A 57671-nucleotide genomic window follows, 5' to 3' on the forward strand; every position below is an offset into this window, starting at 1 on the left:
CTAAGCGATGTCCCGGAAGCTTGGGGTCGGTCAGTCCGCATCCGTGTCGGTGCCTCTGGCGCCGGCGGAGCGAAGGGACTGACCTAGAGATCCGGTGAGGATACGGGGGTGGCGACGCCACCACCACATGTCGTGGTCGGGCAGTTTGTGGAACTGGTCGAGTGCCAGACCATCGTCATCGATCGTCGCCGCGCGGAAGCGGTCATCGAGGGTCTTGATCTGCGGAGTCCAGCGTCGGACGACATCATCGTGCAACAGGATCCATGCCTCGTGGAGCCAGTTTCGGCAGTAGAGGTCGTTGGCGTACTCGTAGATGTCGTCGCCGTAGCCGCGTTCGACGTCGGCCACCAGGTGCGCCCACCGATTGACCCGCTCGGCAACGGTGAATGCTGTCCGCCAGCCACGCCGATGGAGCAGCTCGCCGACCTCGGCTTCGTCGAAAGTACTCACCGAGGAAGGGTCGCACGTTGATGACGCTGCGATCGAGGTGCCCGTAGGAGCCCGCACGCTTCACGATCGGGTTCAACTGGACCGGCTCGGATGCTGTTGGAACACAAGGGATCATAGGCGAGTGGCAAGTGTGATCAGTGCGGCGGACGAGACGATGATCGAGCTGTTCAGCGGCCTGCCGGCCCGGCAGTTCGCCAAGCTCTTGCGGCAGTTGCGATCCGAGGGCGCCGAGCCCGCCCTCAAGGGCCGTCCCTGGGGACTTGCCTTCGAAGACCGGGTCCTGCTGGTCGCCGCGTACTGGCGCACCAACCTGACCATGCGCCAGCTCGCGGCGCTGTTCGGGACTTCAAAGTCCGCCGCGGATCGGATCATCGACGACCTGGCACCGAAACTCGCGCTTCGGCCCCGACAGCGCTTCGCGCCCGAGACCGTCCTCATCGTTGACGGCACCCTGGTCCCCACCAGGGACCACGCCGTAGCGGCTAAGTCGAAGAACTACCGATACTCCACGAACCATCAGGTCGTGATTCACGCCGACACCCAGCTCGTGGTCACCGTCGGGACGCCGCTACCGGGTAACCGGAACGACTCGATCGCCTTCGCCGCTTCCGGTATCGACCACGCCACGCGCACCGCGACCGTGATCGCTGATGGCGGCTACCCGGGAACCAGGGCGGTCATTCCGCACCGGCGCAAATCCAAGGACGAACCACTGGTCGGGTGGAAGGAAGAGCACAACGCGTCGCACCGGCATGTCCGCGCCCGGATCGAGCACACGTTCGCGAAGTTGAAAGTCTGGAAAGTCCTGCGCGACTGCCGCCTCCGTGGCGAGGGCTCCGCCGAGGCAATGGCCGGCATCGCCCGCCTCCACAACCTCACCCTTACAGGCTGACACCCGCGAAACCGCCGCGCCTGGGCGCACCCACGAGCAACTAACGGGACATCGCTAAGCCCCTCCCGGGCAAGGTCCGATCGCAAGGTGCGGAGCTAAGCAGGAACATGGTGGTACTCGAGACGATGTCCGAGCTGTTCGGCGTCTTGACTGCACGGCAGTTCGCCAGCTAGGCGTCCACCCCTGGGCCTCGCGTCCGAGGACCAGGTGCCGCGTGGCAGCATGCTGATTTTTTGCGGCTCGTGCAAACAACCCGCTTAGCCCTCCGCACATCCTCTTCCAGATCACCGTCCACACCGACCACACACGGGACCTGAACCCTCTCCGACCAGTGCCGATGCGAGACTGTTTCGGTGGAGGAACTTCCAATCCCAAATCATCCCTATGCCTCCGGTGGCGGCGGCACCGTGTTGGAGCATCGATTCGGTGCCGTCTTGCTGACTCATGTCCTCACCGAAGTCCCGTTGCCGGCGCTCGGCGCTGACATCACCCCGGCGGAAGTCATCTTCCAGGCTCCAGGAACCAAAGTCGACGACTTCCTGGTCCGGGGCAGCACCACGGCAGGAATCCAGCGCGAGCTCGCTGTCGCGGTGCGGCGCCGGCCGACGCTCAAACCGAGCGACGCGCCCTCGGTCAAACTCTTCCGTTCCTTCCTGGACGAGATGCAACAACACCAAGACGACCTGACGTCTGGCCACCGAAGGCTTGCACTGGCGATGGAGGGGCCCGCCAGCCTCGCACGCGACCTGACCGAACTCACCAGCTGCGCACGCGCCCAACCCAATGCGCAGGCGTTTCACGACCATGTCGCCACTCGACGGGCCCGAACGCTGCGAGAACGTCTACAGCGCCTCGACCAAATGGTCACGGCCGCTTCGGAGAGCACCGGCACCGGGGACGACCAGACATGGCGCCTCCTCTCAGGCCTCTATGTGGTTGAGCTGCGACTTCAGGAAGGCCAGGACGGTGACCGCGCTGACGCCGTTTCTCGATTGAGCCTTCAGGTCACTGACGGCGACTTCGACGCCGCGAACCGGTGCCTCGACCGAATTCTGGACCTAGCCCGGGACTTCGCATTGGAAGGAGCCCAGGTGAATCAGACCATGCTCACCGTTCGTCTCGGGCTTACCCCGCGGGCCGTCGACGGGGCAGCGCTGGAGGAGTACCTCCAGCGGTTTCTTGCCCATCGCGAACCGGACCTCGCCGCGGCAGTGCCGCTGACGATCACGACTGCCTCGGGCACCGAGCTTCCAACCGATACTTCCGCTTCCCATCTCGAGGCCGCGCAGCATGTGCACATCATCGGGCCGTCAGGGGCAGGCAAGACGGTCGCGCTGACTCAACTAGCCGCGCAACTGGCCCATCAGGACAGTCTTCCGATCTGGCTCACTGCCCGCTCCTACGGTCAGCACGGGCTCGGAGTCTTGCTCGATTCGGCGGTCGCACCCTACTGGGCGCGAGAAGCCCACGAACTCATCCAGGGAGCAGCAACCCGTCAGAAGCCGGTGGTGCTGCTTGTCGACGGCCTCAACGAGTGTCCCCCGGACGTGCAAAAGGAGCTCTTGAACGAGCTCAACGCCTTGTGCCTGCGTGAACCGGTCACCGTCGTCACTACCGGCCAGGAACAATGCAACGCCCCAGAGCCATTGGCCGGCACCACGTGGTCGATCGAGCCGCCCTCTACGGAACAACGTGACCGCATTCTCGCCTCCCATGGCGCTGACGCATCCGAATCCGCATTCGCGCTGTTTCAACATCCGCTGGAGCTCGCGCTCGCCGCCAAGCTTCACGGCGCCCTTCCGGCGCGGGCCGGCACGGGGATCTTGCTCGATGTTTATATTCGTATGCGGTTGTCGCGAAGCGCCAGGCCTGCTGCTGCAAGGGCGGTCCTGCGGGCTTGGGCGCGCGCTATGGACCAGCAACTGCGCAGTTCCCTCTCCCTGGGCGAGGCCGAGCGTCTGGCGTCACGGGTCGACGGTGCTGACATGCGCGATGCACTCGTGTGCGGACTCGTCGAGATCGAGGGTCAGCATCTCGCGTTCGCCCATGAGCGCTTCCAGCGGCTGCTGGCAGCGGAGGCAATCGTCCTCAATCATTTGGACGACCCCACCGTGCTGGCTCGTGAGCTGCAAGCCCCATCCCGCGCCGATCTGGTCGCTCTTGCCGCCACGTTCGCACCGGACATCGAAGCGGTGCAGGCAATTATGGAGGCGGCACCGGCGTCGAGCATGTTCGCAGATGCACTACAGGGCCGACTGGGGCCGGTACCTGAGCAGTTCATGGATCGAGAAGCGCGACGTTTGCTCAGCCACGCAACTCGCGTGATGGCGACTTGCTCCCTGCATTTCGAGACCGACTTTCAACTCGCGATCACTCCCCCCTCGGCATGGAGCTCGTATGAGGCAGCGGTCTTCGCCGCGGTCGGGACCGTGCTGCACGACGGGGTACTGCTTCGAGAAACGATGCTGCTCCTCGACGCCACCGACACGACGCTGGCATCAGCGACCGCGGCCGAGCCACAGACCCTCCCCCACCACATCGGCACCGCGTTGGTCGGCATTTTCCGCACAGACTCGGGTACGCTGCCGGCCAGCCTGATCTTGGAAGCATGCCGACTCACCTTCAATCGATTCGACTCCACAGTCACCGCACAGCAGTTCGCACTTCTGAGCCACGGACTTGATCCAACCCACTACAGCCGCATCTATCTAGTGTGTCTATTGGCAAGCCGCACCAGCCTGTTCGATGCCACCACCTACGTACTTCCGGCTGCCAAATGCGCCTGGGAAAGCGGCGCCTACCATCTGCAGCTCGCCATCTTCGACATGCTGATGTTCCTACGACACAACGCCACACCAAGCGAACTGAACGCAATCGAGGATTTCCTGCAGAACCTGCATACCAGCCATCTGTTCCTCGCGGACGCACTCACCGAGTGCCTCGCCGCCTACGACCTCATCTCACTGCCGTTCACCACGGAGGACATCGCCACCGAGATCGAACAGGTCCTGGATGCGCCCGAAACCGCCGAAGCCATCGCTGACGCCTACCACCTGTACACCAACCAGCTTGAACCGGTCGTCGGACCCCCCTTTGCCGAAGCTATAGAGGCGCTCGAGCCCGCAAAGCGAATTCGGCTGGCCGCACTCGCCGGGCGCCATGCCGAAGCGCTCGTCTGGAAGCCGTTGATCCTCGGGGACCTCCTGGAAGCGAACGACCCAATGGCCATCCCCGCGTTCAAACTGTGGGCGGCGTCGCTCTCCGAGAACATGATGCAACCCCAGGACGATATCGCTGCCAACGTCATCAGCGTGCTCGGTCTCGCCAGCCACATGCACCCACCGCCACCGTTGGCCAACCTCAACGGACCGACAGGAGAAGCGTGGGCATGCTATGGCCAGATCCTCTGGCACATGCACTGCCCAAGTCTCACCAGCGAAGAAGTAGCCGATCGATGTCGACCGCACTGGCAGCGGCTACTGCATGAACTGAACGACAACGCTGCAGAGCCACTCTTCTGGATCAGCGACACCTACCAGACCCCGGTCAGGAACGCCCTCGACAGCCTCCTGGACCTATTCCCCGGGGAAACTCGCGCCATCCTCGAGTCCGGCATCGCCCGATCCGGGCGACAGTTGCAACTGACACGATGGCGCAACGAGCTCGACCATCTGCGCCGATACATCCAGCTTCTCACCAGGGTCGGCAATCAGGCCTCCCAGAGACTGCTCGCCTCCATGGCACACGATCCCGACCTCGGTCACGACGCAGCAACTGCCGCTCGTCACCTCAGCGGTCGCTAACTAGAACGGCATTTGAAGCGTCTCACCGAAAGGGCGCCCACCTGCGACACGCGCTAGGGACGGGCCTGACTGACACCACACCCAACCGACAACACTCAAGGCGCCTCAGACCGGGCACCCCCTGAGACCACTGCCACTGACCATCAATAGCCGTCGGACAACCAACGATGCCCAACCTTGAAGCATCCCATGCCGAAAGGATCCGCATCCGGTTCCGAATGGCTGCCTTTTTGGCTGCCTGAGGCCGTACAACCGCCCCCGCCGGGGCGCGGACCCGCCCTCCAAAGGCAGCAAAAAAGGCCCTGTTACCAGGGCCTTTAATCTGTGCGCGAGGGGGGACTTGAACCCCCACGTCCATAATAGGACACTAGCACCTCAAGTCTATTTTATGCGCCTCAAAGTCCGATATCCTGACCATCCTCGCAGGTAGATCATACCGCGCGTTAGTCATCAATAGTCATTGTCCGGCAACGTTGAGCATCGTTTTCCGCAGCGAATGGCTCGTAAATTGGCTCCGCAATGCCATCCATAATCGACTAATTTCTAGGGCCTTGGGATATGAGACCCACCCGGGTCATGTAGTCACAGATTCGTACGCCCCCGAACTGGAAGAACACGACTCCACTCTGAGTTTCCTACTCCCGGCGACGTACGACCGGCACATCCATGATCAGGGCCGTATGAGCGCAAGAGCGCCCTGCTGCTCCTGCCAGACAACCGCCAGGTTCGATTTGGTGGGAGAGGTACCATGTAGCTTCGCTTGAAGCTAATTCCTGGGAAGGCATAGCGTGGCTGGTCTGCAGTCGTTCTTTCATGAGCTGGTCTATTTCCAGGTTGAGCTGTGGGATGCCATTGACGCGCGCCTCCAGGCCGAGTGCGCTCTGCCGCTCACCTGGTTCGAGATCATGGACCTGTTGGAGCAGCATTCCGGCAGTCGGGTGCGGGATATCGCCGCGGCGTTCTCGATCAGCGTCGGAGGCACGAGCAAGGTCGTCGACAAGCTCGAAGCCGCCGGATACTGCGTGCGCCACCCAAATCCGAGCGATCGCCGCTCGTCGGTCATCGAGCTGACGGCCCAAGGGCGGCAAGCACTGGCGGCGGCGATGCGTGTTTTCGAGAACGAACTGGAGGCGCGGATCGGGTCGGTCGTGCCGCGCCAGCGGATTACAGAGCTTCATGAAACCCTAGTCGAACTGCGGGCCGCGGGCCGCGCGCTGCCGACTCCCCGCTGACTGCCTCGCCAGTCCGGCAATCGCGAAATGCCCGCCGCGACCAGTTGGACGGCGGGCATTTCCCTGCGTGTCTTATTTCGCGGGCGGCGAGAAGACGCCGAAGTGATTGCCGGCGGTGTCGCGCAGGCGGCCGAAGGTGATCCCGGAGGCGTCGGTGACCGGCTCCATGGTCACTTCGGCGCCGAGGCCCTTGGCCTGCTTCACGACCGCCGCCACGTCCTTGACCAGGACGTAGAAGACGGCGTAGTCCTCGAACCTGCCCCCCGATTCAAAGATGCCGCCCGAGGCGGGCTGGCCGGGGGTGGTGGTGATCTCGTGGTAGTTCACGCCGGGCAGGTCGGTGTTGAGCCTGAACTGCCAGTCGAACAGCTCCCCGTAGAACTCCTTGACCTTGTCGGGCTGATCCGTACCGAACTCGAACCAGCCGATCGAACCCATGGCGGGTGCGCCCATGACGCCACTCCTCACTATCGATGATCCGGAACCGCGGCAGCGGTCCGGCAGTGTGAGCTTAACCCAACAAGATTCCTAGGAAGATACTTCTGTGGAATATTTCTCGCGAAGGCAGGCACAGGCGTGCCTCTCGTGAGGAATGGGCGCCATCTGGAGGGAGCGCCGATGGAACCGGTCGAGATCGAGGAGGCCTTCACTGGAGCCGGACTCGCCGACCGCCTCGACTTCAACAGATACGCCGAGGCTGCCTGACGAAAGCCGAACACGTAGCGGCCGGGCGATCCATGCGGATCGCCCGGCCGTGTGTTTCGGTTCGCAGTTCAGGCCTGCGTCAGCCCGAGGTCGGACAGCAACCTGAACGTGGTGCGCGGCCGCGTGCGGCAGTCCGCTCTCCGGGTGCGCGCCCGCTTCAGAAACGCCGACGAGCGCGACCGGCTACACCGACCTGCGCGACTCCGCAGCCGGTCGGCAGGCACGGCGGCGTCCTCGGCTGGCGCGACAGCGGGCGCCCGCTCGCCACGGCCTGAGCTCAGCCCGAAATCGGTGCGTCACCTGTCGAGTCGGGTCGGGTCGCCTTGGTCGATGCGGCGGGCCAGCCAGGCCTCGGTGATGTGGTTGAACATCGCCTCGGCCGCCCCTTCTGGATCACGCGCGGCGATGCGCTCGTAGACGCGGCGGTGTCCCTGGTTCGACGCCACGCACAAATCGCGTTCATCCTTGCCCATATAACCGGCGGTGTTGAGGACCTGGCCTTCCAGCGACCGCACGACCGCACGTGCAATGCGGTTGCCCGAGGCCCGCATGACGGAGTCGTGGAAGTCCCGATCGTGTTCCTTATAGGCGACGACGTCGTCCACGAGCTCGTCCATTCGGTCGACCTGTGAGTGCAGCCGCTCGATCAACGCGTCGTCGGCCGAGCGGGCCGCGACGTTCGCCATGTCGGACTCGAGCAGGCGCCGAGTCACGACGAGGTCATCGAGGACCGCCAGGCTTCGATCCGCCTCGACAGTCGCAGCGAGCACGGCCTCGTCAAGCATGTTCCACTCCGTCTGAGGCCGCACTGTAGTGCCCGTTCCCCGGCGGATCCGCACCATGCCCTTCTCCTGAAGGATCTTCACGGCCTCCCGCACGACAGTCCGGCTCACCGCGAACGCCTCGCACAGGGCCGGTTCCGGCGGCAGCGACGAGTTCGCTGGATATTCGCCGAGCACGATGCGCCGCACCAGCTCCGCGGTGATCGCCTTGGCCAGATTGGCCGGTCTCCGGGTCCACTCCTGGCGCGGTGGATGCTCCGTGGCGGAGTGCCGCAGATCCGTCATAGTTCCTCCATGCCCGGTGGTCGCGGTCAGTCTACGACACGCGTTTGACATCAGACGTCATACGTTCTATGTTTCAGGCTGATGAGCAGGCGACCGGACACCTCGGGAGAGTGATTGCAATGAAGCAACGAGCAGCATGGGCCGCCTCCTTCTCGACGCCGGCGCAATCGCGTCCGACACCAACATCGTCGCCCAGATTCCGAGCGGCCGACCGGTTCTCCACAACCGCTGAAGACATGCAGAACGGAAGCCCGAACACCTTGCATCCGAACATCACTCAACGAACGGAGCTGTGGAGCAATGCCCCCTGCTACAAGACAACGAAGTCGAACCGCCCTCGCACTCGCCGCGCTCGGCGCCGCGATCGCCTGCGTGGTGGCCATGCTGGGTAACCCGGCGGCAGCGGCCGGCAAGGACCGCACGCTCACGCTGTACGTCAGCCCGGACGGCAAGGGCACCGCCTGGTGCCAACCGCAGGTCCCGTGCTCACTGGAGCGGGCCCAAGAAGTCGTCCGTAGCGCCGACGGCCACGACCGCGACATCGTGGTGCAACTGGCCGGCGGCACCTACCGCCTCACCGAACCCCTCCGCTTCGACGCTCGCGATTCGGGCTCTGCCGACCACCCGATCACCTGGACCGCGGCCCCTGGCGAGACGCCCGTCATCTCCGGCGCCTCGCCGGTCACCGGCTGGACCGAGTCGACCGCGATGCCCGGTGTGTGGGAGGCGCCCGCCCCCGCAGACGCGAACCTGGAGGCAAGGCAGCTCTACGTGGACGGCCGTCTCGCCACCCGCGCCCGCACCGAACTCCCCCGCGACGCCCTGACCTTCACCGCCGACGGCGTCGACCTGGCCGACTCACTGGCATGGCTGGCCGACATCGACCAGCCCGACCGCACCGAACTGGAGTTCGTCGGATCCTTCACCCACCGCCGGTCCCCGGTCGCCGACATCACCGCCGACCGCATCGCGATGGCCCAGCCCGCCTGGAACAACAACACGTGGGGCTGGGACACCGTCCAGCGCACCTTCCGCGCCGGTCCGCTCTACATCGTCAACGCCCGCGAATTCCTCGACGAGGACGGCGAGTGGTACCTGGACCGGGAAGCCGGCAAGGTCTACTACAAACCCCTGGACGGCCAGGACGTGACCGAGGCGAGCGTCGAACTGCCTCGCCTCGAAACACTCCTGGAGATCGGCGGCACCTACGACGAACCCGTGCACGACCTTCGGTTCTCCGGCATCCAATTCACCGGCACGACCTGGACGACCCCGAGCACCGACGAAGGCTACGCGAGCCAGCAGACCGGCGCGTACCTCGTCGGCAGCGACCACGACCGACCGGCCGACGCCTTCGCCACCTGCGCGGAAGGCTGCAAGGAGTTCGAAGGCGCACGCAACACCTTCCTCCAGATGCCCGCCGCCGTCCAGGTGTCGGCGGCGCACCGCATCGAACTGAGCGACAACGTCTACACCGGCATCGGGTCCGTGGGCCTCGGCATCGGCAACGACGCCAACGCGCACGCCACCGGCATCGGCCTCGGCGCCTCCGACATCGTCGTGACCCGCTCGCAGTTCCACGAGACCGCAGGCCAGGCAATCGTGGCCGGGGGCATCGCACTCGACTCGCACCACCCCAGTGATGAACGCATGATCGTCGAGGACGTCACCATCAGCGACAACCTCGTCGACAACGTCGCCATCGAGTACAAGGACGGGGCGGGAATCCTCGCCACCTACGTGACCCGCGCGAACATCGTCCGCAACGAGGTGCGGAACCTGCCGTACTCGGGCATCAACACCGGCTACGGCTGGGGCGCCCACGATCCCGGGGGCAGCCCCGAATACCTGGAACGCGGCCTCTACAACTACCAGCCGATCTACGACACGCCCACCACGCTGGTGGACAACCACATCGCGTTCAACTACCTCCACGACGTCATGCTGGAGATGAACGACGGCGCCGCGTTCTACAACCTGTCGGCCGCACCCGGCAGTGTGCTCGAAGGCAACTACATCCGCCTCCCCGACGATCCCCCGACCGGACGCGCGGCCGTCTACTTCGACGAGGGCTCGCGCTACTGGTCCGTGAAGGGCAACGTCTTCGACGCCGCGCACACCCAGTTCTTCAACCAGCGCTCCAACAACCACACCGGCGACGTCGCCTACACCGACAACTGGGTGATCGGCGGCAGCGCCAACTTCGCTGACGGGCGCGGGACGAACACTGTCACCGGCACGGTGGGACTCGCCCGCGGCGAGTCGGTCCCCGCCGACGCCGCCCGAGTCATCTACAACGCCGGGATCGCGCCCGAACTGCGGACCGGCACCGACCCGAGCCGCCCGGAACTGGCCGTCGACATCACAGCGGACGGCTCGGTCGCACCGGGATCGGCGATCACGGTCGAACTGATCCTGACCAACGTCGCCGAGGACGTGGACCTGACCGACCTGTCGCTGACCGCCACGGCTTCGGAAGGCTGGACCGTCGAGCCGGTCGACGAGGTGCCCGCTTCCCTGGAAGCGGGTGGTTCGGCCCAGATCGAGCTGCGGCTCACCGCTCCTGAGTCAGTCGATGAACCCATCGAGGTCGGCACGGTCGAAGTCGCCGTCGGCTTCACCGTGAACGGCGACCAGAACTCCCGGAAGGTGAACGCTGCAACGGCAGTCGGCGCGCCGGTGTCCACTCTGCGCACGTACGGCTCAGTGCCGGGCGTGCTCGGCGAACTCGACGGTGCCTATGCCATCCGCAATGCGGGCGCCGACATCTGGGGGGCAGGCGGCCAGCGCGACGACGAATACGGCACCGTCTACGCTCCGGATTCCTTCCAAGAGGGTTCGGTCGTCACGGTGCGGGTCGACGCGGTGGATCCGGTCAACCCGTGGACCAAGGCCGGCCTCGTGATCCGCAACGACGTCACCGAGCCCGAGGAGGCGACCGGGTACGTCGTACTGGTGGCCACACCGGACAACGGCGTGAGCCTTCAGTGGGACTCCGATGGGGACGGATTCCTCGACCAAGGACGGCAGCAGCCGGCCGCGGCCCCGGTCTGGCTCCGGCTCTCCCGCGAGGGCGACCAGGTCACGGCCGAATTTTCGGCGAACGGCACCGATTGGACGCAGCTCGGCGCTCCCGTGACCGCAGCGGGGACGTCCGCTACGCAGGATGCGGGGATGATCTTCACCGCTCATTCCACCTCGGTCGGTCAGGCGCAGTTCAGTGAGTTCACCGTCGAGACCGTGGAGGCGACCGACGGCGACCAGGCGGTCTGACGCGATGCGAGAAGTCGAGACCGTGCCGGACACGAGCACACCCTCCCCGGCCCGCACCTCGACGGTGCGGGCCGGGGGCCCGACGAGCTCGCGGTGCCGGCCCGCCCGAGGGGCGCGGCGGCCATTCGCCGACCGTCTCGCGCCGTATGTGCTGGGCCGGTTGCGGTTCCGCGGCTCGCGAATGCTGCTCCCTGCGCGGCCGACATCCCGACCTTCGCCGCAGGAGTGCTCATCGCCGCGCTCCCGGTGCTGCTGCTCTATCTCGTCTTTCAACGCCAGATCGCCGCGGGCATCACCGCGGTCCACGAAGGGATGACATGCGCATCACCGGTTTCCGAACGTTTACGACGATCCAGGAGTGGGATCGCCCGGTGGGCGACGCCAACGGTGTCCTCGATGACGGCGTCACCGTCCTGCCAGTGCTCCTGGTCGACACCGACGAGGGGATCACCGGAGTCGGGCTGGGATCGCATGCCGAAGCGGCGACCGTGTTCGCCGCGATCGAAGGCGAGGATCCGCGGAGTGTGACCGCCTTGTACGACCGGATGCTGCGCTACGCCTTCAAGGCCGGCCACAACGGCGCTCTGTTCGGGACGATCGGCGCGCTCGACACCGCCCTGTGGGACATCAAGGCGCAGGCGGCCGGGCAGCCGCTGTGGCTCCTCCTGGGCGGTCGCGACCGGCGCGTGCCCGCCTACGCCTCGGGACTCGATATCGGCCTGGGCGACGAAGAGCTGGTCAATGCCTACGTCGTCTATGCCGAGCGCGGACTGCGGGCGGCGAAGCTCAAGGGCGGCATCGATCCCGAAGCCGACCGCCGCCGTCTCGCCCTAGTGCGAGAAGTGTTGGCCGACGCCGGCACCGCGCGGCCGGGTCTCATGCTCGACGCCAACGAGACGTGGTCGCGCAAACAGGCCGTCCGCCACATCGGCGAACTCGAGCGCACGCTCGACCTCGCGTGGGTCGAGGAACCGGTGCGGCGCTGGGACGCCGAAGGCTTGGCCGTGGTCCAGCGCGGCGTCCGCGCCGCCATCGCCACAGGCGAGAACCTCACTGGACTCGAGCAGTTCCGCCCGCTCCTCAAGGCGGGCGGGGTCGACATCGTCCAGACCGCCGCGGTCGGCGGCGTCACTCACTTCCTGCGCACGGCCGCGCTGGCGCACGCGTTCGACCTGCCGGTCAGCCCCATCGGCAACATCCCGGTCGGACTGCTGCACGCCGCGACAGCCGTGCCCAACCACCTCGCCAGCGAGCTGCAGGACCTGCACCCGCCCGTCGGCATCGAAGTCGAGCACGCCATCGAGGACGGCTCTTACATTCTCGGCGACGCACCCGGCCTCGGTGTGCGGGTGGACGAGAACGCGATCGCCGCTCTTGCTCCCCGGCCGCACCTTCCCCGGCCTGAGGGCCCGGGGGTCCGGCCTGAACGCGCGGGGCACCGGCTGCTCACCGCTGCGGCAGCTCCGTCCGATGCCGCCGGCTGATCAATGCTAGGACCGCTTCGGTGCGGCTCTTGCGAATACGTCGTTCCGGCAGCGCGCACATCAGGTGCGGGCCGGATGCGGCCCCGGTAACCACTGAAGCGGTCACAGGGAACCTGGCGCTGGCAGTTCCACCAAGCCGAGTCGGCCGGACAACCCCGCCGCCCTCTACGGGCCGGCGGGGTTGTCCGCTTCAGGGAAAGCGGTTCAACGGCTGAACTGCTGGTTCCGGCCGCCCTTGCCGTCCCTGTGCGACCTCGGCGCTTTGGCCGCCGATGCCGCCCTAGCCCTTGGCTTCGCCGGTGACGTTGAACTCCTGTACGCCGATCTTCCCGCCAGTGTTGGTGTTCTGTACGAACAGCCGGATGCTGGTGGTGGCCACGTGCGTGGGCGGCTTGTAGACGACCGGAGCGGTCGTGTTGATGGCCTGGTAGGGCATGATGTCGATCCAGGCGTTCTGACTGGCACTCCAACGCTGGACCTTCCAATGCGTGATCATCCACGTGCAGCAGTTGTCCTGCTGGATCGTGAAAGTGAACGCGTTGTAGTCGCCCCCGAGGTCGAACTGCACCCATGCCTCGCTCTGCTCGGCGCTCGCCTCGCCGGTGTGCAGCGTCTCGTCGAACAGCTTTTTCAGCGAGGAATCCCAGGTGCTGCGGTTGCTGTCGGACAGGGTGGCGGCGTTGGCGAGGTTGGTCGCGGGCACCTTCGACCGCAAGTGCTCGTAGGAGGACTGCAGGCTCGCACTGTCCATGATCGAGCGGGCCTCTGCCGGCCATGCTCCATCGCTGATGACATGCGGTCCGCCGTCGCGGTCGAAGATGGCGCCGCTGGTCGTGCTGTTGGACGCGTCGGTGTGGTTATGCGAGGCGTACACCGACAGGGGCTGGCGGTAGCGATTCGACCAGTCGAACCGTCCGTCCTGTGACACGTTGTAGTCCCAGCGGGTCTGGTAGCTCTGGTTGTCGCTGTAGAAGTTCGACGACGACGTGTGGTCGTGCACGTAGTTGTGGCTGAAGGAGGAACCCGGCCACGCGCCGAAGGTGTAGACGGCGCCACCGTCGTACATGCCCCAGGTGTGCTTCGCGGTGGCGTTGTAGAGCTCGTTGTGGCTGAACGTGGTCTTCCCGACTCCGTCGACCAGATTGAACTCGTCTGACTTGCGCTGGTGGAATCCCATGTAGGCAGTGTCGTAGACGAGATTGTGCGATATCTCCGCGTTGTACGTGTTCATCAGGCTGATACCGGTCGCCTGGAAGAAGTCGTCACCCGTGTCCGTGACGATGTTGTTCCTGATGACGATGTTCTTGGTTCGCGCCGCGCTGCCCGCGCGCACGTCCATCCAGCGGCCGGCGATGATGCCGGCCGCGGTGAGGTTGTGGAAGACGTTGCCGGTGATCGTGGTGTTCTCGGCGCCGTCGAGCAGTTGGATGCCGCCACTGCCCATCTTGCGGACGGTGTTGTTCGTGAACATGACGCCGTTGGTGTTGGTCAGCCTGATCTGGCCGGGCACCTCGCCGCCGTACCCGTCGTAGTTCGGATCGTTGAACGGGTCGTCGGCGTACAGCGCCTCGGCCTGGGTGCCGCCGATGTGACGGTCGCGCGGCAGCAGCCAGTTGCCGTGCTCGAAGGTGACGCCGTCGAACGTGATGTCGCGCGCCTTCGCGGTCGTGCTGCGGCCCTTGATGTTCACCAGCGACTCGACCACTGGGACGTGCGCACCGACGGCGTTCACGTCCTCCCCGGGCAGGGGGTAGTAGTAGATCTTGTCGGTCGCGCGGTTGTGGTACCACTCGCCGGGCGCGTCCAACTCCTCGAACGCGTTCAGGAAGTAGTAGGTGTGGTCGAAGTTGAGCGAGTCCCCCGCGTCACGGTTCAACCGGACCTGAAAGTGCGGCTGGGCGAGCTGGACGCGCTTGTAGGCACCGCTGGTGCTGATGTCGACCAGCGGGAAGTAGTCGGCCTTGAATCCGATCGCGATGTGGAAGAGTCGCACGTCGGTGACGTTGGTATAGTCCGGCACGCTCCCCGCGGGGAATTCGATGCCGTCGTAGGAGCGGTCGGGGCGGTCCGGGTTCGCCGGGGGGTTGGGTATCGCGGGATCGTTCCAGAATGCGGTGCCGGCGATGCCCTCGCTCATCGCCAGCTGGGCGCGCTTGCCGCCGACGTAGAGCTGCCGGAAGTAGTCGGCGTAGCCGGCGGACTCGGGTACGTCGGCGACGTAGTAGGGGGCGCTGCCGGCCCGCGTCCAGCCGGTGACGGCCTTGCCGCCGTCCATGATGGGGGCCTCGCCAGGATAGGCCCGGTAGACGACTCTGAACCCGTTCGAACCGGAGTCCGCGTCGGTCAGGTCGAACGGCGCGGTGCGGACGTGCCGCCCGCCGCGCAGGTAGACGACGACGTCACCGGTCATGTTGTCGTTCAGGTTGTTCTGTCGGATGTGGTTCCGTGCCTTCTCCAGGGTGGCCCATGGAGCGGCGGCGGTGCCGGAGTTGCTGTCGCTCCCCGTCGGCGACACGTAGAACGAGTGCTGGACGGCCGCCCGTGCTCCGTCGACCGGCACGAAGCCGGCCAGGGCGACCGCCAGCGCCACGAGGATCGCCAGGATTCCGGTTCTTCGGGTGCTGATCGTGGGTCTCATCTTTCCCTCTCGGCTTGCGGGAAATCGACGCCTCGAGACGTGTCCGCCGGGTCTCGAGCCGACTCGCTCCTGAATCTCGATGAAGCTGGTTCATTGAGACAAGTCTCCGAGGAATTTCGTCGATGAAGCATGGTCAATATGGTTCATCGCCGAGTCTAGCAGCGCAATAATACATGTCAATAGTTCAATAGGACGCATCGCCTGGCGATTCGCACCGAGCCGACCTGATCCGGGCGGCGTAGATGAAGCAGCGTCATTCCGCGACCGGTGTTCAGAGGGTTGGACGCAGCACATGAAGCATGCTTATATGTAACGACCACTGAGAGGCAGTTGATGACTGAAACCGTCGGGCCCACAGCCGAGTCGGCACGCGTGTACCGGCCGGGGTACTCAAGGGCCGCCGAGCAGATCATGCGATACATCGACGAGCAAGGGTTCGGGCCGGGTAACCGCCTGCCCACCGAGGCGCGGTTCGCGGAGCTGCTCGGCATCAGCCGGACCATCGCTCGGGACGCACTCAAAACGCTGGCGGCCACGGGCCGGATCACCGTCCAGCGCGGCCGCGGGATCTTCGTCGCCGATCCTTCCGACCTCGGCGAGCAGGTCACGACCGCGTTCATTCCGATGAGCGTCGACCACGTGATGATGCTGTTCGAGTTCCGCGGCGTTCAGGAGCGGGCAGCTGCGGAGCTCGCCGCGGAGCGCGCGACGCCGGCGGAGTTGGTGGCCATCGACAACGCGCTCGCCGACTACACCACCGCAGCCGAGAACGGTGATATCGCGGCGGCGGCGAACGCCGACGAAGCCTTCCATCGCGCTGTGGCGGCCGCCTCGCACAATCACCTCCTCGCCGAGTCCATCGCGTCCGCGCAATCACTGCAGCATCGTGTCGTCGTCGCCGCGTTCGACGGCTTCAGCGGCGGACCGCTGATGGTCGCTCGCGACGAGCACGCCGCCATCCTCGATGCGATCCGCAGGGGTGACGCCGAGGCGGCCGGCCGGGCGGCGGATGCGCATCTGGAACGAACCCGGCTCGGATATCAGGCGGAGATCGGACGTCGTGTATTCCGGAGCCCTTCGCACTGATCCGCCCCGGCTCGGCCGAGAGTGAGGTCGCCCGCCGCGTCGACGTCCGTGGAGTCGATGCGACCTCAAGCGCTCGAAGGCAATGCGGCGTCCGTCAATTCGCTTCGCACCGAATTGGCGAGTTCGGGCGCCGCGTCGGCGTCTGCGTCGGCGATCCCGACGCCGTAGCGGAAGCGGATCGTCTGGCCATCGGCGACGGTCAGCTCCTCAGAGAAGAACGGCGCGGGGTTCAGACAGGCGAACTCCTCTGAACGGGCGAACCACTGCGGCGGATGGCACGGGTTTCCGGCGTCGTCGACCATGACCACCAATGAGGCGGCGTCGTCGTGGTCATGGCGTCCGGCGAAGCCCATCCATTCGTGGCGTCCTCCGCGCATCTCGTTGCCGGATCCCGAGCCGTTCGTCGTCACCAGGCGGCCGTCGGTGAACGATCGGGGCCCCCGCCAGAACAAGCCGCCGTAGCCGGCGTTCTCGCGGCCCTTGGTGGTGGGCGACCCGATCGCGATGTCGTGTCCGGAAACGTTGTGAAGCGTCGTCTCGAACGTCAGCATCCACGCTTCGGGGGACAGGACTCGCGCGGTGATGGCGCGGTGCTCGGTGAAGCACTTCGTTCCGGACTCGGTGATCCAGTCCAGGTCGTGGGCGATGGCCGCGACGCGGTCGCTGGTCTCCAGCCGGGTGAACTCACGGTGGTGCTGGGTGCCGTTGTTGTCGAGCTGCACATAGGACTTGCCGTGGACGTAAGTCGGGCCGCCCCAGAAGTTCTCCTCCCCCACGTGCGGGAGCGACAGGGCGATGCCCTTGTGCCACACATGGTCCCAGGGCCGGAAGAGGCTGACCACGCGACGGCGCGCGTGCGGATCGGGTGCAGGTAGGGCTTGGGCGACTCCAACTGGGGAGAATCGGGCCCGTAGACGTACTCGAAGAGGTCCACTCGGCCGTCGCCGACGGTGAGGGACGTACCCAGGTGGTGGCGAATGTCGATTCCGGTCATGCTGATCGCTCCTTGATCGGGTTCCACGGGACGGCGCCGCCGTCCATACTGCGGGTGAACGGGTCTTCGGGTCCGAGCTCCCCGGCGGCCACCGGGCGGCCGCGGAACGCCGAGGCGTAGGTCGCGGCGGCGAGCTCCAGGGTCCGGCGGGCCTCGGCGAGGGACACACCCGGTGGCTCGCCCGCGGCGAGCGCGTCGAGGATCGCCTCGATCTGCAGGGCGTGGCCGCCCTTGCGGTCGGGTCCGGCCTCGGCCGTCCACAGTTGGGCAAGGTGCTCCTGCCCGGGTGCGGGGGTGAAGCGCCAGTCGGCTGCGGTGTAGCCGTAGAGGTGCTCGACCTCGGCCGTGGCGTGCTCGAAGTCGAACCGGAGCCGGGAGGTCTCGCGCGGCGAGATCACCGAGTTCACCACGGTGGCGAGGCAGCCGCTGTCGAAGCGGACGAGTGCCGTCGAGACGTCCTCGGTGTCGGTCGGGCGTGCGAGGCGGTCGGCCATGGCGGTGACCTCGGCCCAAGGTCCGAGGATCGACAGGAGCAGGTCGAACTGGTGGATGCCGTGGCCCATGGTCGGGCCGCCGCCCTCGTTCTCCCAGCGCCCGCGCCATGGGGCTTCGAAGTACGAGTCGTCGCGGTACCAGAGCGTCTCGCAGGTCGCCACGAGAGGGCGGCCGAGCTTGCCTGATTCGGCCAGCGCGCGCAGGCGCACGGCCGCGGCTCCGAACCGGTGCTGGAACACCGTCAGCACCGGCACGCCGGTTGTGGCCTGGACGGCCGCGAGCTCGTCCATCTCGGCCAGGCTCAGCGCTGTCGGTTTTTCGACCAGTGCCGGCACGCCTGCGCGCATCGCCGTGATCGCCAGCGGCGCATGGCTTCGCGGCGGCGTGCAGATGTGGACGAGGTCGAGCGCCTCGTTCGCGAACAGGGACTCGGCATCGGTGTACACGGCGGGGATCGCGAACCGCTCGGCGAATGCGGCCGCTCGGGACGAATCGATGTCGGCCACCGCGGCCAGTTCGACGCGGTCGGGCAAGTCTGCCAGGGCGGCCGCGTGGGCGCCGGCAATGCCGCCGGTGCCGATGACGGCGGCCCGGAGGACCGGGTTTCGGGTCATGGAGGTGCCGTTCTTTCTGTTTCTGGTGGTGGTGTGTTCCGGTGGCCGCCGGGGTCGGCGGCCACCGGAGCCGGGGTCACTTGGCGGCGTCGATCTCGCCCTGCAGCTCCTCGACGAAGGACTCCGCCGCCGCGAGCGGTTCGGCCTCGCCGAAGTACACCTGCTGGGCGTTCCGTCGCAGGATCGGCTCGAGCTCGCTGCCGCCCTTGGGGGTGACGACGGCCGGGGGGCCGGGGGTCACCGAGTTCATGTACTCGACCGCGAGCCGGTCGCTCTCGGCGAGGTCGGCGGTGATGTGCTCGAGGGCGGCGGTATTGGAGGGGATGCCGCGCTCGGTGCCGATGATGTCGGCGGCCGCGGTGCTGTTGACAAGGAAGTCGACGAACAGCGCGGCTTCGGCGGGGTGTTCACTCTGCGATGAGACCGACCAGTACATGGACGGTTTGAAGTAGTTCGCGTCGACCTCGCCGCTGCCAGGCATCTTGACCAGCTGCATGTTCGCCCCGCTGGCCTCGCGCATGGCGGTGATCTGGGTGTTGAAGAGGAAGCCCATGGCGATCTTGCCGGTCGACATGCCGTCGCCGCCGATGCCGGCGTTCATGCCCTCGACCATCTGGGCGGCGCTCTCGCACGCGCCGGAGGCGATCATGTCGAGCCAGTATTCCCATTGGGCGGCAAGGGTCTGCGGGTCGAGCACGACCTTCGAGTCCTCGCCGAACAGTTCGCCGCCGTGTAGGCGCGACCAGTAGCGGATGCTTCCGTTGTCCGAACCGGACAGTCCCGAGCCGTTGATCGCGCCGCCGCTAGCCTCGGTCAGCGAGGCCGCGAGCGCGGCGTAGTCGTCCCAGGTCCAGGTATTGCCGTCGGGCAGACTGACGCCGTACTGGTCGAACAGGTCCTGGTTGACCACGCAGGACAGGACGGCGACACCGATGGGCATCGCGTACTGCACGCCGTCGAGCCGGCCCGTCTCCAGGACCGACGGCTCGATGCCGTCAGTCGAGAGGAACTCGCCGGCGGTGCCGAGGTCGAGCAGCGCTCCGCGGGAGCCGTAGGAGGCGAGGTATTGCTCGTCCATCTGCAGGACGTCAGGGGAGTCGTCTGCGGCAGTCGTGGTCGCGAGCGCGTCCCAGTACCCGCTCCAGTCCTTGAACTCGCCCTTGACGGTGATGTTCGCGTGCTCGGCTTCGAACGCGGCGATGGCCTGCTCGGTGAGTTCGGCGCGGGTGTCCGAGCCCCACCAGGTGAGGCGCAATTCGACGGGTTCGTCACTGAGTTCCATCTCCCCGCCGCCGCCCGTGCCGCAGGCGGTCAGCGAGGATCCGGCGGTGAGTGCGGCGGCCGAGGCCCCGGCGCCGCGGAGTATGAGTCGGCGTTGCATGGTGTCGCTCCTTTGCGAAGGGTTGTCGAAGGGTTCGGGTGGATCACTTGCCGCCGGTGGTGGCGATGCCCCGCAGGAGGAACCGCTGGCCGAACAGGAAGAGGAGGAAGACCGGCAGCAGCGAGACCACGCTCATGGCGAGGGTCGCGCCCCAGTTGGTGCCGGCCTGGGTGTCCACGAAGGCGCGCAATGCCAGCGGGACGGTGTACATGTCGGGGTCGGTCAGGTAGATCAGCTGGGAGAAGAAGTCGTTCCAGGTCCAGATGAAGGTGAAGATGGCGGTGGTCGCGAGCGCGGGGACCATGAGCGGCAGGATGATCTGGGCGAAGATCCGCGGGTGGCCGGCGCCGTCGATGCGGGCGGCCTCGTCGAGTTCGCGGGGGATGCCGCGGATGAACTGGACCATGAGGAACACGAAGAACGCGTCGGTGGCGAGGAACTTCGGCAGGATGAGCGGCAGGAAGGTGTTGACCCAGCCGAACTGCGAGAACAGCACGTACTGCGGGACGATGATGACGTGGACCGGCAGCATGATCGTGACCAGCATGATGCCGAACCACAGCCGCTTGCCGGAGAATTCGAGCCGGGCGAACGCGTAGGCGGCCATGGAGCAGGCGACGAGGTTCCCGATGATCGCGCCGGCCACCACGATCGTGGAGTTGATCAGGTAGTGGCTGAACGGATCGGCGAAGGCCCCCCAGCCTTCGGCGTAGTTGCCGGTCTCCAGATCGCGGAGGATCAGGCTCGGGTCGCGGAAGATGACGTCTTCGGGCCGCAGGGAACTGACGATCATCCACAGGATCGGGTAGAGCATCACCAGTGCGCAGAGGATGAGCACCGCGTGCTTGACGATGCAGCGGACGTTTCCGGGGGCGCGGCGGCGCGGCTTCCCGGGGGGAGCGCTGCGGACGAGGGCCGGGGCGAGGGTGTCAGTCATCGTAGAAGACCCAATACTTGGAGGCCCAGAAGTTGATCGCGGTGAAGGCGCCGATGATGAGCAGCAGCAGCCAGGCCAGCGCTGACGCGTAACCCATGTCGAACGCCCCGAATCCCCGCTGGTACAGGTACAGCGAGTAGAAGAGCGTCGAGTCGGCCGGGCCGCCGGTGCCGCTGGAGACGACGAACGCCTGGGTGAACGACTGGAACGCGTGGATGATCTGCAGGACCAGGTTGAAGAAGATGATCGGTGTCAGCAATGGCAGTGTGACGCTGCGGAACTGGCGCGACCTGGAGGCGCCGTCGACAGAGGCCGCTTCGTAGTACATGCGCGGGATCTGCCGCAGCCCGGCCAGGAAGATCACCATCGGTGAACCGAAGGTCCAGACGTTGAGGACGATGAGCGTGCCCAGTGCGGTGCCGGGCTCGGAGATCCAGCCGGGGCCGTCGATGCCGATGAGTGCTAGGCCTTGGTTGAACAGGCCGTCGGCACCGAAGACGGTGCGCCAAAGGACGGCGATGGCGACGCTGCCTCCGATGAGCGAGGGCAGGTAGAACGCCGAGCGGTAGAACGCCAAGCCCCGCAGACCGCGGTCCAGCAGCAGCGCCAGCCCAAGCGCCAGCGCCAGCTGGAGCGGGACCGAGACCAGCACGTACGTGAACGTGACCTTGAGCGACTGGTGCAGCCGCTCGTCGCCGAGCACCCGGGTGAAGTTGTCGAGACCGCTGAACCTTGCCGGCTGCAGCAGGTTGTAGTCGGTGAAGCTCAGGAAGAGCGAGGCGGCCATCGGCCCGAGCGTGATGACGAAGAGCCCCAGGAACCACGGCAGCAGGAAGAGGAACGCCGCCTTGTTCTCGGGCTTGCCTGTGACACCGCGCCCCCGCAGGGCGCGCAGTTCCGTTGTCGCGCTCATGGATCGTCCCGCCTGCGGCTCGCCGCGGCCCGGCCGGGGGCGGCTAGGGGATCTGGCATTGACGCTCCTTTGCATCGAACCTCAGAGTGACCGGTCACTATTTCGTGATGGGCTTCAACATAGTGACCGGTCACTATTGTGTCAAGATATTCATCTGAGTCAGTGGAAGGAATCTGTCGATGACCGAACGCCCTGAGGACCCCCGGCGACCGACGATCAGGGAAGTGGCCCGGCTGGCGGACGTCTCGCATCAGACCGTGTCCCGGTACCTGCGATCAAGGGAGGGCCTGAAACCGCAGACCCTCGCCCGCATTGACGCGGCCGTCAGCGAACTGGACTACCGGCCGAACCTGGTCGCGAGGTACCTGAACACGCGGCGCACCGGCCGTCTCGCGATCGTGATGCCCGAGCTGGTCGCGAGCAACCCCACGCGCATCCTCTCCGGGGCGACCGAGGCCGCGCACGAGGCCGGATACTCGCTGGAGTTGGTCAGCTTCGGAGGCGGCATCGACGCCCGGACCGAGCGGCTCTTGGAGCTCGCCGACTCCGGCCAGGTCGAGGGCATTCTGACACTGGCCCCCATCGCGCCGTCGGCGCAGGGTCGGCTCGGGAACGGCGCGGCCATCGTCGTCTCGGCCGACTTCGACGACGAGATGCGCAGCGTCGGCGAACTGATCGACGCCGCACCGGTGCGCGACATGATCGAACGTCTCTCGGGTCTGGGTCACCGGCGCTTCTACCATGTCGCCGGGGATCTGAAATACGCGTCGGCACGAGCCAGAAAGGACGCCTACCTGGAAGCCGTCGACCGCTTGGGAGTCGAGTCGGCCGGCGTATTCGAGGGCGACTGGACGGCCCGGTCCGGATTCGACGCCATGCGGGCGCTGCCGCACGGGGCCCTGCCCACGGCCGTCATCGCCGGCAACGACATGGTCGCCGTCGGAGTGATGCGCTGGGCGAGTGAACACGGGCTGGAGATCCCGCGGGACCTCAGCGTCACCGGCTGGGACGACACCGAGTTCGGACGGTTCCTCACGCCCGCACTCACTTCGGTCGAACTCGACCTCGAAGGCGTCGGACGCAATGGCATGGTCCGGCTTGTCAAGGCCGTCACCGGACGAGACCTGGCACCATCGCCCGGACCGGTCAGCCGTCTGCTCTGGAGGGAGTCGACCGCTCGGCGGGACCAGACTCCCCGGCGGCTCGGATGATCCGCTGCAGCGGCGTTGTCGACGGTGGGACCGTCTCGCCGTGCATTGCCGCTACCAGCGAACGCCTGCACCTCCAACCGACCCCAAGCACGCTTCGGTGCGGCCCTTGCGAATACGTCATTCCGGCAGCGCGCACGTCAAATGCGGGCGGCCGGTGAGCGGATGCGGCGCGATCGCCGAGTGCAGGCCAAAGGCCGCCCGCACGGTCCCGGGCGACAGCGCCTGCTCGGGCTCGCCCGAGGCCAGCACTCGTCCCTCATGGAGGACGGTGACCTGATCGGCGTGCGTCAGTGCGTGGTCGAGATCGTGCAGCACGATGATCCGCGTCGTTTCAAGGGAGCGGACGATGGCGAGCAGTTCGAGCTGCGCACCCGGGTCGAGGTGATTGGTCGGTTCGTCGAGGAGAAGCACCGGTGCGCCCTGCGCGAGGGCGCGCGCCAGGAGGACGCGCTGGCGCTCACCTCCGGAGAGCGAGTCGAAGCGCCGGTGCAGGAGGTGTGCGGCTCCGCACCGTTTCATGGCCGAGCCGATCGCGTCGACGTCGGCGGCCGTCTCCCGTTCGTACCAGCGGTGCTGTCGGGCTGTGGCGACCACGTCGGCGACGCGCAGGCCGCCGGCGGCCGGCTGCTGCTGCGGCACGACGCCGCGCAGGGCGGCGACGCGCCTCGGTGAGGCAGCGAGCACGTCCGTGTCACCGATATGGACCGTGCCGCGGTCGGGGCGCAGCCCGCCGTAGATCACGCGCAGCAGCGTCGACTTCCCCGAGCCGTTCGGGCCGACGATCGCCGTCATCGACCCGTCCGGCACGTCCAGGTCGACCTCGCGCAGCACCTCGGTGCGGCCGAAGGCGACGGTGACGTCGCGGATGACGACCCTCACATCGCCTCCTTGTCGCGGGCGCGCATGAGCCACAGGAAGAACGGCCCGCCGATGAGCGCGGTGAAGATCGTGACCGGGTACTCGTTCGGGCTGCCGACGGTGCGCGCGATGAGATCGACCCCGACCAGCATGACGGCACCGCCGAGCGCGGACGCGGGCAGGAGGATCCGGTGGTCGGCGCCCACCGCCAAGCGCATGATGTGCGGAACGATGAGCCCGATGAAGCCGATCCCCCCGGCGACGCTGACGGCGACCGCGGTCAGCACCGCTGAGGCGGCGAGCAGCCCGAGCCGCATGCGTTTGAGGTCCACGCCCACGGCGATCGCATCGTCGTCCCCGAGCGCGAGCGCATTGAGCGGGTGCCCCTGCGCGAGCAGCCACGCGCCGACCGCGATGAGTGTGACGACCGGAATCGGCAGGGCCTCCCAGCGGGCGCCGGCGAGGCTCCCCATGGTCCAGAACATGATGCCGCGCAGCTCCGCCGGTTCGGCCAGCAACTGGAGGAAACTGGTGGCGGCCATCGCGACGTATCCGAGCGCGACGCCGGCGAGCACGAGGCGCGCATCCGTGAACGAGCCCGCGCGCTGCGCGAAAGCGTAGACCACGGCCAGAACGACGGCGGCGGCGAGGAAGGCCGCGCCCGGAACGGACAGGCCCCCAAGGGATGCCGCGCCCAACGTCATCACAGCCACCGCGCCGAGCGACGCGCCCGAGGAGACGCCGAGGACGTACGGGTCGGCGAGCGGGTTGCGGACGAGCGCTTGGAGGGCCGCCCCGGCGAGCGACAGCGTCGCGCCGACGACGACGGCCATCGCCACCCGTGGCAGGCGCAGTGTCCAGACGATGGTGGATTCCAGCGTCGTCGCATCGCTGCCGAGGCCCGCCTTGGCGGCGAGCACGGCCCAGATCCGGTCGGGTGCAACCGGGACGGACCCGACGGCGACGCCGAGCACGGCCAGAACGAGCAGGGCCGCCCCGAGCGCGGTGAGCGCCGCGACGCGACGGCGTCGGTCGCCGCGCCGCAGGCGCGCCAGGCTCTCAGAGGCGGTCAGGGTGTGCACTCTGGGCGATCTTCTCGATGGCCAGGGCGTTCAGCGGTCCCAGATAGACCCCATCGGACACGGTCACGTAACTGCCGGTCCGACTCGCCGCCCAGTCCGGGTAGGCCTCGAACAGTGCCTGCGCTTCGGCGTCCAGATCCTCGCCCGGCGTGAACCCGCCGACGACCAGCAGGTCGACGTCGGCGGCGGCCAGCTGCTCCTGGCTCAGCGAGGCGGTGACGTCGGCGTCGTCGGCGAACGAGTTGAGGGTGCCGGCGCGGTGGAGCACGTCGTCGAAGATGCCGCCGGCCATAACAGCGGGCAGACCGTTGGCGTTCATCATGGACATGCCGGGGTAGACGATGAGCGCGGTGGGCCGTTCGGTGCCTTCGACCGCCGCTTCGACCGCGTCGATGCGGGCGGTCATGTCGGCCACGACCTCCTCGGCCTTGTCCTGGACGTCGAAGACCCTGCCGAGCACTCGCAGGAGGGCGTAGGAGTCTTCGACGCTCGCGTTCGCGAACGCCTCCTGCTGCTCGGCGGTGGCGTCGGTCGCCCCGAGCGCGCAGTTGGCGGGGGTGATGAGGGAGTTCGCGCCGATCGCGGCGAGCTCGTCGCGGGGGGCGAAGCCGTAGGCGGGGTCGAATCCGCCGGCGGCGGTGGAGATGACGAGGTCGGGTTCGAGCGCGAGCAGCTGCTCGGCGGGGACGTCGAAGTTCTCGTTGAGGGTGAGGCCGCCGTCGGGCAGCGCGGCGATCCGCTCGACCATCGCGGGGTCCTCGGAGATCCCGTACGACTGGGCGTTGGCGAGGATCGCGTCCTCCACGCCGAGCACGAGGAACGACTCGACCTCGCCGACCGAGGCGCCGTTCATGATCACCACGTTCTCCGGCGGCGCCTCGAAGGTCACTTCGCGGCCGCAGTTGTCGATCGTGAGCGGGTACTCGGTGGCGCCGCCTCCGACTCCGGTGCCGTCGTCGGCTGCGCTGGTCGAGGCGTCCGTTTCGGAGCAGGCGGCCACGGCGGCGAGCGCCGCCGCGGTGCAAAGGGCCGCGAGGAAGCAGCTTGTGGGGGCATGCGGCATGGAGGATCTTCCTATCGGTGTCATTATTCTACAGTTTGTAGAATAACAATCTCGCGGGCCGCCTGAACCGACGGGCCACACCTCAGCTTCCGGCCCGGTACTCGATGCTTCGCCGTCCACTGGCGGAGAATCGGCGCAGCCGCAGGCTGTTGTGGACCACGAACATCGACGACAGCGACATCGCGGCGGCGGCGATGAGCGGGTTGAGCAGGCCGAGCGCGGCGATGGGGATGGCGGCGACGTTGTATCCGAAGGCCCACACCAGGTTTCCCTTGATGATGCGGAGGATCCGACGGGAGAGCCGGATGGCGTCGGGCACCGCGGACAGGTCGTCGCGGACCAGGATGATGTCGGCGGACTGGAGCGCGATGTCGGTGCCCGAGGAGAGCGCCAGCCCGAGGTCGGCTTGGGCCAGCGCCGCCGCGTCGTTGACGCCGTCGCCGACCATGGCGACCTTGCATCCCTCTTCCTGAAGCGTCGCAACGGCAGCGGCCTTGTCAGCGGGCAGGATCCCCGCGAGGACCTCGGCGATGTCGAGACGGTCGGCGACCGCGCGGCCCGCGGCGGGGCCGTCGCCGGTGAGCAGTATCGTGCGCAGCCCGAGCGCCTGCAATTGCGCCACAGCCTCGGCGGCGGAGTCCTTGATGGAGTCGGCCAGCCCGAACACGGCTTCGAGCCGACCAGCCACGGCGACCATCATGAGCGTTTCGCCGTCCGATCCGACGCGGTCGGCGGCCTTCCGGGCGGCAGTGGTGATCTCGACGCCTCGGTCATGCAAAAGAGACTCGTTGCCGACGAGGACCTCACGGCCGTCCACGACGCCGTGGGCCCCGAGGCCCGGCATCAGCGCGAAATCCTCGACCTCGCCGATCGCCAGGCCGGACGCTGCCGCACGCTCGACCACGGCTCGGGCGACCGCGTGCGAAGCGGGCCGCTCGACCGCCGCCGCGAACGCGAGCACCCTTGGCTCGCTGAGGGATCCGACCATCGCGACGGTGCGGACGGTCATCCGGCCGTCGGTCAGCGTGCCGGTCTTGTCGAGCACGACCGTGTCGATGTGGCCCGAGGCCTCCAATGCGTCCTGGCCCTTCATGAGGATGCCGAGCTGGGCGCCGCGGCCGATGCCGACCATGAGGGCGGTGGGCGTGGCGAGGCCGAGCGCGCACGGGCATGCGATGATGAGCACCGCGATCGCTGCGCTCACTGCCTCACCGCCGACACCGCCGGCGAAGACCCACGCGAGTCCGGTCACGAGGGCGATCGCGATGACCGCGGGCACGAACACCGCCACCACGCGGTCGGCAAGGCGCTGCACGCGGGCCTTGCGCTCCTGCGCCCGCTCGGCGATCGCGGCCATCCGCGACAGCTGCGTGGCCGCTCTCGTGGCACCGACCTCGACGGTGATCATGCCGTCGGTGCTGACGGTCGCCCCGATCACCGCGTCCCCAATGGAGGCTTCGCGCGGGACCGGTTCGCCTGTCATGGCGCTCGTGTCGATCGCGGACCGGCCCGCGACCACCCTGCCGTCGGTGGGGATCGCCTCACCGGCGAACACCTGGACGCGGTCCCCGATCTGCAGCTCGGCGGTCGGCACGATCAGCTCCTCGCCGTCGCGCAGCAGCCGTGCCGTGGGACTTTCGAGGGCCCGCAGCGCTTCCAGTACGTCGGCGGCGCGGCGCCGGGCCTTCGCCTCGAAGTAGCGGCCGGCGAGCTGGAACGTGGTCATTCCGGCGGCCACGTCGAGGTAGATCGCGTGCGCGCCACCGGGTGCCACGCCGAACCCGAGCCATCGCCCGCCGTCGTAGCCGCCCCAGAGGATCGAGGCCACCGCCCAGCCGAACGCGACGGCGATGCCGAGCGAGACGAGGGTGTCCATGGTGACCGCGCCGTGGCGCAGGTTGTTCCACGTCGCCCGGTGGAAGGGTGCGGCGGCCCAGGTCACGATCGGCACCGCCAGGAGTACGCACGCCCACTCCCAGCCTGGGAAGCGCAGGCCGGGGACTAGGGCGAGGACGATCGTGGCGTCCATGAGCGGCACGGTCAGGAGCGCCGCTACCGTCAATCGCCGCCGCAGTGAGCTGATTCGGTCGAAGGCCACGGTGCGGGAACGCCCCTGGTCTGCGCCGACGGGCTGCGCGCGGTATCCGGCGCGTTCGACGGCGGCGACGGCCTGCGTTGCGTCCGCGACGCCCGTGATCGTGGCGCGCTCGGCGGCGAAGTTCACCGTCGCCGTGACACCGGGGAGGCGGTTGAGCGCCTTCTCCACTCGGCCCGCGCAGGCCGCGCAGGTCATGCCTTCGATGTCGAGGTCGAATGAAGTCGCCGTCCGCTCGGGGGCGGTTTCTGTGACGGTCATCTGGATCGCGTCTCCTGCGGGCCCGGCGCGCCGGGACGCTCGGAGAGCGCCTTCAACATGCGGTTGTACGCTTCGAACTCGTCGTCCAGGCCGGTGTCGTAGTGCCGGTCCTTGCGAAGCGCCTCCCGCTCGTCGCTGCGGGCCCATTGCAGCGACAGCGCGATGATGAGGATGAGCAGTGGGATCTCGGCCCCTGCCCAGGCGATGCCGCCGCCGGCGCGCTGGGAGGCGGGCAGGTCGGTCGCCCAGGGCTGGTCGAGGTAGCGGTAGAAGGTCTCGGCGATGACAGTGGACATCGACATCAGGACCACGCCGAAGAACGCGTGGAACGGCATCGAGGCGAACACGAAGCCGAGGCGGCCGATGTGCGGCAGCTGGCGCGGCCCGCGGTCGACGCCGACCGCGAGGCTGTAGAACAGGTAGCCGGTGACCAGGAAGTGCACGTTCATGAGCTGGTGCGCCCAGTGGAACCGGATCGCGATCCCGAACAGCTCCGTCAGGTACAGCCCGTAATAGGAGCTGATGAAGAGCACGAACACCAGCACCGGGTGGTACGCCACCGCTCCCGGTCGCCAGCGCATGAGTTCGCCGGTCCACTCGTACACCCCGACGGGTTCGCCGCGGCCCGCGGGCCGGGCCGCTTTGAGCACCAGCGTCACGACCCCGCCGAGCGCCATGAGCATCGGCGCGAGCATGTTCAGTCCCATGTGCATGACCATGTGGATAGCGAAGTCGGCACCGGCGTACTTGCCGACGCCTGAACTCGTGGCGAACACGACCGTGGCCCAGCCGAGCATCCAGGCGATGCCGCGACCGACCGGCCACCGCTCGCCGGATCTGGCGATGCGGATCCATGCGGCGCCGTAGCCGACGATCGCCGCTCCGGCGATGACGGTGAACAGCAGGTTCGGCCGCCAGGCGGTCAGCAGCGTTCCAAGGTCGGGCGCATCGGGCAAGGTGTAGCCCAAGAAGACCTCGATCAGTTCGGTCGGCACGAAGTATTGCGGCGGCGGAATGCGGCCCATCGAGCCGTGGGCGGCGGCGGTGACGGCTCCGGTGAGGGCGATGACCGCGAAGAGCTGGCCGGACCAGGCCTCGGGCCTACGCGACAGGGCCACAACCACTGCGACGGTGACCGCGAGGCTCGCGATCGCAAGGAGGCTCCAGCGCCCGGTCGGATTCGACAATGGAGCTAGGCCCGCCATCCTGAACCGCAGCAGGACGACCGCCGACAGCGCCAGCAGCGGCAGTGCGGCGGCGCCGACCAGAGCGAACCGGCGCACTGCGGGAACCGGCGGCGGCGACCCATTCGCGGCTCGCAGCGCCAGCACGGTCGCCGCGCCGAAGAGCACGGCCTCGGCTACGGCTTGGACCGTCCCGGCGTCGCCGCCGTGATCGTGTCCGGGCCCGACCAGGATGTCGCCCACCACGACCGGAGCGAGGATCGCGAGCACGGCGAGCGCGAGCGGCCCAAGGAGATGCCGCCACAGGAACGCTCGGCGCAGTAGCAGGGCGGCGAGTCCCGCCGCCGCTGTCGAGATCATCCACGCCACCGGGAAGTCGGTGGAAGTCAACAGGAACGACAGCCCTGCGCGATCGCCCAGGGCAGAAAGCGGTTTACCGCCGGCGTCTGCCGCGGAGACCGGCACCATCGCTGCCGCGGAGACGGCCCACGCGACCACGGCCCTCCGGACGATCGACAGGTCGAGTCCATCATGGACGGCCTGAGGCCGGGTGCGTCGAGTCGGCAGCAGGAACATGACGACGCACAGGCCGCCCACGGTCAACCACGAGGCGAGCAACGCCACCGACTGGAGCACGGTGGCGGTGAACGCCGTGAACGACCCCGGGTAGCCGAGGCCGACCTGCGTGAAGCCCGAATCGCCGACGAGGGCCGTCGTCGCCAGTGGCGGTGCCAGCGCAACGGCGGCGACCGCGATGGGCAGCAACGCGATCCGCAATTGCGATCGAGTCGGATTCGAATCCACGGACTGCGCCTCTCGACGGGTGCGGTGAGAACAATCCTTAATCTATCGGATGTAGAACAAAGACAACTTGAGCCCACCTCCGAGTGACTTGGCGAACGGCTAGAACCCATCATCCAGGCCCCCGAATCGACAAGTGAGGCCTTCGGACCTCGAACCGGGTGCACCGATATTCCATTCGAGGTCGAATGACCGGTGGCTAGCGAGCCGCCTCCACATGCCGTGCCGCGTCCTGCCGCTGTTCCAATCGCATGGCACGCAAGAGCATCGACTCGTCGCCCTCGAGCGTCCCCAACGTGCGCAGCGCGCCCGCGACAGCGCCGCCGCACCGCCTCGCGGCCGCATCGTCCGCGACGAGTTCGACGAGCAGGGCGCTCGACCGCATCATCTCGGCGGCCGCACGCACGCGCGGCAGGCAGGCGGCGTTGACTTCGGCCAGGCGCAGTACCAGCCCGTGCCGCAGGTCGACGTGGGCCCGCTCGTGCTCGATGACCGCAGCGAGTTCAGCTCGCGACAGGGCACTCGCCGCCCCCGATGAGACCAGTACGTCCATGTCCAGGCCCTGCAGCGTGCACGCGAACGCCCGCTCGTACCGCAGGAATCCCACCGTGAGGTCACCGAACCGCTCGGTGCGGTAGCGCAGCCGGTGCACCAGTTCCGTCAGTTCGAGCCGGGTCTCCTGTTCCCGCAGCAGGATCGGACGGGCCCGCTCCGTAACGACGAACAGCGCCGCGCCGAGCGGACCGAAGCCGAGCCAGCACAGGGCGATGACCCCCAACAGTCCGAGCACCGAATCGGAGTCCCGGTGGGCGTCGAGGACCTGATCGAGCGCCGCGGCCACCGCTGCCGCCAGGCTCCCCGTCGCTGCGAACAGGCCGCTGAAGAACATCGCGAACCAAGCCGTCAGTGCCAGGCCCGGACGGTGCACGCGCCATCGGCCGCGACCGACCAGCAGCGGAGCGGCCGCCAAAGTCGCCAATGCGTAGGCGACGAGCGTCAGCGCCAAGGCGATCATCCGTTGCGGTCGGCCTTCGGAGCCTTGGGTATCAACGCGTCACGCAGCACCTCGATGTCCCCCGGATCGAGGCTGCCGGCGAACTTGAGCAGGGAGGCCCGGCGGTCGCTGGACTCGGTAAGCCGGTCGAGCATCGCCTTGCCCGTGTGCTCCGGGTCGGTCCTGGTGGCTCTGAACCGCATGTTCCGGGCCGCGGCGCCGACCTTCTCGACATCGCCCTTGAGACGCAGCCGATCGAGCGTGGTCAGCAGCGTCGTATAGGCCGGCTTGTCGCCCGGGAAGACCTCGAGGATCTCCTTGCCGCTGAGCGGCAGGTCATTCGCGCGCAGAATCGCGAGGATCTCGCGCTCGAGCTCTCCTTGCGCCCTGCTGCGTTTGCCGGCCATGAACCCTCCCTACGTTCGACAAGTGAGGTTACCCGTGCCGCACGGTCCGATCGAGGACAGCGGTGTCGGATCCGGATCGCCGCTTGCCGCGGGAGCCATGCGAGAATCACTCGGTGCATATCGGTCAACCGCTGATCCGAGGGCTTCGCGCCCTGGTGTTCGCGGTGGCCTGCGTGACCGTCACGGCCGCCTTGCACTTCATCGCCAGCGGGTCGCTAATCTGCTTCGAGACCTTCGCCATCGCCGTCGCGGTGCTGACGCCGCTTGCGTACTGCCTCGGCGGCAGACAGCGCGGCATGGGTGTGCTCACGGCCGCGAGCGCGTTCGCACAATCGGGTCTGCACCTGTGGTTCACCGCCTCCCCCGAACACGCGCATCACGTGCTGCCCGGCCCGGGAATGTTCCTTGCGCACGCGCTCGCGATGTGCGTCACGGCCCTGTGGCTGGCCCGCGGCGACGCCGCGCTGGCGGCATTCCTCGACCTGCTCATCCTCGCTTTCGGACCGGGCCTGTGGCTGCGTCTGCTCAAGGCCGAGGGTCCGGTCCTGCCACCGCGCCGGCTTACGCACGTTCTTGAAGGCGTGCGCCCGCATCTGACGCTCCTCGCCGCAGCCGTACCGCGACGCGGCCCGCCGACAGCGGTCTTCTCCCAGTAACCCGTTCACCGACGGAGGCACTCGCCCCGTCGAGTTTCCGCGCTGCGGATGAACGGTGACGTCCTCGCCCGTCCCTCGGTCGTGTCGCGCGCTACGCGCTGACTCTGCCCGGGAGCGACGACGTTTCAGTGCTGCCTGCGGTCCGGTTCGCTCCAGCGACGCGGCTGCCTCGGCGGTCCCATGAACCTGCTCGAGGAAAAGATCCAATGAGAACCTTTACGCTGCTCGCCTCCTTGATGGCGATGCCGCTCACCCTGTCCGCATGTTCGGGCGAAGAAGGAACCGACCCGCCGAGGGTGGTCGTCACGACCGCCTGGGAAGGGATGTACGCGGCTGCCGCAGGCGCCGTCGATATCACCGTGATCGTCCCGCCCGGAACACCGAACCCACCCGTCTTTGAACCCTCACCCGAGCAGCTGGCGACCGCGACTGGAGCCGACTTCCTGCTCTACAGCCAGGCCGAGCGGTTTGCGCAGCAAGCCCGCGACGCCGCCGGCAGCGAGGCCGACGCGATCACGATCAAGACCGACAACACTGCTGCGAACGTGATCGCCGAAGTCACACGGCTCGGTGCGCTCTTCGGCACCACCGATACCGCGCTCGCCTGGGTCGAGGAGTTCGAGGCGGCCGTCGCCGGATTCCAATCAGAAATCGACTCGCAGATCGGCGCCGACGAGCCTGTCGTCGTGGCCCAGTTCCACACCACCTGGCTCGCCTCCATGATCTCCAGCAGGATCGCGACCTTCGGACCCGAGACACCGACCGAGAGGACACTCGGGCTGCTCGCAGCGCTCGAACCGTCGATCGTGCTCAACGAATCCGGCACGACCACGGCACCGGTGCTCCCCGACTCGTCGGCACCACAAGTCGCCGTCCTCAACCATCCCGACGAAGGGCTCGATCTCATCGCGCTGTACCGGCAGAACATCGACTTCGTGCTGGGCGCATTGCGCGGCCCGGCGTCGGCCGATATTGATGGCGCCCAAGGCGACAGCCGCTGACAGGTCGGTTCTCCAGGCATCGATCACGACAAGTCTCGAACTCTTCCCTCGGCACGAATGCGGTCAGCCGCATTGAAAGGAACAACTCAGCAATGGCACCTTCATCACGAAAGCACGCCGCCGCAGCACTCCGCGAACAGCAGGAAGCCCAGGCGCGCCGCAAGCGCATCGTCTTCGGCACCGCGATCGGCGCGTCCGTCCTCCTCATCGGCGGCCTGCTCGGCCTCGGCATCTGGATGAACCGCGAAGTCGACTACGAGGTCAACGAACCGGCCGCCGCGACCACCGACACCTACGCCGTCACGATCGGCGACGGACCGGTCCAGATCGACCTCTACATCGACTACATGTGCCCGGCCTGCAAGCAGTTCGAGGACACCTACGCCGCCGATCTGCAGCGCTGGGTCGACGAGGGATCAGTGACGATCAACTACCACCCCATCGCCATCCTCAACCGCATGAGCCAGGGGACCGAGTACTCGACCCGGGCGGGCGCCGCAGCGGTCTGCGCCGCTGACACCGGCCCGCAGGCATATCTCGACTACACGCTGGCGCTGTACGCCGCCCAGCCCGCCGAGAACACCCGGGGGCTCGACGACGACGAACTGAAGCGCATCGGGACCGAGACCGGGCTCGATGCCGAGTGGGAGGCGTGCGTCGACGACGAGACCTACCGCGGCTGGATCGATGAGGGCACCACCTCGGCGTCCACAGAGCAGGGCGTGACCGGCACCCCGACGGCGATGGTCGGCGGCCAACTCGTCGACTCCGCGACCTTCGCCGAATCGGTGGAGGCGGCGATCACCGGAGCGAGCTTATTCGCGATCCATTAGAGAGCAAATCGATGCCAACGGAGGCAACAGAAGTCAGCAGCTGACCCACTAGATGCGCGATGCCCGTACGGACTCGAGAAGACCGGCGCGCGGCGGTATCCGGCGTGCCCGCTGTCAGCCGATTCGTCAAGATATTGGCTACTTGTCGGTAATAAAGCGATTTAGCGTGATCTGCATCATTTCAAATTGACATTCACTCTCGTCTCAGTTGAAGCTTCTAGTACTTCCGTTGGACTGATTTCAAGACGCCCGCAACCGATCGTCGCGGGCCGGGCGCGGCCGTGGTTGGGTCGGCCGCGCCCCCACTCCGTATCACGAGTCCCCCTTCCTTCCCCTGATTCCGCCGTCGCGGGCACGCCTGTTCACGAGAACAGGCACCGGCGCGGCGAACCCTCACCTCTGCTCGAAAGGAAATCCCCAGTGATACTCAAGCGATCTTGGCGGGCCGCCGGTCGTCGACGACGCCTCATAGCAGCGTTCGGCGTTACGGCCGTGGCCGCCACAAGCCTCACCGTCTTCGCCTATACCGCCACCGCAGACCCGGCGCTCTCCACCTCCCCGACCTCCTTCAAGGACGGTCGCTACATCGTCCAGTTCGTCGACGAGCCGGTCGCCGTGTACGACGGCGGCGTGGCCGGGCTCGAGGCCACCACTCCGGACGACGGCGAACGCATCGCCTTCGATTCGGATGCGGTGCAGGACTATCGCGCGCATCTCGAGGACGCCCGCGACGAGATCCTCGCCGACGTGCCCGGCGTCGAACCGGCAGTCGAGTACGACACGGCCTTCAACGGCTTCGCCGCTGAGCTGACCGCCGAGGAGGCAGCCGAACTCGCGGGCGACGAGCGGGTCGCCGCGATCGTCCCCGACGGGCTCTCGAAGCCCCAGTTGGACACCTCGAGCGAGTTCCTCGGACTGTCCGGTGAGGACGGCTCCTGGGAGAGCGAGTTCGGCGGCGGCGAGCGCGCCGGGGAAGGCGTCGTCATCGGCATCGTCGACGGCGGCTTCACCCCCGAGAACCCGATGTTCGCGCCGCTGCCCGAGCCGCGCCCCGACCAGGACGTCATCGACGCCAAGTGGAAGGGCGAATGCGAGGAGGGCGAGGACACGCCTGAGAACAACGTCGTCTGCAGCAACAAGGTGATCGGCGCCCGCTGGTTCGACTCCCAGGGCCACAGCGACGTCGCCGGCTACAAGTCGCCGCGCGAGGAGTACAACCACGGCACCCACGTGGCCACCACGGCCGCCGGGAACCTCGACACCGAGGCCGTCATCGAAGGCGCCCCCGTCGGCCTGGCCTCGGGCATGGCCCCCGCGGCGCGGCTCGCGATCTACAAGGTCTGCTGGATCGCCATCGACGGCTTCTGCCCGAACTCCGACATCGTGGCCGCGATCGACGCGGCCGTGAGCGACGGGGTGGACGTCATCAACATGTCGCTCGGCGACGCGGGGGACACCATCGTCGACCCGATCTCGATGGCGTCCTTCGCCGCCGCCGAAGCGGGCGTCTTCATCGCCAATTCGGCGGGCAACTCCGGCGAGGCCGGCGCGAGCACCGTCGGGCACAACTCGCCGTGGGTCACATCCGTCGCCGCCGGCTCCCACTCCCGCACCTTCGCGGCGGAGCTGACCCTCGGCGACGGCCAGACATTCCCCTACGCCGCCAGTGCCCCGAGGTTCACCGAGACCGAGGCGGATCTGGTGCTGGCCCAAGAGATCGCCGTCGAGGGAGCGGATCCGGTCGAGGCGCGGTTGTGCGCGCCGGGCACATTGGACGCGGCCAAGGTCGCCGGCCGGGCGGTCGCCTGCGCCCGCGGCACGTACCTCTTCGTCGAGAAGGCTGAGGTCGTGGCCGACGCGGGAGGCGCGTTCGCCCTGGTCTACACCGACGATGCCGCCCAGGTCGACGACCTCGAGACCGGCTGGGACACCCCGCTGTGGACGGTGCGCACGACGCTGGCCGCCGGCGACGCCATCGAGGCCTACGCCGCAGGCAATGACGCCGCGACCATGACCGCCCACGCTTTCGAGGCGGTCACCCAGACCGCGCCGGTCTCGGCCGACTTTTCATCCCAGGGCCCGGCCATCGTCGGCGGCGGCGACCTGCTCAAGCCCGACATCACCGCGCCCGGCGACGAGATCCTCGCCGGGTACCTGCCCACCTCGACCCCGGACGGCGGCAACTTCGGCATCATGGGCGGCACCTCCATGGCCAGCCCCCACATCGCCGGCCTGGCGGCGCTCATCAAGAGCGCCAACCCCGACTGGTCCCCGATGGCGATCAAGTCGGCGATCATGACCACCGCGTACCAGACGGACACCGAGGGCGAACCGATCGGGCGCGAGGGCACCGATGCCGCGGCCACTCCGTTCCAGATCGGTGCGGGACACGTCGACGGCCAGTCCATGTTCGACCCCGGCCTGGTCTACGACTCCGACGCGACCGACTGGATCCTCTACGGCTGCGCCATCGGCCAGTTCCAGGAGGTGGCCCCCGCCGACACCTGCGAGAGTGCCGAAGCCGAGCACGGCGCGGTCGACCCGAGCGATCTGAACTACCCGTCGATCGCCGTCGGCGACCTGACCGGGGAACAGAAGATCGCCCGCACGGTCACCAACGTCGACGACGCGATCGGGGTCTACTACCCGACCGTCGAAGTCCCGCCGGGCTTTAAGGTCAAAGTGGACAGCAAACTTCTAGTGGTGCCGCCGGGCGCGACCGCGACGTACTCGGTCACCGTCACCCGGACCGACGCCGCCACCGCCGAATGGTCGTTCGGAGCGCTGACGTGGAGCGACTTGCAGGGGCATGAGGTCCGCAGCCCGATCACCGTGCGCGCGGTGGACATCGCCGTCCCGAGCGAGATCACCGGTGAAGGCGCTGACGGCTCGGCCGAGCTCGACGTGAAGGCCGGCATCGACGGCACGATCGACCTCGCCCCCTCCGGCCTGGTCGCCTCGGAGACCCGAACGCTCGCCCTGTCCAATCCGGACCGCTCGGCGTTCCCGATGGACGAACCGGTCGAGCGCGACCAGACCGAGTCGTTCGAACTCACCGTCCCGGACGACGCCGCGATGGGGAGCGTCGCGACGTTCGACGCCGACCAAGGGTCGGAGGTCGATCTCGACCTCTATGTCTACGAGAAACTGGACGACGGGTCGCTCGAACTGTTCGGTACTCCGCAACTGTCGGGCTCGGACGAGCACGTCGACTTGGAGGCCGGCCGGACGTACATGATCTTCGTCGACCTGTGGGACGCCCCGACCAGCGCCGTCGAGGCCCTGGTCCACACCTGGGTCGTTCCGGAGTCCGCCGCGGGGAACCTGACCGTGGCACCGGAGTCGCTGGAGGCTGAGGCCGGCGGCCGCCACACCGTCACCGCCATCTGGCAGGGCCTGGACGCGAACCGGCGCTACCTCGGCACGATCGACTACCTCGTGGAAGGAGCGCTCCTCGGGCGCACGATCGTGGCCGTGAACTGACCCCGCACGGCCCTGCCTCCGGTGCGCTTCCGCGGAAGCGCACCGGAGGCAGGGTCGCACTGAAACCGCAGAACGAAGGCGTGGACCGGAGATTCCCCGAGGGAATGTCCGGTCCACGCCTTTGCGCATCGCGCCGATCAGGCCTGGTGCAGCCCGAGGTCGATGAGCCACTGGTGCGTCGTACGCGGGGTGAGGCCTAGGAGCTGCTGCGCGGAGCGCTCGGCGCCGATCGCGTTGTCGGGCAGGGCGACGATCTGCTCGTAGCCGTTCTGGACCACTGCGGCGGCGTCGGCGCCCATGAACGGTACGAGCCGCACGGCGAAGTCGACCGGCGTCTGGGGCTCGTAGACCACGTCGCGGCCGTATGCGGTGGCAAAGGCCTCGGCCAGGTCCTTCCCGGTGACGGCGGGAGACTGGCCGACCTCGACCGTTCCGGTGACGTTGCGCTGCTCAAACAGCGCGACGGCGGCGTCGGCGATGTCCAGGTGCGAGCCCCACGAGGAGGCGAAGTCGGCCGGCAGCGGGTAACGGAGCACGCCGTCGGCGCGAACGCCCTCTTGTACGTGCGGGAGGAGCAGGTTCTCCAGGTAGTAGCGGGGTGCGATCACGGCGTACGACAGACTGCTCTCGGCCAATGCCGCGGCCATCGGGTCGGCATCGGCGGGGAATCCGCTGGTGGAGTAAACGACGCGCTCGGGGCGGGCTTCACGCAGCGCAGTGATGATGTTGCCCGCGTAGGTCTCACGCGTTGCGGCATCGACCACCGGCAGGTGGACGAACACGCCCTCTGCGCCCCGGTAGGCGTCGGTGAGCTGCTGGATCGAGGCCAGGTCTACCGCGAGCGTCCGCGCGCAGACCACCTCCGCGTCCGCGCGGCGGGTGATCGCGGTGATCAGGACCCCCTTCGCGGCGAGGGCGGCGACGACGGGGCTTCCCTGGGCGCCGGTGGCGCCGTGCACTACATAAGTCATGACGCCATTAGTACAATCGATGCACCGGTTACATCAACTGCACTAATGGAGACTGGAGACGATTGTGGCCACCGACACCCCCGTCGAGGACATCGTGACCGCGCTGCCCGAATGCGGGGTCGCGCGCTTCCTCACACTGCTCGAAGGACCGTGGGCCACGCTCATCGTCCGCGAACTCCTGCACGGTCCGCAACGCTTCACCGAACTGCGCGCGGCGCTCCCGCGCATCAGCCCGCACACGCTGACCCGGCGGCTGCGCCAGTTCGAGAACTACGGGATCGTCACGCGCACTTCGTATCCCGAGATCCCCCCGCACGTGGAGTACCGGCTCACCGAGCTTGGCGAGGGACTGCGCACCGTCCTCGACGCCATGGGCACCTGGGCGATGTCGATCCCCGAGCCCGCCCAACCCGACGACACGTCCTGGTACTGCGACAACGGCGGACGCCTGAAACCCACCAAAGACTGACTCCTCTCACTGAGAGGCTCGACCTCGACCTCGACCTCGACCTCGGCATGGCGTCACGACTCGCGCAGCGCCGTTCGCTTCGCGCCCGGTGAGCGTCAGCGTCAGGCCGAGGAGTACTTCGGTCGCCCATGCGACCAGTCGACCCGTCCACTGCGGCATGTCGTCTCACCTGCCGTATTCGAGTTGGCGGTCGAGGTATCGGCCGGTGGTGCTGCGAGGATCGGCGCGGAGGTCGTCAGGGGTGCCGGTGGCGACGATCGTGCCGCCGTCGGCGCCGCCGCCGGGTCCCATGTCGACGACGTAGTCGGCGTTGGCGATGATGTCGAGGTCGTGTTCGATCACGATGACGGTGGCGCCGTTGTCGACCAGGCGCTGGAGGACCCCGAGGAGGGTGCGGACGTCGAGCGGGTGCAGGCCGATCGACGGCTCGTCGAAGACGAACAGGGTCTCCCTCTGGTCGCGGCCGAGTTCGGAGGCGAGCTTGAGGCGCTGGGCCTCGCCGCCGGAGAGCGCGGGCGTCGCCTCACCGAGGGTGAGGTAGCCCAGGCCGAGGTCGACCAGTGTCTGGAGCTTGGCTCGGACCCGGCGCAGGTCGCCGACCCGCTCGAGCGCCTGCGTCGCGGTCAGGGTGAGCAGCCGCGGCAGGGTGAGCCCGTCGCGTTCGTACCGGTCGGCGGCGGGCGCGTAGCGCGAGCCTTGGCATGCGGGGCAGACGATGTCGACGTCGGGCAGGAACTGCACGTCGAGCGAGACCTCCCCGGTGCCTTCGCAGCGCGGGCATCGCAGCGAGCCGGTGTTGTAGGAGAAGTCGCCCGCGCCGAGGCCGTCGGCCGTCGCGTCGGGTGTGGCCGCCCAGGTTCGGCGCAGCTCGTCGAGGATGCCGCTGTAGGTAGCCACTGTGGACCGCACGTTGGCGCCGACCGGGCTGCTGTCGACGGCGTCGACGCGCTTGATCGGACCGGCATCGACGCTTGAGACGTGATCGGGGAGAGGGGATCCGGCGATTTGTGCGTTGAGGCCCGGGATGAGGCTCTCGAGGACGAGCGTGGTCTTGCCCGATCCGGAGACGCCGGTGACGGCGACCAGTCGCCCCGCGGGGAGGTCGAGGTCGAGGGCGTGCACGGTGTGCAGCGGACGCGTCGACAAGCGGAGGCGTCCGGTGCCGAACATGGACTCGCTGCTCGCCCGCGAACGGGCCACAACGGATGCGTGCCCGGCGAGGAAGGGGCCGATGAGGGAGTCGGGGTCGGTGATGAGCTGCTGTGCGTCGCCGGCGGCCAGGACCTGGCCGCCTTGGCTGCCCGAGCCGGGGCCGATCTCAATGAACCAGTCGGCTTCGCGCAGGATCTGGACGTCGTGGTCGACCAGGACCACGGAGTTGCCGTCGGCCAGCAGGTCGCGCATGACCGCGAGCAGGCCGTCCACATTCGAGGGATGCAGCCCGATCGACGGCTCGTCGAGGACGTAGAGCACGCCGGTGGTCTCGTTGCGCACCGCGCGGGTCAGCTGGACCCGCTGCCGCTCCCCCGTCGACAGCGTGGCGCTGGTCCGGTCGAGGCTGAGGTAGGACAGACCAAGGCCGGTGAGCCGTTCGGCGATCACCAGGAGCTGGGCGCTGACTTCGCGGCCCATCCGCTGCATATCGGGCGGCAGGGAGTCGACGACCTTCGGCACCCATGCGGTGAGCTCGCCGAGGGTCTTCGCCGTCGCCTCAGCCAGATTCAGACCATCCACAGTGGTTGACCTGGCGTGCTCACTCAGCCGGGTGCCGCCGCAGTCCGGACAGGTCTGGACGCTCAGGAACCGGTTGACCCGGGCCAGGCCCTTCTCGCTGGCGGCGTTGCCGACCGCCTCCTCGACCGCGCGCCGGGCGTTGCGATACGTGAAGTTGAGGTCGAACAGCTTGCCGCTCTTGGAGGGGACGCGGATCTGCCGCTTGACCTCGGGGCCGTGCATCACCGTCTCCCGCTCGGCGGCGTCCAGTTCCGCGTACGGCACATCGGTGCGCACTCCGAGCTCGGCCGCGACCTGCGGCATGACCGCCAGGCCGAACATCGACCAGGGCGCGACCGCGCCCTCGTCGATGGTCTTCGAAGCATCAGGGACGAGCGCGGCCTCGTCGACCTCGCGCACCACGCCGGTGCCCTCGCAGCGCGGGCACGCGCCGTCGGAGTTGAACGCGAACGTCTCGGCCCCGGGCGGATAGAACACCGCACCGCACACCGGGCACGTCAGGTCCATGTTGAGCGCGACGTCGATCGTCGGCTCCTGCCGGTGGCCGTTGGGGCACAAGTGCGCGCCCAGCCGCGAGTACATGAGCCGCAGGTAGTTGAGCAGCTCGGTCGAGGTGCCGAACGTGCTGCGCACCGACGGAACGCCGGGGCGCTGGCGCAGTGCCAGCGCGGCCGGGACGTGCTGGACGCCGTCGACGTCGGCCCGCGGCGCCTGCGCGAGCCGCCTGCGCGTGTAGGTCGACAGCGCCTCGAGGTACCGGCGCGACCCTTCGGCATAGAGCACGCCGAGCGCGAGTGAGGACTTGCCCGAGCCGGAGACCCCGGCGATCGCGACGAGCTTGCGGAGCGGGACCTCGACGTCGATGTTGCGCAGGTTGTGGACTCGCGCGCCGCGGACCTGAATCCTCACGGGCGGGTCACTCGCGTCGACCTCGGCCATGTCATCACTTCCCTTCCTCCGCCGCACGGGGGAAGCGCGGGCGGGGTCGACAGTTGCCTCAGGGTTCGGTCAGTCCTTGCCCCAGAATGCGTCTTCGGCGTCCTGGTCGGCAGAGAACAGCCACATCTCGGCGATCTTGCCGCCTTCGACGCGAAGGACGTCAATGCCGTCCATCGACATCGACGCGCCTTCGCGCTCGGCGGAGAAGTGCACCGGGAACGCGGCCAGATCACCGTTGATCATTGGACCGCCGGTGAACTCGAGCTTGAACGTGCCGGTTGTGAGGGCCATCTGGCCGCCGATCATCTCGCCCACGGCTGCGGGGCCATCCTTGAGGCCGGCGAAGCGATGGCCGCCGGGCTGGTGCCACTTGATGTCGGCCGCGAACAGGCCCGTGGCGGTGGGGATGTCGCCGGCGGACATGGCCTCGTAGTAGGTCTGGGCCACCTTCGCGGTGTTGGCGGATTCGCTCATCGGTTCACTCCTCGGTTTGCGTTGTTGCTGGTTCCGGTCTATAGTCACTTCTGGAAACCGGTCACCTCAACGTAACCATTGGAGTTTTGTGACGCATGTCATACGAGCCTGATTGGAACGTGCTGACGCAGACCTGTCCCTCGCGGACTTCGCTGGCGAGGATCGCCAACAAGTGGACCGCCATGATCGTGATCGTGCTCGGCAAGGGGCGCACGCGGTTCCGCGATCTTCGCGCCGCCGTCGAGGGAATCAGTGGGAAGGTCCTCACCGAGACCCTGCGCGACCTCGAACGCGACGGCCTCGTCACCCGGCACGTCTTCGCCGAGGTCCCGCCCCGCGTCGAATACGAGCTGACCGGCCTGGGCCGCACCCTGCACGGCCCCCTCGCCGCGATCGGCCAGTGGGCCGAGGCCCACACCGCCGAGGTCCTCGAGAACCGCGAGCGCTACGACCAGGAGCGCTGACTCGCTACTCCAGGCGTGACCATCGCGGATGAGCGACGGTGAAAACCGACCACTACTCGGTGAGTTCGGCCCTTCCCGTGACCGTCCCCCGCTCCTAGGCTCGACGGGTGGCGGCCCGAGGCCGTCGATCGAACCATCGCCGTGGTCATCGCCACCGGAGACCAGCGCCAGTACGCGAACGCTGCTCACCGTCGGCGTCGCCGGCGTGACACCCCGAAAGGACCGTTGACCATGACCGGAACGCACCGCGAGAACCTTCCCGACTGGGCGCGGGAGGCGAGCTTCGGCATCTTCATCCACTGGGGACCGTACTCGGTGCCCGCGTGGGCCGAGCCGATCGGCGCGCTGGGCACGGTCCCGGACGAGCAGTGGTTCGCGCACAACCCCTACGCGGAGTGGTACGCGAACACCATCCGCATCGAAGGGTCGCCGGCGGCGCGGCACCACGCCGAGGTCTACGGGTCGGCGCCCTACGAGGACTTCCTCGACCAGTGGAAAGCCGAGGCCTACGACCCCGCCGAATGGGCGCGGCTCTTCCGCAGGCTGGGCGCGGACTACGTCGTGCCCGTCACGAAGCACCACGACGGCGTGACGTTGTGGGACGCACCCGGCAGCGAAGGATTCAACACCGTCGACCGTGGCCCGAAACGCGACCTGATCGGCCCGCTCGCCGCGGCGGTGCGCGCGGAGGGGATGCGCTTCGGCGTCTACTACTCCGGGGGTCTCGACTGGTCGGTCGCCGACCATCCGCCGATCGAGATCGTCGACCACTTGTACACGTATCGGCCCGTCGACGCCGAGTACGCCGCCACGGCCACCGCTCACGTGCGCGACCTGATCGACCGCTACGAGCCGTCGGTGCTCTGGAACGACATCGAATGGCCCGACGCTGGGAAGGCGGACGGCTCGCTCGCCGAGCTGATGGCGCATCACCTCAGCACAGTCCCCGACGGCATCGTGAACGACCGCTGGGGCGCCGACGTCTGGGACTACCGCACGAGCGAGTACTCCGCGGGAACGGACCACGAGGCGGGCACCGGTTGGGAGAACAACCGCGGGCTCGGATACTCCTTCGGCTACAACCGGATCGAGGACCAAACGCTCACCTTGAGCCCGCGTGAACTCGCGCAGCACTACGCGGACGTGGTCTCCCGTGGCGGGCGGCTCCTGCTCAACGTCGGACCGGACGCCTCCGGCCGCATCCCCGACGTCCAGTTGCGGACGCTCAAAGGCGTGGCCGCATGGATGACCAAGGTCAAGCCGTACACCGCCGACCGCCGGTTCCCCGGCGAGGACGAAGTTACGGTGTCCGCCGAGCCGGATAACTGGTGCCGCACTTGGGCGAGCGGCGGCCGGCTCGTAGTAGTCGCCGACCGGCCTGAGGCTGTTCAGGTCATCGCGCCCGGCTACGAGATCGTGCACATCGCCCTTCCCGAGTGAACGCTGAAGCGAGTTGAACGAGAGGTCGGCGGGAAGGTTGACACCGTTTCCGCCGATTTTCGGGCGCGGGGTCGGCCACGCGCAGTCGTGACGGGCGCGGCCTAGCCTACGGAAGCCGTCGGCAGCGTCCCTCGGGCGGCGCGGGGATTTCGGGCACGCAGCGCCGCTCACGGTTCCGGGCTCGTGCCACTGGGCTCGGTTCTCGGGATCATGCCCAGCAGCAGCAGGTCGAGGAATCCGGTGGCCTCGGTGTCGACGACCGCTGAAGGCGGGATCATCGCGCGGTAGAGCAGGGTCCCCGAGATGGCGTCGGCGGCGGCGTCGAGGTCGAGGTCGGCCCGGAACCGGCCCTGGTCGACGCCCGCTCGCAGCAGCTCAAGCAGCTGGTCCCGACTGGGGCCGGTGAAGCGCTCGTAGAGTTTCTCGGCGTCGGTGCCGCCATCGGTCGCGGCGGCGGCCAGGCCCCGAATCACCGCGACCTCCGCAGGCTCGCCGAGCTGCCGGAAGAACTGGCCGAGCCAACTGCCGAGGTCCGCGGCCGCGTCCCCGGTCTGCGGCGGGGCCTCCGCGCGGATCCCAAGATGGCCGGCCATGACCGCCTCGGCGACGATCGCCGCTTTCGAGGGCCAGCGCCGGTAGACGGTCTGCTTGCCCACCCCGGCCCTCGCGGCGATCGCTTCGATCGTCATCCGCTCGTAGCCTTCGGCGGTCATCAGGTCCCGCGCCGCTTCCAGGATCGCCGTGTCGACTTGGGCGTTGCGGGGTCGTCCGCGTTGTTTGGCATCCACGTCGATGAGTGTAGTGTCAATATTTATAATACGGCACGTCTCGTATATTTAATGAGAGGGCACGCTCATGAGCAGGGAAGTCCTGGCCGTCATCGGCACCGGCGGCATGGGCCGCGCCATCGCCCGCCGCAGCGGGAGCGGGCGGAAGGTCCTGCTCGCCGACTTCAACGAACCGGCACTGGCTGCAATCGCCGACGAGCTGCGCGGCGACGGCTACGACGTCATCGCCCGGGCCGCCGACGTGGGCGACCGGGACTCGGTGCTCGCCCTGGCCCAGACGGCGGCCGACCTCGGGCCCGTGGGCCGTATCGCCCACACGGCGGGCCTGTCGCCGGCGCAAGCGCCGAGCGAGGCGATCCTGCGAGTCGACCTGCTCGGCACCGCCCACGTGCTCGAAGCGTTCGGCCAGGTCGTCGCGCCCGGCGGCGCCGCGGTGGTCGTCGCCAGCATGGCCGGTCACATGGCGGGCGGTCTGGACGCGGAGAGCGAGCGGACACTGGCGGCGACGCCGACTCAGGACCTTTTGGACCTGCCGTTCCTCGTGCCCTTCGCGGCCGGTGACCCCGGCCCGGCCTACAGCATCGCCAAGCGCGCCAACCTGCTCCGCGTGCAGTCCGCCGCGGTGGCTTCATGGGGCGAGCGGGGTGCCCGCGTCAACTCGATCAGCCCCGGCGTCATCTCCACCCCGATGGGGCGGCAGGAACTCGACGGCGAGAGCGGGGACCAGATGCGGGCGATGATCGCCATGTCCGGCACCGGGCGCCTCGGCACCCCCGACGACATCGCGGCGGCCGCGGCATTCCTGCTCGGCCCCGACGCCGACTTCATCACCGGCACCGACCTGCTCGTCGACGGCGGCGTCGTCGCCGCCGTCCGCGGCATGCGCGCCTAGTTCAAGGGGATCCCGATGTCCAAGCACGCCTTTCATCCCGACCTTCGCCTGCCGCGGTTCCTGCCGCGATCCATTCCGCTTGGCCTGGCCCGCCGGCTCAGCGGCCTCGTCAAGCCGCGGCCGCCACGCGGCGGGGAACTCGTCCGGATCGACGCCGACGTCTCCGTGCGGATCTTCCGGCCGCCGAACGCCGTCGGAGCGGAACCGGCGCTGCTGTGGATCCACGCCGGCGGCTACGTCCTGGGCGGTGCGACGCTCTCAGACGACTGGTGCCGCCAGGTCACCGGTCGACTCGGCGTCATCGCCGCAGCGGTCGAATACCGACTGGCACCGAAGTACCCGTTCCCGACGGCGTTGGAGGACTGCTACGCCGCATTGCAGTGGCTGGCAGCGGAATCCGATGTGGATGCCGACCGGATCGCGATCGGCGGCGAGAGCGCCGGCGGTGGCCTGGCCGCCGCGCTCGCCTTGCTCGCCAAAGAACGTGGAACGATCCGGCCGGTCCTGCAGGTGCTGTCCTACCCGATGCTCGACGACCGGACCGCGCAGCGCACCGACATCGATCCCTCGTCCCTGCGTATGTGGAGCCAGAAGAACAACCGCTGGGCCTGGAACGCCTACCTCGGCGCCCACGCGGCCACGCCACCGCAACTCGCCGCACCCGCCCGATACGGAGACCTCACCGGTGTCGCTCCGGCATGGATGGGCGTGGGCACCAATGACCTCTTCCACGACGAGGACCTCGCCTACGCCGAACGGTCGCGCCAAGCAGGCGTCCCGTGCGAACTCGAGGTCGTCCCGGGCGCCTACCACGGCTTCGACCTCGGTGAACGCGACGCCGCCGTTTCAGTCGCCTACAAGGAATCCCAGATGACCGCCTTGGAACGAGCGCTAAGCACAGGGCGGCCCGACGACAAACGCCGAGAGCGGATCGGTCGGAACTAGGGGATGCTCAAACACCCCTTAGAGCCGTGGCGCTCCGGTGCGTGTTCGGAGCGCTTGCAGTTCCCGGTTGACCGCCCGCATGCCGATTTCCAGGGCGCGCAGTTCTTCCAGGGTGAGGCCATCAATGACGTCACCGCCCAGTTCGGGCCTGGCTCCGAGGATCTCTGCGATGACCGCTCGGCCGAGTCCGGTCGGTCGAAGGCGCCGGACGCGCTGGTCGCCGTCGTCCGAGGAGCGTTCGATGAGCTCCTGCTTGACGAGTCGGTCGACGAGCCTGGACATCGTGGGCACCGAAACCGCGAAGTCCTCGGCAAGACCGCTGGTCGTCGTCGCCTCGCTCACCACGACCGAGGAGAGCACCTTCAACTGCTGAATGGTGAGTTGCGTCTCCATCAGCGGCCCGATGATGCGCGGAATGGACCGCGCCGAGATCGCGACCGACAACGATTCGATGCTTTTGCGCACTTCACGCCTGTCCTCGTTCGTCACCCCTCCACCGTAGTCGCTCTCAGAACTCCGACTAGCCGATTTAGTTAGCTTCAAGCTAACCTCTTTGGGGGACGTATCAGGTCCAATGCCGTACCGGGTCCGAAACCATCCCAGCCCGAACACCCCGGGCAAAAGGAGACAGCATGGAAGAGTCCCAGTCGGCCCCGATCGATCTCGAGGCGATCCGCGAGCGGTACAAGCGCGAACGCGCCCGCCGCATCAGGCCCGACGGCGCCCGCCAATACCGCAGCGCCGCAGGCGAATTCGGCTACTACGCGAAGGACCCCTACACCCCCTTCACCGCCCGCGAGCCGAAGACCGACCGCGTCGACGTCCTTGTCATCGGCGCCGGGTTCGGCGGCCTGCTCACCGGCGCGTCGCTCCGCAAGGCCGGGATGGAGTCGATCCGGCTCATGGACGAGGCCGGGGACGTGGGCGGCACCTGGTACTGGAACCGGTACCCCGGCGTGCGCTGCGACGTCGAGTCGTACGTGTAAATGCCGCTGCTCGAGGAGACCGACACGATGCCGACCGAGCGATACGCCAAGGGCGAGAAGATCCGCCGCCAGGCCGTGCGCATCGCCGAGCACTACGACCTGTACCGCGACACCCTCTTCCAGACCCGATCCACCTCCCTGGCCTGGGACGAGGACCGGAACGAGTGGACCATCGCGACCGACCGCGGCGACCGCTTCGGCGCCCGGTACGTCATCACCTCGACCGGCACGCTCACCCAGCCCAAGCTCCCCGGCATCCCCGGGATCGAGGACTTCCGCGGCCACACCTTCCACACCAGCCGCTGGGACTACGGCTACACCGGCGGCACCGCCGACGGAAACCTGACCGGACTGACCGACAAGCGGGTCGCGGTCGTCGGCACCGGCGCGACCGGCCTCCAGGCCGTGCCGATCCTGGCCGAAAGCGCGGGCGAACTGCTCGTGTTCCAGCGGACCCCGTCCACAGTGGACGTCCGCGACAACCGCCTCACCGATCCCGCCTGGGCCGCCTCGCTGCAGCCGGGCTGGCAGCGCGAGCGAATGGAGAACTTCCTCGCCGTCCTCGCGGGCGAACTGCTCGTCACGGACGGGTGGACGGCAACCGTGGCGTTGCAGCGCAGCATCATCACCGGAGCCGTCGACGAGTCCCTCACCGAGGAGGAACGGGCGGTCCGCGACGAACTGGACGACGCCGCCACGATGAACCGCATCCGCGCCCGCGTCGAGGGGACCGTCGCCGACCCCGCCACCGCGGAGGCGTTCAAGCCCTGGTACCGGTACATGTGCAAACGCCCCGGGTTCTCCGACCACTACCTCCAGGCGTTCAACCGACCCAATGTCTCGCTCGTCGACACCAGTGCGGCCCAGGGCATCACCGCCATGACCGAGAACGCGATCGTCGTCGGCGACACGACCTACGAGGTCGACTGCGTCATCTTCGCCACCGGCTTCGACGCCGGCGTCTCCGGCGTCATGTCCGGCACCCTGCCGGTCACCGGCCGCGGGGGCCGGAGCCTCCTGGAGTCGTGGGCGGCGGGCCCGCGCACCCTGCACGGCTTCTACAGCCACGGGTTCCCGAACCTGTTCCACCTCGGCGCGCTCCAGAACGCCAACTCCGTCAACTACACCCACATCCTTCAAGAGCAGGCCGAGCACGTCGCGGCCGTCATCGCTCGCGCCGAACGCGAAGGGGCCGGACGAGTCGAGCCCACCGCCGAAGCCGAGGAGCGGTGGTTGCGCACGCTCCAGGAGACGGCGCACGACACCAGCGCCTTCCAGGCCGAATGCACGCCCGGCTACTACAACGGTGAAGGCACCCGTTCGATCACCGGCTTCTCGTACTCCCCCGGCCCCGTCGCGTTCCATCGGCTGCTGCGCGAATGGCGAGCAGGCGACATGAGCGAGGTCCTCGTCCATGCGCATGCGAGCACCCGGAAGGCGGAGGTGGCCTCATGAAGCGCCTCGCGATTGTCACCGCCCTGCTCATCCCCTTCGCCGCCACCGGATGCAACGCCGATCCCTCCGATGGGGAGGACTCCTCCTCCGAAGGGCCCTCTCGCCAGACCGCGGTCGAACTCGTGCAGGTCTCCGAACCGGGTGGCATGACCGGCGGTGCACTGCTCGAAGGCCCCGTCTTCGACGAGGAAGGACGGCTCTTCCTGGTCGACGTCCTGGCCCTGCCCGACGAGCCGTAGGTGCTCAGAGTCGACGTAGAGGCCCGGACCGTCGAGCCGGTCTACACCGATGAGACGAGCGGGTTCACCTCGGCCCAGATCAGCCCGCTCGGGCGCCTCTACCTCACCGACATTCTCGGCGGATCCGTCCAGAGCATCACGCTCGAGGGCGAGGACCACCGGACGCTCTTCAGCGGCGATCGACGGCACGGCCATGCTGCCCGACGACATCGCCTTCGATCCCGAAGGCACCCTCTACATCTCCGACACCCGCGGCATGGTCGGCCCCGGTTGGGAGACTCCGGGGCGGATCATCCGCATCAGCGCCGACGGCGACGCCACCGTGCTCGCCGCCGATCTGCCCTCCCCCAACGGCATCACGTTCGACGAGGACCACGAGGGCCTGTGGGTCGCGCAGTACAACGCCAACCGCATCGACTACTTCGCCCTCGACGAGACGCGCACGCAGGTGACGGCCGCCTACCCGGGCATGTACGTCGACGGCGGCAAGGCCCGTGTCGACTCCACCGCAGTCGACGCCGACGGCAACGTCTACCAAGGCTTCCACCTGAAGCCGGAGATCCACGTCTACAGCCCGAACGGCGACCTGCTCGAAGTGATCGCTCTCCCCGGAGACGCGCCCGATCTCGACACCGCGACCAACATCGCCGTCAACCCCGGGACCACCGACGGCGTCATCACCGTCAGCGGCCCCGACGGCGGCTACCTCTACACCTTCGACGCCCTCGCCGAAGGCACCCGTCAATCCAACGGCGGATAGACACCTGCGACGCAGATGCCCGGCCTGTCGCACACGAGACCATGTGCGACGAGCCGGGTATCGTCTCTCCTGCATACCGTCAAGACGTGCCCATGGGGGCACGGGTACGGCCACCGACAATCATCGTTGTTCCTGCATGTCCTCGGCGCCTTCACTCTCCTGGACACCACCGTGTCACCGACTGGTGGGGACCGCACGGGTACGCCGTCCTCCACGGCATCCTCACTGCACCCACCACCGCGCTCACCCTCAGCTCCTGGGTCGGCGCCCACCTAACCGGCGGCAACCCCAGATGTTCGCCCTCCACACGCCGTTACCACCGCAGCAGCCGTCATCGTCCTGGCTGAACAAATGGTGAAGCGGCCCTTGAGAAAGCGGTTCAGGCGACGGCATCAGCGGGTGCTGATCACCAACGCGACCGATGTCCTGTTCCGTGCGTGACGGACAAAGAAATAGGGATCATCTACGTAATGATCCCTCATATCTCGTATGTCCGTTTGTGGAGTTAGGGGGATTCGAACTCACGACCGTTCCGAGGCTCGGCTGGGAGCGGAAGGCGTTCCTCATCCGGCCGGCCCCTAGGTCCATACGATGGAGATAGGACCTCCTTCGGAGGCGGCTTCGTGGCTGCGCAGCGACCCCGGCACACCCCACGGATGCGTGCGCCGAACGGGTCGGGTTCGATCTTCTGGGACAAGTCGACGGGCCGATTCGTCGGACTGCTCTCGGTGGGCCGAGGACCAGACAACCGCAGGATCCGCCCCAAGGTCACCGGACACAGTGTCGATCAGGTTCAGGCGAAGCTGGACGCTCTGCGCGAGGATTTCGACCGCGGGATCGATCTGGGGAACGACTACACCGTCGCTGACGCCTGCGAGGACTTCCTCGCGCACGGCATGCATCATCTGGCCGAAGGCACCGCGGACGAGCTCCGCAGGATCGTAGGGAAGTGGATCCTCCCCCACCTGGGCCACGCAAAACTGAAGGAACTCAAGGCTGACGAGGTGGATGCCTGGCTCGATGTCATGGCCCGGGAGCTGTCGACAGGTTCGGTCAAGAAGCGGTTGAGCACACTGCGGCGGATCATCCGATTCGCCGAGGCACACAACCATGCCAGCAGGAACGTCGCCGCACTCGTCGACGCCCCGCGCGGCCAACTCGGCAGGCCCAGCAAAGCACTGACACTCGAGCAGACCATGGCACTGCTCGACACCAGCCGGCACCGACCGATCCGCGGGTACATCGCGCTGTCGGTCTTCACCGGCATCCGCACCGAGGAAGCCCGGCCCCTCGAATGGCGGCACCTGCACCTCAACCCGACCAGGGGCCAGATCTGCTCCTGCGGCCAAGAGCATCTCCAGACGGTCGCTCCCCATGTCGAGATCTGGCGATCGGTCCGCGCAGGCGGCGACACCAAGACCGCGAAGAGCCGCCGGACCATCGGCCTGCCTGCACTCGCCGTGGAGATCCTCACCGAGCATCAAGAGCAGCAGCAGAAATGGCGCGCCGAGCACGGTTGGAAGTCGGAGGGGATCGTCTACGTGTTCGGCACCCGCACGGACACCGTTCAGGTGGCCGAGTCAGTGCACGACCAGGTGCAGAAGGTCGCGACCAAGGCTGGCTTGCCGGGATCGTGGACGCCCAGGGAACTGCGCCACACCTTCACCTCGCTCTTGTCCGAAGCCGGCGCCCCGGTCGAGCTCATCGCCGACCTGCTCGGACACAAGGACCTCGCCACCACATGGAAGGTGTACCGGCACCAACTCCGACCGGTCATCACCGCAGGAGCCGAACTCCTGGACAAGGCTACCGGACAACATGCAACGGACCATAAAGGAGAGTCGAGGAGCCAACTTGGCTCCCAGAATGGCTCCCAGCTAGCGAGCGCCAAAGGCAAAAGCTCATTGTAGGCGCGAAAAAGAAGGCCCCGGATAACCGGGGCCTTTCTTTCTGTGCGCGAGGGGGGACTTGAACCCCCACGTCCATAATAGGACACTAGCACCTCAAGCTAGCGCGTCTGCCATTCCGCCACTCGCGCGTGCACACAGAAGTGTATATGTAGTTTGTTTTGCCTGCCAGGTGGGCTTTCCTGCCCTCCGTGGCACGAGACGAAACTTTACACGATGGTTCGGCGGTAGGCGCAAGGGGGGTTCGCGGTCGGTCGGGCGGGCCGGCGGCGGCTAGGCTTGGGGGCATGACCGTGACCGCGCATCGACTGCCTGATGCGGCGTTGACGCATTGGGATCTCGGGCAGATCTTCCAGATGCAGCGGGTCCAGACCGGGCTGATGAACCGGTCATGGCGGGTCGATACGTCGTCCGGGTCCTACCTCCTGAAACTGTTCCGGGACGTCACCGGCCCTGAGCTGCAGTTTCAGTTCCATGTCCTGCAGACCCTGGGTGGTTCGGGAGTGCCTGTGGTGCTGCCGGTGCTCAGCCGGGACGGGCGGACCACCATCTTCCTGGAAGGCGAGGAGTTCGGGGTCTTTCCGTGGGTCGGGGGGCGGCACCGCTCGGGGTTGTCCATGTCCCGGGAGGCTTGCCGAGATCTCGGGTCGGTCATCGGACGCCTGCATCGGACGCTGCACGCCTCCATTCCTGCGGACCGGGCGCCGAAGGCCGAGAATCCGCCTACTACTGAAGCGGCCCTGCAGAAGGTCGACCGCCTGCTGGAGCTCGTCGCCGCCGGACGGGGCGACAAGACCGGGTTCGAGGCCATCGCCGAGCAGACGCTGCGGTTGAAGCGCGGGCTGCTGGTCAGGCTCGGGGACCGCCGGCCGCCGGACCTGCTGCCGCAGTACACCGGATACACGCATGGCGACCTGCACCCTCACAACGTCCTGCACGGGCCCGACGACCGGATCTCGGCGATCCTCGACTGGGACCGCCTGGTGGTCTCGTCGTACGCGCGGGAGATGGCGCGGGCGGCCGTGTTCTACTTCACGTACGGCGACGAGCGCGGGTTGGACTGCGATCGCATCCGGGCGTTCGCCGGGGGGTACCGGTCGGTCTTCGACGTCGGGGAGCCCGAGATCGGGCTGGCCACGCACCAGTTGTGGTGGGACCGCCTGACCGACAACTGGGTCATCGAGTGGCATTACGTGCGGCACAACTCCGCGTGCGATCACCTGCTGCCGGGGCAGACCGGGCTCGTGAAGTGGTGGACCATTCACTACTCGCAGGTGGAGCAGGCCCTGATGGGGCGATAGAGAACTCGCTGGCTTCTCGTTATCGCCTTTGTCACAATGGGTTTCATGACTTCACTTCCGCTTCTGCACCTTCAGGGCAGCCCGCATCAGCGGGGTCTGCAGCACGGCGAGGAACTGCGGGAGGCGATCGCCGCCAATGTCGCGGTCTACCGCTCCCGGATGCTGACATCGGGAGTTCCGGAGAACGAGCTCGCCTCGCGCTCGCAGCGGTTCCTGGAACAGTTCACGCGGTACGACGCGTCGTACCGCGAGACGATGGACGGCATCGCGGCGGGATCGGGGCAGGATCTGCTGGACATCACGCTGCTCAACGCCCGGTACGAGCTGCTGTACAGCGCCTGGAGCGAGTTCGGGCGCCCCACGGCCGACGGGATCCGGTCCGAGTGCACCTCGTTCGGAGGCACCGACGGAGTGTTCACCGCATCGGGGACGCACATCGGGCAGAACTGGGACTGGTTCACCGGTGTCGAAGGGGCCCTGCTGCAGTGGGAGCACGGCGACACGACGGTGCTCGGGTTCACCGAGGCCGGCGTCGCGGGGGCGAAGATCGGGCTCAACAGTGCCGGGATCGGCCTGTGCATCAACGGACTCGGCGCTTCAGTCGACGACTGGCGCCTCGACACGGTGCCGTTCCATCTCAGGTCGATGAGGGTCCTGCAGTCTGCCACCCTGGCTGAGGCCGTGGGCCATGCTCTGGCGCCGCGGCCGGCCTGCTCGGCCAACTTCTTCATGGGCAGCGCCTCGGAGGGGGTCCTCACGGTCGAGGCCTCGCCGGTGGGGTCGCGGGTCATCTACCAGGACGGGCCCGCTCCCCTGGTGCACGCCAACCACTTCCGGGATCCCGAAGCGCTCGGGGTCCATCAGAGCTGGCTCGAGACCGGCCGGGTCTCCACCTATCACCGGTGCGACCGGATGGAGACGCTGCTGGCCAAGGAGGCGCCGGTGTCGACCGAGCGGCTGTACGCGGCCATGCGGGACCACGAGGGCGGGCCACTGGGCCTGTGCCGCCATCCTGTCGAGACCGATCCCGTTGAGCTGCAGACGCACACGGCGTTCGCCGCGCACCTGGACCTTGACGCGAAGCGGTTCTCCTACACGTGGGGCCCGCCCTGCGAGTCGGAGTTCGCGACGGTGGGCCTCTAGCGGGGCGTCGCCTGGGACAGCTCCCAGCAGGCCACCGCCGTCGCCGCGGCGACGTTGAGCGAGTCGACGCCCGCGTGCATGGGGATGACGACCGTGCGGTCGCAGGCGTCGAGTGCGGCCGTGGTCAGGCCGGGGCCTTCGGCGCCGAACATCAGGGCCGGGCGCCTGCGTTCCTCGGCGCTCACCTGGCCGATGTCGATTGCGCCGCGCGAGGGGCTCAGGCCGTGGAGGGTGAACCCGGCCTCGCGGACCTGGGCGAGGCCGCTGGGCCAGGGCTCGAGGTAGGCGTACGGCACCGCGAACACCTCCCCCATGCTCACGCGCACGCTCCGGCGGTACAGCGGGTCGGCGCAGTCGGGGGCGAGCAGGACGCCGTCGAAGCCGAGACCTGCGGCAACCCTAAATATTGCCCCAAGATTCGTATGGTTGTTCAGGCCTTCGAGGACGACGAGGCGGTTGACGCGCTCGAGGAGCTCGGTCGGCGCGGGGAGTTCCTTGCGGTGGAACGAGGCCAGCGCGCCGCGGTGGACGTGGAAGCCCGTGACGGATTCGAGGAGGTCGGGCCCAGCGGTGTAGCAGGGGGCGTCCTCGGCGAGGTGCGCGAGCTGGTCGGCGCGTTTGGCGTCGATGAGCATCGAGCGCATCCGGTAGCCGGCGCGCAGGGCCCGGCCGATGACCTGGTGGCCTTCGGCGATGAACAGGCCGTGGGGCTGCTCGAAGCGGGTCCGGAGGGCGAGGTCGGTCAGGGCGCGGTAGTCGCTGAGGCGGTCGTCCTCGGGGTCGTGGATGTGGATGACGTCGGGCACCCGGTGATTCTGCCCTACTGCGCGCGAAACGCCCCCGGGCGGCCGGACGGCTGCCTGGGGGCGTCACGTCGAACTAGGGGGTGTCTAGAGACCCCTTAGGCCGGGGCGGGCGGGAGTTCGTTCGAGATCTTCTTGCCTTCGCCGATGTCCTGGACCTCGCGGGCGGCCTGCTGGGCCGCTTCGAGGGCCTGGGCGGCGGAGTCGTCGAGTTCGAGGGCGCTGGCGTCGATCTCGACTTCTTCGTCGGCGTCGGAGGTGTCACCGGTGACACCGCCGAGCGCGTTGCCGATGCCGCCGAGGGCCTTGGTGAGTTCGGCCGGGACGACCCAGACCTTGTTGGCGTCACCTTGGGCGATCTTGGGGAGCGTCTGGAGGTACTGGTAGGCCAGGAGCCGGTCGGTGGGCTTGGCCTTGTGGATGGCCGCGAACACGGTCTGGATGGCCTTGGCCTGGCCGTCGGCGCGGAGGACCTCGGCGTCGCGGGCGCCCTTGGCGCGCAGGACCTGGGACTGCTGCTCGCCTTCGGCGTTGAGGATCGCGGCGCGCTTGGTGCCTTCGGCGTTGAGGATCGCGGCGCGGCGGTCGCGCTCGGCGCGCATCTGCTTCTCCATGGCGTCGCGGATGCTCAGCGGCGGTTCGATGGAGCGCAGTTCGACGCGGGTGACCTTGAGGCCCCACTTGTCGGTGGCCTTGTCGAGCTCGGCGGCGAGGCGGGCGTTGATCTCCTCGCGGCTGGTGAGCGCCTTCTCCAGGTCGAGGGAGCCGACGACGTTGCGGAGCGTGGTGGTGGTGAGCTGCTCGACGCCCGCGAGGTAGTCGTCGATGTTGTACACGGCCGCGGTGGGCTGCGTGATGATGTAGTAGAGGACCGTGTCGATCTGGACGCCGAGGTTGTCGGCGGTGATCACGCTCGACGGCGGGAAGTTGACGACGCGCTCGCGCAGGTCCACTTTGGCGCGGACGTTGTCGACGAAGGGGACCAGGAGCCGGGGCCCGGGCTCCAGGGTGCGGCGGTACTTGCCGAGGCGTTCGATGATGTAGTTCCACTGCTGGGGAACGATCTTGATCGATCGGAAGAGCACGATGATGAAGAAGAACGCGACTATCAGCAGCAGTACGCCAACGGGATCCATGGTGTTTCAGCCTCCAGTGTGTGGGATCGGCGGGCATTCACTTGGCTCGGTGCTCGTCTGCTCCCAGACGATGCGGCAAGGCTATACGGGCACGTCCAGTGAGCGCTGCAGGTCAGCTCTGCTTCCAGACGATGACGGTGGCTCCCTTGATTTCTACCACTGTCACGCGGTCGCCGGGTTCCAGCGACTGGTCGGGTTCGAGGGGGAAGGCGGTCCAGTTGTCCCCGGCGATCTCGACGAGGCCGCCGGAGCGGTCGACCTTCTCGATGACGCGGGCTTCGGCGCCTTCGATGGCGCGGGTGCCGAACCTGCGGGGGGTCTGGTCGCCGCCGGAGTCGCTTTCGAGGGCCTGCTTCAGGAAGGGGCGGAGGCCGAAGATGGAGGCGAAGGAGCCGGCCCCGAAGAGCACCGCCTGGAGCCAGAAGGGCGCGCCGACGGCGGCGCCGATGCCTGCGAGCACCGCGCCGACGCCGACCATGGCGAGGACTAGGGTGCCGGTGAAGAGTTCGATGGCGCCGAGGACCACAGCGGCGATGATCCAATAGAAGACGGGTTCCACCTGTCAAGCATGTCATGCGGAAGCGTCCAGCGGTGATTACGGGCCGGGCCCGCGTCCTGGTGGGGACGCGGGCCCGGTGGCGGCAGCGAGCGCTTCAGCGGCTGCGGTGCTTCTCGGGGGCCGGGGGCCTGCGGGCGGGGCAGCAGCCCTCGACCGTGGGGTCCCAGACCGGGAGCTTGCCGAGTCGCTGCAGCGGCGCGCCCTGGACGCGTTCGGCGACGAGGTCGCGGAACATGCCGACGATGTCGGCGACCTCGGGCGTGCCGGCCCGGAGGTAGCGCAGGCCGAGTTCGGCGGCGGTGTCCTTGGCCTCGTTGTCGAGGTCCCACAGCACTTCGATGTGGTCGGAGAGGAAGCCGACGGGGCTGACCAC

46 protein-coding genes, 1 tRNA gene and 2 pseudogenes (1 of these 49 running past the window's edge) are annotated in these 57671 nt (G+C 67.8%); 23 read left to right on the forward strand and 26 right to left on the reverse strand.

Features of this window, described 5'->3' with window-relative positions; translation table 11 throughout:
* Positions 1-30 precede the first annotated feature (30 nt).
* Positions 31-450: a hypothetical protein gene (locus tag QWI33_RS05305; RefSeq protein WP_289953626.1), complete on the reverse strand. Its 420-nt coding sequence runs from the start codon at positions 448-450 to the stop codon at positions 31-33.
* Positions 451-571: 121 nt separating this feature from the next.
* On the opposite strand from QWI33_RS05305, the gene QWI33_RS05310 reads away from it, so the two are divergent.
* The 3 genes from QWI33_RS05310 (at position 572) to QWI33_RS05320 (ending at position 6377) form a co-directional block, all read left to right on the forward strand.
* Positions 572-1342, forward strand: coding sequence for a transposase (locus tag QWI33_RS05310; RefSeq protein ID WP_289953625.1), 771 nt, complete (start codon positions 572-574; stop codon positions 1340-1342).
* A 353-nt stretch (positions 1343-1695) separates the two neighbouring features.
* Positions 1696-5145 (forward strand): NACHT domain-containing protein, encoded by a 3450-nt coding sequence (locus tag QWI33_RS05315; RefSeq protein ID WP_289955667.1) that lies wholly within the window; start codon positions 1696-1698, stop codon positions 5143-5145.
* A gap of 788 nt (positions 5146-5933) precedes the next feature.
* Positions 5934-6377: a MarR family winged helix-turn-helix transcriptional regulator gene (locus QWI33_RS05320; protein WP_270112617.1), complete on the forward strand. Its 444-nt coding sequence runs from the start codon at positions 5934-5936 to the stop codon at positions 6375-6377.
* 72 nt (positions 6378-6449) lie between these two features.
* Here QWI33_RS05320 and QWI33_RS05325 read toward each other — a convergent pair whose 3' ends face one another.
* Both QWI33_RS05325 and QWI33_RS05330 read right to left on the reverse strand, forming a co-directional pair.
* The gene (locus QWI33_RS05325) at positions 6450-6830 is read right to left on the reverse strand and encodes a VOC family protein (RefSeq protein WP_270112616.1); all 381 of its coding nucleotides are present in this window, start codon (positions 6828-6830) and stop codon (positions 6450-6452) included.
* A gap of 548 nt (positions 6831-7378) precedes the next feature.
* Entirely contained in the window at positions 7379-8149 is a 771-nt protein-coding gene (locus QWI33_RS05330; protein WP_270112615.1) for a FadR/GntR family transcriptional regulator, read from the reverse strand.
* A 300-nt stretch (positions 8150-8449) separates the two neighbouring features.
* On the opposite strand from QWI33_RS05330, the gene QWI33_RS05335 reads away from it, so the two are divergent.
* The 3 genes and pseudogenes from QWI33_RS05335 (at position 8450) to QWI33_RS05340 (ending at position 12906) form a co-directional block, all read left to right on the forward strand.
* The gene (locus QWI33_RS05335) at positions 8450-11422 is read left to right on the forward strand and encodes a hypothetical protein (protein ID WP_270112614.1); all 2973 of its coding nucleotides are present in this window, start codon (positions 8450-8452) and stop codon (positions 11420-11422) included.
* Between the two features lie 195 nt (positions 11423-11617).
* Positions 11618-11738 (forward strand): annotated as a pseudogene (locus tag QWI33_RS29310) (carbohydrate ABC transporter permease); the annotation flags it as partial.
* 1 nt (position 11739) lies between these two features.
* Complete coding sequence (locus QWI33_RS05340) at positions 11740-12906, forward strand: mandelate racemase/muconate lactonizing enzyme family protein (protein ID WP_353895402.1); 1167 nt, start codon at positions 11740-11742, stop codon at positions 12904-12906.
* Positions 12907-13186: 280 nt separating this feature from the next.
* On the opposite strand, the gene QWI33_RS05345 is transcribed toward QWI33_RS05340, so the two are convergent.
* Entirely contained in the window at positions 13187-15544 is a 2358-nt protein-coding gene (locus tag QWI33_RS05345) for a right-handed parallel beta-helix repeat-containing protein (protein ID WP_270112612.1), read from the reverse strand.
* Positions 15545-15877: 333 nt separating this feature from the next.
* Here QWI33_RS05345 and QWI33_RS05350 point away from each other — a divergent pair, with 333 nt between their 5' ends.
* Positions 15878-16630 (forward strand): FadR/GntR family transcriptional regulator, encoded by a 753-nt coding sequence (locus QWI33_RS05350; protein ID WP_270112611.1) that lies wholly within the window; start codon positions 15878-15880, stop codon positions 16628-16630.
* A 65-nt stretch (positions 16631-16695) separates the two neighbouring features.
* On the opposite strand, the gene QWI33_RS05355 is transcribed toward QWI33_RS05350, so the two are convergent.
* From QWI33_RS05355 to QWI33_RS05375, 5 genes are all read right to left on the reverse strand, one after another.
* On the reverse strand, positions 16696-17472 hold the full coding sequence (locus tag QWI33_RS05355) for a DUF6807 domain-containing protein (protein WP_289955680.1): 777 nt from the start codon (positions 17470-17472) through the stop codon (positions 16696-16698).
* Between the two features lie 148 nt (positions 17473-17620).
* A complete protein-coding gene (locus QWI33_RS05360) occupies positions 17621-18733 on the reverse strand; it encodes a Gfo/Idh/MocA family protein (protein WP_270112609.1) in 1113 nt (370 codons plus the stop codon).
* A 76-nt stretch (positions 18734-18809) separates the two neighbouring features.
* A complete protein-coding gene (locus QWI33_RS05365) occupies positions 18810-20114 on the reverse strand; it encodes an ABC transporter substrate-binding protein (RefSeq protein ID WP_270112608.1) in 1305 nt (434 codons plus the stop codon).
* 43 nt (positions 20115-20157) lie between these two features.
* Complete coding sequence (locus QWI33_RS05370) at positions 20158-21051, reverse strand: carbohydrate ABC transporter permease (RefSeq protein WP_270112607.1); 894 nt, start codon at positions 21049-21051, stop codon at positions 20158-20160.
* On the reverse strand, positions 21044-21964 hold the full coding sequence (locus QWI33_RS05375; protein ID WP_270112606.1) for a carbohydrate ABC transporter permease: 921 nt from the start codon (positions 21962-21964) through the stop codon (positions 21044-21046). Before QWI33_RS05375 ends, QWI33_RS05370 begins: the two co-directional genes overlap by 8 nt.
* Positions 21965-22143: 179 nt before the next feature.
* Here QWI33_RS05375 and QWI33_RS05380 point away from each other — a divergent pair, with 179 nt between their 5' ends.
* Positions 22144-23175 (forward strand): LacI family DNA-binding transcriptional regulator, encoded by a 1032-nt coding sequence (locus QWI33_RS05380; RefSeq protein WP_270112605.1) that lies wholly within the window; start codon positions 22144-22146, stop codon positions 23173-23175.
* A 117-nt stretch (positions 23176-23292) separates the two neighbouring features.
* Here QWI33_RS05380 and QWI33_RS05385 read toward each other — a convergent pair whose 3' ends face one another.
* The 7 genes from QWI33_RS05385 to QWI33_RS05415 form a co-directional block, all read right to left on the reverse strand.
* Positions 23293-24054, reverse strand: coding sequence for an ABC transporter ATP-binding protein (locus QWI33_RS05385; RefSeq protein WP_270112604.1), 762 nt, complete (start codon positions 24052-24054; stop codon positions 23293-23295).
* A complete protein-coding gene (locus tag QWI33_RS05390) occupies positions 24051-25115 on the reverse strand; it encodes a FecCD family ABC transporter permease (protein WP_270112603.1) in 1065 nt (354 codons plus the stop codon). Before QWI33_RS05390 ends, QWI33_RS05385 begins: the two co-directional genes overlap by 4 nt.
* Positions 25093-26178 (reverse strand): ABC transporter substrate-binding protein, encoded by a 1086-nt coding sequence (locus QWI33_RS05395; protein WP_270112602.1) that lies wholly within the window; start codon positions 26176-26178, stop codon positions 25093-25095. Before QWI33_RS05395 ends, QWI33_RS05390 begins: the two co-directional genes overlap by 23 nt.
* 82 nt (positions 26179-26260) lie before the next feature.
* Positions 26261-28534 (reverse strand): heavy metal translocating P-type ATPase, encoded by a 2274-nt coding sequence (locus tag QWI33_RS05400; RefSeq protein WP_289955695.1) that lies wholly within the window; start codon positions 28532-28534, stop codon positions 26261-26263.
* Entirely contained in the window at positions 28531-30522 is a 1992-nt protein-coding gene (locus tag QWI33_RS05405; protein WP_270112600.1) for a cytochrome c oxidase assembly protein, read from the reverse strand. Before QWI33_RS05405 ends, QWI33_RS05400 begins: the two co-directional genes overlap by 4 nt.
* A gap of 196 nt (positions 30523-30718) precedes the next feature.
* A complete protein-coding gene (locus QWI33_RS05410) occupies positions 30719-31525 on the reverse strand; it encodes a M48 family metalloprotease (protein ID WP_270112599.1) in 807 nt (268 codons plus the stop codon).
* Positions 31526-31530: 5 nt separating this feature from the next.
* A complete protein-coding gene (locus tag QWI33_RS05415) occupies positions 31531-31920 on the reverse strand; it encodes a BlaI/MecI/CopY family transcriptional regulator (RefSeq protein WP_270112598.1) in 390 nt (129 codons plus the stop codon).
* A gap of 62 nt (positions 31921-31982) precedes the next feature.
* Here QWI33_RS05415 and QWI33_RS05420 point away from each other — a divergent pair, with 62 nt between their 5' ends.
* From QWI33_RS05420 to QWI33_RS05435, 4 genes are all read left to right on the forward strand, one after another.
* Positions 31983-32576, forward strand: coding sequence for a hypothetical protein (locus tag QWI33_RS05420; RefSeq protein WP_289955698.1), 594 nt, complete (start codon positions 31983-31985; stop codon positions 32574-32576).
* Positions 32577-32782: 206 nt separating this feature from the next.
* Complete coding sequence (locus QWI33_RS05425) at positions 32783-33577, forward strand: metal ABC transporter substrate-binding protein (RefSeq protein ID WP_270112596.1); 795 nt, start codon at positions 32783-32785, stop codon at positions 33575-33577.
* Between the two features lie 92 nt (positions 33578-33669).
* On the forward strand, positions 33670-34410 hold the full coding sequence (locus tag QWI33_RS05430; RefSeq protein ID WP_270112595.1) for a DsbA family protein: 741 nt from the start codon (positions 33670-33672) through the stop codon (positions 34408-34410).
* Between the two features lie 492 nt (positions 34411-34902).
* On the forward strand, positions 34903-37893 hold the full coding sequence (locus tag QWI33_RS05435) for a S8 family serine peptidase (protein WP_270112594.1): 2991 nt from the start codon (positions 34903-34905) through the stop codon (positions 37891-37893).
* A 137-nt stretch (positions 37894-38030) separates the two neighbouring features.
* Here QWI33_RS05435 and QWI33_RS05440 read toward each other — a convergent pair whose 3' ends face one another.
* Positions 38031-38864: an SDR family oxidoreductase gene (locus tag QWI33_RS05440; RefSeq protein ID WP_270112592.1), complete on the reverse strand. Its 834-nt coding sequence runs from the start codon at positions 38862-38864 to the stop codon at positions 38031-38033.
* A 64-nt stretch (positions 38865-38928) separates the two neighbouring features.
* On the opposite strand from QWI33_RS05440, the gene QWI33_RS05445 reads away from it, so the two are divergent.
* The gene (locus tag QWI33_RS05445; RefSeq protein ID WP_270112591.1) at positions 38929-39333 is read left to right on the forward strand and encodes a winged helix-turn-helix transcriptional regulator; all 405 of its coding nucleotides are present in this window, start codon (positions 38929-38931) and stop codon (positions 39331-39333) included.
* Positions 39334-39498: 165 nt separating this feature from the next.
* Here the strand turns inward: QWI33_RS05445 and QWI33_RS05450 are convergent, their stop codons facing one another.
* Positions 39499-42006: an excinuclease ABC subunit UvrA gene (locus QWI33_RS05450; protein WP_270112589.1), complete on the reverse strand. Its 2508-nt coding sequence runs from the start codon at positions 42004-42006 to the stop codon at positions 39499-39501.
* Positions 42007-42075: 69 nt separating this feature from the next.
* Complete coding sequence (locus QWI33_RS05455; RefSeq protein WP_270112588.1) at positions 42076-42480, reverse strand: nuclear transport factor 2 family protein; 405 nt, start codon at positions 42478-42480, stop codon at positions 42076-42078.
* A 95-nt stretch (positions 42481-42575) separates the two neighbouring features.
* On the opposite strand from QWI33_RS05455, the gene QWI33_RS05460 reads away from it, so the two are divergent.
* Together QWI33_RS05460 and QWI33_RS05465 are read left to right on the forward strand one after the other, a co-directional pair.
* Positions 42576-42944 carry a winged helix-turn-helix transcriptional regulator gene (locus QWI33_RS05460; RefSeq protein ID WP_270112587.1) on the forward strand — a complete coding sequence of 123 codons (369 nt, stop codon included), beginning with the start codon at positions 42576-42578 and terminating at the stop codon, positions 42942-42944.
* Positions 42945-43175: 231 nt separating this feature from the next.
* Entirely contained in the window at positions 43176-44384 is a 1209-nt protein-coding gene (locus QWI33_RS05465) for an alpha-L-fucosidase (RefSeq protein ID WP_270112586.1), read from the forward strand.
* A gap of 167 nt (positions 44385-44551) precedes the next feature.
* Here QWI33_RS05465 and QWI33_RS05470 read toward each other — a convergent pair whose 3' ends face one another.
* Positions 44552-45172, reverse strand: a complete 621-nt coding sequence (locus QWI33_RS05470) for a TetR/AcrR family transcriptional regulator (RefSeq protein WP_270112585.1) — start codon at positions 45170-45172, stop codon at positions 44552-44554.
* Positions 45173-45239: 67 nt separating this feature from the next.
* Here QWI33_RS05470 and QWI33_RS05475 point away from each other — a divergent pair, with 67 nt between their 5' ends.
* Positions 45240-46064, forward strand: a complete 825-nt coding sequence (locus tag QWI33_RS05475; protein ID WP_289955705.1) for an SDR family oxidoreductase — start codon at positions 45240-45242, stop codon at positions 46062-46064.
* Positions 46065-46079: 15 nt separating this feature from the next.
* Positions 46080-47009, forward strand: coding sequence for an alpha/beta hydrolase (locus QWI33_RS05480; RefSeq protein WP_270112583.1), 930 nt, complete (start codon positions 46080-46082; stop codon positions 47007-47009).
* A gap of 18 nt (positions 47010-47027) precedes the next feature.
* Here the strand turns inward: QWI33_RS05480 and QWI33_RS05485 are convergent, their stop codons facing one another.
* The gene (locus tag QWI33_RS05485) at positions 47028-47498 is read right to left on the reverse strand and encodes a MarR family transcriptional regulator (protein WP_270112582.1); all 471 of its coding nucleotides are present in this window, start codon (positions 47496-47498) and stop codon (positions 47028-47030) included.
* 143 nt (positions 47499-47641) lie between these two features.
* Between QWI33_RS05485 and QWI33_RS05495 the strand changes: the two are divergent.
* The 4 genes and pseudogenes from QWI33_RS05495 to QWI33_RS05510 all read left to right on the forward strand — a co-directional run bounded on the left by QWI33_RS05495 (position 47642) and on the right by QWI33_RS05510 (position 52359).
* A pseudogene (locus tag QWI33_RS05495) lies at positions 47642-49450 on the forward strand (flavin-containing monooxygenase).
* Positions 49447-49689: a hypothetical protein gene (locus QWI33_RS05500; protein ID WP_270112579.1), complete on the forward strand. Its 243-nt coding sequence runs from the start codon at positions 49447-49449 to the stop codon at positions 49687-49689. The pseudogene QWI33_RS05495 and the gene QWI33_RS05500 overlap by 4 nt, the downstream one beginning before the upstream one ends.
* 193 nt (positions 49690-49882) lie before the next feature.
* Positions 49883-50449, forward strand: a complete 567-nt coding sequence (locus QWI33_RS05505) for an SMP-30/gluconolactonase/LRE family protein (RefSeq protein ID WP_270112578.1) — start codon at positions 49883-49885, stop codon at positions 50447-50449.
* Positions 50450-51105: 656 nt separating this feature from the next.
* Positions 51106-52359 (forward strand): tyrosine-type recombinase/integrase, encoded by a 1254-nt coding sequence (locus QWI33_RS05510; RefSeq protein WP_270112577.1) that lies wholly within the window; start codon positions 51106-51108, stop codon positions 52357-52359.
* A gap of 43 nt (positions 52360-52402) precedes the next feature.
* On the opposite strand, the gene QWI33_RS05515 is transcribed toward QWI33_RS05510, so the two are convergent.
* Positions 52403-52487: transfer RNA gene (locus tag QWI33_RS05515), tRNA-Leu, on the reverse strand.
* 156 nt (positions 52488-52643) lie between these two features.
* Here QWI33_RS05515 and QWI33_RS05520 point away from each other — a divergent pair.
* Both QWI33_RS05520 and QWI33_RS05525 read left to right on the forward strand, forming a co-directional pair.
* Complete coding sequence (locus tag QWI33_RS05520; protein ID WP_289955712.1) at positions 52644-53657, forward strand: phosphotransferase; 1014 nt, start codon at positions 52644-52646, stop codon at positions 53655-53657.
* A gap of 45 nt (positions 53658-53702) precedes the next feature.
* The gene (locus QWI33_RS05525) at positions 53703-54800 is read left to right on the forward strand and encodes a C45 family autoproteolytic acyltransferase/hydrolase (protein WP_289955714.1); all 1098 of its coding nucleotides are present in this window, start codon (positions 53703-53705) and stop codon (positions 54798-54800) included.
* On the opposite strand, the gene QWI33_RS05530 is transcribed toward QWI33_RS05525, so the two are convergent.
* The 4 genes from QWI33_RS05530 to QWI33_RS05545 all read right to left on the reverse strand — a co-directional run.
* Positions 54797-55606 carry a TrmH family RNA methyltransferase gene (locus QWI33_RS05530; RefSeq protein WP_289955716.1) on the reverse strand — a complete coding sequence of 270 codons (810 nt, stop codon included), beginning with the start codon at positions 55604-55606 and terminating at the stop codon, positions 54797-54799. The genes QWI33_RS05525 and QWI33_RS05530 overlap by 4 nt on opposite strands.
* 95 nt (positions 55607-55701) lie before the next feature.
* Positions 55702-56739: an SPFH domain-containing protein gene (locus tag QWI33_RS05535; RefSeq protein ID WP_289955718.1), complete on the reverse strand. Its 1038-nt coding sequence runs from the start codon at positions 56737-56739 to the stop codon at positions 55702-55704.
* 112 nt (positions 56740-56851) lie between these two features.
* Complete coding sequence (locus tag QWI33_RS05540; RefSeq protein WP_289955719.1) at positions 56852-57298, reverse strand: NfeD family protein; 447 nt, start codon at positions 57296-57298, stop codon at positions 56852-56854.
* Between the two features lie 94 nt (positions 57299-57392).
* Positions 57393-57671 carry the end of a ferrochelatase gene (locus QWI33_RS05545; protein WP_353895416.1) on the reverse strand. It continues 759 nt past the right edge of the window, so 279 of the gene's 1038 nt are visible here — the last part of the coding sequence; its start codon lies beyond the right edge, outside the window; it ends in the stop codon at positions 57393-57395.

Source organism: Glycomyces tritici (assembly GCF_030403505.1).

Bases quoted from the DNA above. Each gene is read 5' to 3' on its own strand.
- QWI33_RS05325 (WP_270112616.1), bottom strand. From the start codon at position 6,830: ATGGGCGCACCCGCCATGGGTTCGATCGGCTGGTTCGAGTTCGGTACG.
- QWI33_RS05330 (WP_270112615.1), bottom strand. From the start codon at position 8,149: ATGACGGATCTGCGGCACTCCGCCACGGAGCATCCACCGCGCCAGGAG.
- QWI33_RS05335 (WP_270112614.1), top strand. From the start codon at position 8,450: ATGCCCCCTGCTACAAGACAACGAAGTCGAACCGCCCTCGCACTCGCC.
- QWI33_RS05340 (WP_353895402.1), top strand. From the start codon at position 11,740: ATGCGCATCACCGGTTTCCGAACGTTTACGACGATCCAGGAGTGGGAT.
- QWI33_RS05345 (WP_270112612.1), bottom strand. From the start codon at position 15,544: ATGAGACCCACGATCAGCACCCGAAGAACCGGAATCCTGGCGATCCTC.
- QWI33_RS05350 (WP_270112611.1), top strand. From the start codon at position 15,878: ATGACTGAAACCGTCGGGCCCACAGCCGAGTCGGCACGCGTGTACCGG.
- QWI33_RS05360 (WP_270112609.1), bottom strand. From the start codon at position 18,733: ATGACCCGAAACCCGGTCCTCCGGGCCGCCGTCATCGGCACCGGCGGC.
- QWI33_RS05365 (WP_270112608.1), bottom strand. From the start codon at position 20,114: ATGCAACGCCGACTCATACTCCGCGGCGCCGGGGCCTCGGCCGCCGCA.
- QWI33_RS05370 (WP_270112607.1), bottom strand. From the start codon at position 21,051: ATGACTGACACCCTCGCCCCGGCCCTCGTCCGCAGCGCTCCCCCCGGG.
- QWI33_RS05375 (WP_270112606.1), bottom strand. From the start codon at position 21,964: ATGAGCGCGACAACGGAACTGCGCGCCCTGCGGGGGCGCGGTGTCACA.
- QWI33_RS05380 (WP_270112605.1), top strand. From the start codon at position 22,144: ATGACCGAACGCCCTGAGGACCCCCGGCGACCGACGATCAGGGAAGTG.
- QWI33_RS05395 (WP_270112602.1), bottom strand. From the start codon at position 26,178: ATGCCGCATGCCCCCACAAGCTGCTTCCTCGCGGCCCTTTGCACCGCG.
- QWI33_RS05400 (WP_289955695.1), bottom strand. From the start codon at position 28,534: ATGACCGTCACAGAAACCGCCCCCGAGCGGACGGCGACTTCATTCGAC.
- QWI33_RS05415 (WP_270112598.1), bottom strand. From the start codon at position 31,920: ATGGCCGGCAAACGCAGCAGGGCGCAAGGAGAGCTCGAGCGCGAGATC.
- QWI33_RS05425 (WP_270112596.1), top strand. From the start codon at position 32,783: ATGAGAACCTTTACGCTGCTCGCCTCCTTGATGGCGATGCCGCTCACC.
- QWI33_RS05430 (WP_270112595.1), top strand. From the start codon at position 33,670: ATGGCACCTTCATCACGAAAGCACGCCGCCGCAGCACTCCGCGAACAG.
- QWI33_RS05440 (WP_270112592.1), bottom strand. From the start codon at position 38,864: ATGACTTATGTAGTGCACGGCGCCACCGGCGCCCAGGGAAGCCCCGTC.
- QWI33_RS05450 (WP_270112589.1), bottom strand. From the start codon at position 42,006: ATGGCCGAGGTCGACGCGAGTGACCCGCCCGTGAGGATTCAGGTCCGC.
- QWI33_RS05455 (WP_270112588.1), bottom strand. From the start codon at position 42,480: ATGAGCGAATCCGCCAACACCGCGAAGGTGGCCCAGACCTACTACGAG.
- QWI33_RS05460 (WP_270112587.1), top strand. From the start codon at position 42,576: ATGTCATACGAGCCTGATTGGAACGTGCTGACGCAGACCTGTCCCTCG.
- QWI33_RS05465 (WP_270112586.1), top strand. From the start codon at position 43,176: ATGACCGGAACGCACCGCGAGAACCTTCCCGACTGGGCGCGGGAGGCG.
- QWI33_RS05475 (WP_289955705.1), top strand. From the start codon at position 45,240: ATGAGCAGGGAAGTCCTGGCCGTCATCGGCACCGGCGGCATGGGCCGC.
- QWI33_RS05480 (WP_270112583.1), top strand. From the start codon at position 46,080: ATGTCCAAGCACGCCTTTCATCCCGACCTTCGCCTGCCGCGGTTCCTG.
- QWI33_RS05500 (WP_270112579.1), top strand. From the start codon at position 49,447: ATGAAGCGCCTCGCGATTGTCACCGCCCTGCTCATCCCCTTCGCCGCC.
- QWI33_RS05505 (WP_270112578.1), top strand. From the start codon at position 49,883: ATGCTGCCCGACGACATCGCCTTCGATCCCGAAGGCACCCTCTACATC.
- QWI33_RS05510 (WP_270112577.1), top strand. From the start codon at position 51,106: ATGCGTGCGCCGAACGGGTCGGGTTCGATCTTCTGGGACAAGTCGACG.
- QWI33_RS05520 (WP_289955712.1), top strand. From the start codon at position 52,644: ATGACCGTGACCGCGCATCGACTGCCTGATGCGGCGTTGACGCATTGG.
- QWI33_RS05525 (WP_289955714.1), top strand. From the start codon at position 53,703: ATGACTTCACTTCCGCTTCTGCACCTTCAGGGCAGCCCGCATCAGCGG.
- QWI33_RS05535 (WP_289955718.1), bottom strand. From the start codon at position 56,739: ATGGATCCCGTTGGCGTACTGCTGCTGATAGTCGCGTTCTTCTTCATC.